Raw genomic sequence first — 56,891 nt, 5'->3', positions numbered from 1 at the left:
TGGCCCATGAAACTCCTCCTTGGTCGTAGGGGTCGTCCGGGGTGAGGACTCGGCGGGGCGCCGAAACTCATCGCGGCCGGGTGCCTGGGATGCCGCCCTGTCCGGCGGGAACCGTCAGGCGCCGGGCTCGTCCTGCCAGGGGACTGAGGAACGCGACCAGGTCATCGACATCCTCGGGCGCGAACCTGACGAACACTGCGGTCATGATCCAGTCTTGTATCAGAACCTGAGAGGGCCGTGAGCGCCGCGCAGGTCATCCGCCCTGCGTCGCCTGACGGGCGGCCTCCGCGGTGACGCGGTCGATGGCCCGGGCGGCGACGTCGGGCTGGTCGACGTAGATGTAGTGCCCGCTGTCCGCGGCCGTGCTGAGCCTGCCGCGGCTGGACAGGGCGAGCCACTTGCGCTGGCCCGCGGCCCACGCCCGCTCCAGGCGCGGCCCGTACTCGGGCAGGGCCTCCAGGTACGGCTTGCCGTGCCGGACGACCTCGACGGGAATGTCACCGGCGGAGCGGACCTCGCCGTCGGCGACGACGAGCTTCTCCGGGTTCCGCCCCTGGAAGATCGCCAGGTTCTGCGTGCGCAGCTCGCCCGCCGGGCCCTCGGCGGTCTCGGGGATCGCCTTCTCGATGTCGTTCGTCATGGTGGGCGGGGTGGCGTCCAACAGGACCAGCCCCTTGACCCGGTCCTGGTGGTCGGGGGCGTACCTGGCGGCGATCAGGCCACCCAGCGAGTGACCGGCCAGGACGACCGGATGGTCACCGGCGACGCGGTCGAGCACCCCGGTCAGGATCCGGCCGGTGCCGGCGAAGTCCTGCGGGCCGTCCGGCTGGTCGCTCGCGCCCGCGCCGAGCCGGTCGTAGGAGCAGACCCGGTTCTTCGCGCTCAGCGCCTTCTGCAGGGCGGCCATCTTGTCCAGCCCGTCGCCTCCGCCGTGCAGCAGGACGACGACCGGCCTGTCCTTCGCCGGCTCGCCCGAACAGGACACGTTCACCGACCGGCCCGCCACGGTGATCTTCTCGGTGCCGGAGATCGCAGCGGCCCCGGAGGTCGGTGAGGAGGGGGCGAAGGGGTCCCAGTTGTCCATCGCGTCGCCGTCGCAACCGGCGACCCCCGCCCCGAGCCCCACGCAGCACAGCACGGCCACAACGGGTGTCTTGATCTTGCCGAGCACGAGGTCCTCCAGTGAGCGTCGACGCCGGGGTGATGCGCACGGCGGGCGCGAGCGGAAGAACGCGACCGGAACGCCGTGGCTGCGCCCGCAACGCTACGGACCGGGCGGTGTCTGGATCTTCACCGCACGGTGGACATTCACCGGTAGCTCGCGCGGGGGACAAGCACGGCCCGCGGGAAGGGCCGCCGTCCCCCGTACGAGCTACCCGAGAGTGTCCACCGCACGGGGACGATTCCAGGCCGCCGCATCTCTAGCGTTTCCGGCATCGCGGCGGCCTCCGCCGTGGAACCGTCCGTCAGGTGAGGGAGTCGTCATGCGGTTGTTGAAACAGCTCGTGCCCGTCGCGGTGGTCGCCTTCGCCGGCGGCGCGGTCGTGGGCGCGGTACAGGGAAGCCCGCCGCTCACCCTGCTCCTCGGCCTGGGGACGGCCGCCCTGGCGCTGTTCGTGTACGCCCGCGTGGTGCGGTGGTCCGAGCGGCGCGCGCCGGCGGAGGTGGCGACGCGCGGCGCGGCCCGCGCCCTCGCACGGGGGACGCTGCTCGGCGTCGCGCTGTTCGCGGCCGTCGTCCTGAACCTCGCCCTCGTCGGCGGCTACCGCGTCGACGGCCCGGGCTCGCCGGCGGGCGCGGCCGGGCTGTTCGGCTTCATGGCCGCCGCCGCGGTCTCGGAGGAGCTGCTGTTCCGCGGCATCCTGTTCCGGATCGCCGAGGAACGCATGGGGACGTGGCTCGCGCTCGTGCTGACCGGCCTGCTGTTCGGCCTGTCGCACGTGTTCAACCCGCACGCCGACCTGTGGGGCGCGATCGCCGTCGCGATCGAGGCGGGCGGCATGCTCGCCGCCGCCTACGCCGCCACCCGTACCCTGTGGGTGCCGATCGGCGTGCACTTCGGCTGGAACTTCGCGGCGGCCGGCATCTTCAGCGCCGAGGTCTCGGGCAACGGCGCGACGCAGGGGTTGCTGCACGGTGTGACGTCGGGCCCGGCCCTGCTCACGGGCGGCGCGTTCGGTCCGGAGGCGAGCCCGTACGCGGTGGTGGCCGGTCTGCTGCTGATGGCCGGGTTCATGTGGCTGGCCCGCCGCCGTGGCACCATGGTCCCGTTCCGGCGCGGCACGAGCGCTACGCTCGCCCGGTGATCGATCTGCGGCGTGCCACGGACCTGTGGCGGCGGTGCGACGTCGTGGTCCGGGACCTGCTGTTCGGGCTGCTGCTGGCCGTCGCGTCCCTCCTGCCGGCGCTCCACGGCAAGGGCACGCAGGTCGGCGATCTGCCGGCCCGCCCGTTCGACGCGTTGGCGTACGCGGTGATCGCCCTGGAGTGCCTTCCGCTCGCCGTCCGCCGGCGGTGGCCGGCCGTGTGCCTGGCCCTGGTGTCGCTCGGCTTCGTCCTCGACCAGCTCCGCGCCTACCACCTGTTCGCGAGCAACGTGCTGCCCATCGCGCTCATCAGCGCGGGCGCCCATCTGGAACGCCACCGGCGCGTCACCGTGGTCCTGCTGTCGGTGGCGTACGTGCCGCTCGCGCTCGCCCTCGACCGGCTCGGCGCGACCGAGCGGGTGGAGGGGTACGTGGTGTTCTACCTGGCCCTGGTCCTCGCCTGGGGCATCGGCGCGTGGCTGCGTTCCACCCGCGCCGCCGAGGCGGAACGCCGCCGCCACCTCGCCGAGGCCACCCGCGCCGCGGAACGCACCCGGATCGCCCGCGAGCTGCACGACGTCGTGACGCATCACGTGACGGCGATGGTGGTGCAGGCCGAGGCCGCCCGGTACCTGACCGCCGTCCCCGAGCGTCTCGACGCGACGCTGAATGCCGTCACCGACACCGGCCGGCGGGCCATCGCCGACCTGCGGCACATGCTCGACCTGCTCAAGGCCGACCATGACACCGACGTCGGCCTGCCGTCCGCCGCCGAGCTCCACACCCTCGTGGAGCAGACCCGCCGGGCCGGGCAGCCGGTGGAGTTCGCCGAGGCGGGCAGCCGGGCGGAATCGGCGGGCAGCGCCGAGTTCGTCACCTATAGGGTCGTGCAGGAAGCCCTGACGAACGCCCTCAAACATGCCCACGGCAGCCCGACCGTGGTTCAGGTGCGCTACGGCGAGAAGGAGATCAGCGTGGTGGTCGGCACCGACGGCCCCGGCTCCGGGGCCGCCTCCCCCGGGGGGAGCGGGCGGGGCCTGGCCGGGCTCCGCGAGCGGGTGGAGGCCCTGGGCGGCGAGTTCGGCGCCGACCGGCAGGCGGGCGGCGGCTTCGTGGTACGGGCCCGCATCCCCGCGGGCGGCCCGTCGTGAGCGCGCCCGTCCGGGTGCTGGTCTGCGACGACCAGGCGCTGATCCGCACCGGCTTCGCGACGATCATCGACGCGCAGCCGGACCTGGAGGTGGTGGGGGAGTGCGGCGACGGCCGCGCCGCGGTGGACCTCGCCCGCCGGCTGAGCCCCGACATCGTCGTCATGGACGTGCGCATGCCGGTGCTCGGCGGCATCGAGGCCACCCGCCTGCTGGCCGGCGCGGGGGTCGAGAACCCGGTCAAGGTGCTCGTGGTGACGACGTTCAACCTCGACGAGTACGTCTACGAGGCGCTGCGCGCGGGGGCCAGCGGCTTCCTGCTCAAGGACGCCCCGCCGGCGCAGCTGCTGCAGGGCATCCGTACCGTCGCCTCGGGCGCGGCGCTGCTGGCCCCCGAGGTGACGCGGCAGCTCGTCGGCCGGTACGCGGCCCGCATCCGCCCCGCCCCGGCCGCGTCCGAGGAGACCGTGCTGACCCCGCGCGAGCTGGAGGTGCTGCGGCTCATCGCCGACGGCCGATCCAACAGCGAGATCGCCGCCACGCTGGTGATCAGCCAGGAGACCGTCAAGACGTACGTGTCGCGCATCCTGACCAAGCTCGACCTGCGCGACCGCGTCCAGGCGGTGGTCTACGCCTACCGCAGGGGCCTGGTGACCTGACGGGCGACACGCAGGACCCCAAGCCACGGGGAAGGGCAGGCCCCACCGCAACAAACCGGCCCACGTGACTGATCTTGGAAGCGGAACGCCCAAGGATGGGGACATCGCCACCCACTGAGGAGATGTCCCCGATGCGTAAGTACTTTGCCGCCGCAGCCGCCGCAGCCGTTCTGGTCGGCGCGGCCTCGCCCGCCATGGCCGCCTCCGACCGGAGCGCGCAGCGGGAGATCGACCGGCTGACCCGGCAGGACGGCCTGGCCGGAGCCGTGGTCTCCGTGCGCGAACGCGACGGCCGCACGACCACCTGGACCTCCGGCACCGCCGAGCGCGGCACCGGCAGGCCGATGGTCGGCGGCGACGGGCGCTTCCGCGCGGCCAGTGTGACCAAGCCGGTGATCGCCGTGACGGTGATGCGCTTGGTCGCCGACGGCAAGGTGAACCTGGACGAACAGGTCGAGCACTACCTGCCCGGCTCGCTGCGCGGCGCCCGCGTCACCGTCCGCCAGTTGCTCCAGCACACCAGTGGCCTGCCCGAGTACTTCGACCTGGTCGACTGGACCAAGCCCGCCACCCCCGCCGATCACCTCGCGCTCGCCCTCACCCGCCCCCTCACCGGCAGGCCGGGCGGTCAGTGGTCCTACTCCAACACCAACTACCTGGTCGCAGGCATGATCGTCGAGAAGGTGACCGGCAAGGACTTCCGCCGGGTGACCGAAGAGGGAGTCCTCAAGGGGCTGCCGGGCACGTACTGGCCCAAGCAGGGCGAGCTCGACCTCCGCGGGCGGCACGCCCACACCTACGGCATCGACCCCACCTCCCCCAGAAAGGGCGAGACGGACCTGACCCGGCTTCCGGGCCACGCCTTCGGCGCCGGCGGCGGCCTGGTCTCCACGCCTGAGGACCTCAACCGGTTCTGGCAGGCCGTCCCCGAGCGCACGCTGCGCGGCATGCTCACGGGCGCGGTCCCCGCCTCCGACCCCAAGGGCAGCCGGTACGGGCTCGGCGTGTACACGTACCCGCTGAGCTGCGGGCCGGTCTGGATGCACGACGGCGGGCTGCCGGGAGTCCGCGTCCTCAGCGGCCGCGACCGCAAGGGCCGGGCCGCCACCGTCTACGTCACCGGCCCCCCGAAGGACGACAAGCACCTGTTCGCCGCCCTCGACGCCGCCCTGTGCCAGTAGCCCACGCCTCGCCCGCAGCCGGGCCGACTCGTGGGGGACGGGGACGGGGACGGGGGCGGGGGCGTCCCGTCGGCTCGAATTTTGCGCCCGGAGGGATAGGGCTTCATGGCTCGACACGAACAGTAGTGGATCAAATACTCAAAGCGACAAAGTTCTGGGTGAAGGGAGTCCCCTCATGCCAACCGCCCGCATCGCCTCCGGTCAGACCACCCCCGGACAGGGATGGCAGCCCTATGGTCCCAACGGCATCTACATCGACGTCGACACCTCGTCCGCGCACTTCACCGGCCGTCCCGTCTACGTCACCTCCATCGGCAGCACCGGCGGCAACCAGTGGAACCTGGTCGGCCCCAGCGCCGTCTACGACGCCACCGCCACCAAGTTCCGCGTGTACGTGCAGTGGCGGGACGCCTCACCGCTCTCCCCGGCGGCCGCGCAGCAGTTCGGCTGGTTCATCCAGTGGATCGGCTACGACAACCCCTGACCGGCGGCCCGTACGGCCGGCACGCCCGGCCGTACGGGTACCCGTCTACTTGAGGCTCCCCGCCGTGATCCCGCTCACCACCTGGCGGTTGAACACCACGTACACGGCGATCATCGGCAGCGTGATGATCGACAGGGCCGAGAACAGCAGCCCGTAGTCGGTGACGTACCGGTTGGAGAAGGCCAGCAGACCGGTCGGGATGGTCTTGAGCGAGTCGTCCTGGATGTAGAGCAGGGCCAGCAGGAACTCGTTCCAGCACGACAGCGCCGAGAACACCGCCACCGTGGCCAGCCCGGGCCGCAGCAACGGCAGCGCGATCAGCAGGTAGACCCGCAGGTCGGAGGCGCCGTCGATGTGCGCGGCCTCGAACAGCTCGCGCGGCAGCGCGTCCAGGTAGACCTTGATCAGGTACGTGGCCAGCGGCAACCCCATGGCCGTGTACGGAATGATCAACGCCCACCGGGTGTCGCTCAGCGCCAGCTCGGTGAACATCGTGCTCTGGGCGATGAAGTACGACTGCAGCGGCAGCAGCAGCCCGAGCGCCAGCAGGCCCATGAGCAGCCCGCGCCCGCGGAACTCGAAGCGGCTGAACGCGAACGCCGCCGCCGACGACAATGCCAGGATCAGCAGCACCGACACCGAGGTCACGATCACGCTGTTGAGCGCGTACCCGCCGATGCCGCCGACCTCCCACGCCTCGGCCCAGCGGCCGAAGTCCAGCGCCTCGGGCAGGGCGAACGGGTCGGCGAAGATCTGCGCGTTGGACTTGAAGCTGGAGGCGACCATCCACAACAACGGCAGGAAGAACGCCGCCGACACCACGGCCAGCAGCGCGGTCGAGAGCCTTCTCATCGGGCCGTCCTCCTGCGCAGGCGCATGAAGACCAGCCCGATGAGCACGACGGCCGCGGTCATCAGCACCGCCATGGCGGAGCCGTACCCGACCTCGCCGTCGCGGAAGACCACGCGGGTCAGGTAGGTGGTGGGGATCTCCGTCGCGTTGTACGGCCCGCCGCCCGTCATGACGTAGAACAGGTCGAACGTCTGGAAACCGCCCGTGACGCAGAGCAGCAGGCAGACCTCGACCGCGTCCCTGATCATCGGTACCTTGATGCGGCGGAAGATGGCCAGCTCGCCGGCGCCGTCGAGGCGGGCGGCCTCGACCACGTCCGACGGGATCTGGGCGAAGGCCGCGTAGAAGATCGCCATGTAGAACCCGGCGTACACCCAGCCGGAGACCGCGCAGACGGCCAGCAGCGCGGTGCCCTCGTCGCCCAGCCAGACCTTGCCCGGCAGGCCGGCGACGTCAAGGAGGGCGTTGACCAGGCCGAAGTCGGCGTTGTAGACGAACGCCCACAACACGGCCACGACCACCATCGGCAGCATCACCGGCGTGAACAGCGCCACGCGGAACCAGGGGGCCCCGCCGCGCCGGGTGACCAGCAGCCCGGCCAGGACGAGCCCGACCGCGACCTCCAGAACGATGGTGACAAGGATGTAGACACCGACATGAACAAACGAGTCCAGAAATATCGTGTCCTGGGCTGCTCTGAGGAAATTGTCGAAGCCGACGAACGTCATCGGCCCGAAACCGGTCCACTCGGTCAGGCTGAACGCCCCGGTCGCCAGCGCGGGCGCGAGCACCGCGAAGCCGAACACCAGCAGCGCCGGGGCGGCGAACAGGTACGGCGTGAGCTTGCGTCTCATCCCGCGACGGCCAGCGCTTCCTTGGGAGACTTCGCCCCGCCGAGCACCGCGGCCAGAGCACGGTAGAGCGCGTCGGCGCGCTTGAGGTCGTAGCCGGTGTCCGGCGGCGAGACCACGGTCCTGGCGTCGGCCAGCAGGTCGTTGAGCCGGGTGCTGCGCGCGTCCACCTGCTCGGCGCCCTCCGCCCTGGCCTGGGGCACGGTGCCCGCCTTGACGAACGCGGCGGCGTTGGCCGGGGAGTTCAGCAGCGCCAGGAACTCGGCCGACTCCTTGACCTTCGCGCTCCTGGCGTTGATCACGTAGCCGGTGACGACGCCGATCACGCTCTCCTGGTCACCGGCGCCGCCGGTCATCGCCGGCAGGTTGACGTAGTCGAACTCCAGCTTGGGCGCCTCGTCCAGGGCCCAGCTGACCAACCACGAACCGATCGGGTGCATGGCGGCCTTGCCCTGGAAGAACAGCTGCGCGCCCTCGTTGTCGTTGGCCGCGTTGGCGCTCTTGTTCACGCACCGGTGGTCGCGGAGCTGGGCCACGTAGCCGAGCGCGCGTTCCCAGTCGGGGTTGGCCATGGGGGCCTTGCCCGACAGCACGTCCTGGTAGGACTGCTCGCCGACGACCCGGGAGACCAGGTGGGACAGCCAGTTGCCGGCGGCCCACAGGTCCTTGTTGCCCGAGGCGATCGGGGTGACGCCCTTGGCGTTGAGCGTGTCGCAGGCCGTGAGGAGTTCCTCGAACGTCTTGGGCGGCTGCACCCCGGCGTCGGCCAGGATCTTGGTGTTGTACCAGAGGACGTTGGTCACGTCGGCCGCGAAGGGCACCATGACGGTCTTGCCGTCGATGGTGGTGCGCTTGTATGCCTCGTCCGGGATGAGACCCTTGAGGGGGCCTGAGGTGACCTGGGGGGAGATGTCGGCCGCGAAGCCGTCCTTGACCCGGGTGCGCAGCCGGTCGCCCGCCCACTCGAAGTAGATGTCGGGCGCCTGCCGGCCGTTGAGCAGGTTCTGCAGGCCGATGGTCTGGTAGAGGTCGTCCTCCTGGAAGTTGAGCTCGACCTTGGCGCCCGGGTGCGCCTTCTCGTACTGGGCCGCGACGTCCTTCCACACCTTGATCTGCTCCTCGCCCGGGGAGCTCATCGCGATCCGTAACACCTTGTCGGTGGCCGGGCTCTGCCCACCGCCGCCGCAGGCCGACACCAGCAGCATCAGGGCGAGCGCCCCGGCCGTCCTGTTCACCATGGGAACTCCTCAAGACAGTCGCCGAACACCCGCTTGCGGGCGGGGCGACGGGGGTGCGGTCGTAAGTCGTGACGAGCGGCGGCCAGCAGCGCCTGCGCGCCCCGCTCGAACTCCTCCAGCCAGGGCCGGGCCTCCTCCACCGGCGCGCGCCGCCGCACCGGCCCGCGCAGCAGGTGCCCGGCCGCGTCCAGCAGCTCTTTCGCGTGTACGGCGAGCAGCCGGTCGGCCGCCGAGGCGTCACCGGACTCGCGCTCGAACGCCCACTGCTCCAGCACCCCCGTGAGCCTGGGCGCGTCGTGCGGTTCCAGGCAGGAGCCGCGCACGTTGTCGGCGAAGATCCGGTAGGCGGCCAGGTCCTGGCCGTCGCCGACGACGTCGGCCAGGGCCCGCTCCCAGCTCTCCTGAGGGTCGTAGCCCTCCGGGTCGCGCAGGTAGTCGGCGACCGTGGCGAAGGCGATCTTCGAGGATTCGTAGAGCTCCATGCCGTTGGCCACGACGCCGGTCGCGAACCGGTACAGGTGCCTGTCCCTGCCCTGGTACGGCCCCACGTGCAGCTCGTGGCTCATCGCGACGTCATTGACCGGGTAGTTGTCCCAGTAGAGCGGGGCCCTGTTCAGCGTGCGGGTGACGGCGGCGGCGTCGGCCAGGTCGATGGTGGGGGAGCAGATGCTCCGGCCGGTCCAGAACAGGTCGATCCGGGCGTCGATCAGGCCCAGGGCCCGCAGGTAGGGGTGGTCGCCGGTTCCGCAGTAGACGGTGGGGCAGACCGTCAGCCGTCCGGTGCGCGCGAAGACGGCGTCGATGAGCGCGACCTGGGCCTGCGCGAGGTCGTCGAAGGCGGCGACGTCCCGGGGGTGCCGCAGCCGCATGGGGATGTCGTCGAGCAGCAGCCCCACCCCGGCGGCCCCGGCCTCCATGGCCTGCTCGAACGCCACGCACAGGGCCTGGACGTCCTTGCCGTCGGAGTAGCGCAGCGACAGGCCGGGGGAGAGACAGTGGACGACGTCGACCCCCGCCTGCCTGCCGCGTGCGGCCAGCTCGGCGAGCCCCTGGACGCCGGCTTCCCGCCAGGAGGGCCGGTCGGCCTTCGGCGCGTACACGTAGGTGTTCATGCCTCGCGCGCCGAGGAACCCGAGCAGGTCGAGCCGCTGCTCGTGACTCCATGGACGCCCGTAGAACCCTTCGATGACTCCACGGACGGCAAAGCCGGCTGACTTCATGAAGACAGTAAAGAGTCTTTATTTCATCTAGGCAAGAGTCTTTACCAGAACTCTCAAAAATCGGAACGACAGGGCAGCCGGCATGAAGTCTGCCTACGGAGGCGATCGCCTGGGCATAGCCGTGCGAAACACCCAGGCCACCACGTTCTACACCAAACTAGGCGTCAACCGGGCTCAAGCACGAGGTGCCGACGGCCGCCGGCCGGCGAACCCGGCCCTGAGCCGCCGTTCCACCGCCTCGGACGTCCCCCCGAGGCGGTCCAGGCCGTGCAGCGCCGACCCCACGATCGGCGGCGCGTCCAGCACCCGGACGTCCACGCCGGGCAGCCCCTCGCCGATCCGGGCCATCAACCGGGCGTCCCGGCCGGTCAGCACCCCGCCCCCCAGCACGACGGGCACGCCCACCTCGCCCCAGTCCAGCCGCGCGATCGCCGCGGCGGCCCAGGCGGCGACCTCGTCGCCCAGCCGCTCGACCAGCGAGACGGCGACGGCGTCCCCGCGTCCGGCGACCTCGAACAGCACCGGTACCAGCTCGTGCAGCCGTCCCTCGGGCAGGTGCCCGAGGTGGAAGCCCACGCACACCGAGGCGACGTCCGCCAGGCCGTACCACCTGGCGACCTCCTCGCGCAGCAGGGTGCGCGGGCCGCGGCCGTCCTCGTCGCGCACGGCCCACCACAGCACCTCCTCGCCCAGCCACTCCCCGCCGCCCCAGTCGCCCGAGCGCCGTCCCAGCGCCGGCCACCGCGCGACCTGCCCGTCGGGGCCGCGCGCGACGCAGTTCATCCCCCCGCCGCACACGACCGCCACGCCGTACGGCACGTCCGCGCCCGCGCGCAGGATCGCGAAGGTGTCGTTGTCCACGGTGACCTCGGGGGCCCAGCCCCGCGCTTCGACGGCCGTCTGCAGAAGGTCCTGCTCGATCGGCAGATCACAGTGCGCCAGGAACGCCGACACCCGTCGCGCCACGTACCCGGGCCCTGCGCCGCCCGAGGGGGTTCGGCCCGCCTCGCGTACGGCCGCCGCCACGAGGTCGGCGAGCAGGTCGATCGCGGCGGGAAGTTTCGGGCCGTGCGGCTGGAAACCGCCGCCGCGCACCCAGGCGAGCAGCTCGCCCGAGCCGTCGACCAGCGCCACGTCGGTCTTGCTGTTGCCCGCGTCGATCGCCAGGACCGCGGGTGCGGTCATGAGGCCCAAGCCTGGTGGGCCGCGAGCAGGCGGTCGGCGAGCCCCTGCGCCAGGTCGTACTGCCCGACCAGCGGATGCGCCAGCAACGCCGCCTCCACATGCGCCCGATCAGGGTGGGCCGCGGCCCGTACGGCCAGCTCCTCGTACGCGCTGACGTGCGCGATCAGCCCGGCCTGCAAGGGCTCCACCTCGGGCACGGCGAGCGGCACGGCCCCGGCGCGGGTGATCCGCGACGGCGCCTCGATCACCGCGGACGCCGGCAGGAAGGGCAGGGTCCCGTCATTGCGGACGTTGACCACCTGGACGTCCCCCCGGTCGGCGAGCAGCGAGGAGAGCAGGTCGACCGCGGCCGTCGAGTAGTGCGCGCCGCCGCGCTGCTCCAGGAGCTTCGGCTTGTCGTCCAGCGACGGGTACATCGCCAGCAGTCGCCGCTCCAGCTCCAGCACCTCCTGCGCCCGCGTCGGGCGTCCGCGCCGCTCGGCCACCACCTGGTCGTGCGCGTAGTAGAAGCGCAGGTAGTAGGAGGGCACGACGCCCAGAGCGGTGATCAGCTCGGCGGGCAGCTCGCACTCCCCGGCCAGCTCGGCGACGTGCCGCTCGATCAGCCCGGGAAGCACGTCGACCCCGTCCACCCACGCTGACCGCTCCCACGACAGGTGATTGAGCCCGACATGTCCCAGCGTGAGCTTCGACGGCTCGCATCCGTGCAGCCGCGCGAAGAGCCGCTGGAACCCGATGGCCACGTTGCACAGCCCGACGGCGCGGTGTCCGGCGTCGAGCAGGGCGCGGGTGACGAGGCCGACGGGGTTCGTGAAGTCGATCAGCCAGGCGTCGGGGGCGAGGACGCGGACCCGTTCGGCGATGCGGAGCACCTCGGGAATGGTCCGCAGGGCCTTGGCCAGGCCGCCCGCTCCCGTGGTCTCCTGGCCGACGCAGCCGCACTCCAGCGGCCAGGTCTCGTCGCCGTGCCGCGCGCGTTGCCCGCCGACCCGTAATTGCAGCAGCACGGCGTCGGCGCCCTCGATGGCGTCGTCGAGGTTCGTGGTGAGCCTGACGCGTCCCGCCCTGTCGCGCAGCATCCGGGAGGCGAGGCCGCCGACGATGTCGAGGCGTTCCCGGTCGGGATCCATGAGGACGAGCTCGTCGAGCTCCAGCTCGGCCAGCCCGCCGGCGAGCTCGGGCGTGTACGTGGAGCCGCCCCCGATGACCGTGACCTTCATCGCCCCTCCACCCCTGAACCTGTGGTGGCGGCCTTGGCCGTCCCGGCGGCCTTCGCCGTAGCGGAGATCTTGGCGGCGGCTGAGATGCGCCGGGTGGCGACCGACTCCCTGAGCAGGCGGGTGCCGTGCGCCAGGCCGCCGGTCAGCACGGGGGCGTTGCCGAGCGCCGAGATCCCGACGTCGGGCGGATGCCGCAGCATGCCCGCCAGCGCGGCGTTGATCTGCGGCAGGATGCTCTCGCAGGCCAGCCCGATGCCACCGCCGAGCACGACCAGCTCGACGTCGACGACCCGCGAGATGGTGGCGATCCGCAACGCGATCCGCCGGGCCTCCTCGGCGACGATGGCCGAGGCCAGTCCGTCTCCCTGGGAGGCGGCGGCGAAGATGGCCTCCGGCGTGGCGTCGAGCCGCAGCACGGTGTCCCCGTCGCGCAGACTCGTGGCGATCCACGCGCGGGCGAGGTTCATGAGGGCGTCCCCGGAGGGGCTGTCGGGCAGCTCGTCCTCGCCGGGGGCCGGATCGTCGACCTCGCCCGCCGCCCCGCGGTGACCCCGATGCGCCCGGTCGCCCAGGATCAGCCCGGCTCCGACGCCGGCGCCGATGGAGAGGAACGCGAAGTCGGCAACCCCCCGCCCGGCCCCGAGCGCGTGCTCGCCGATGACCGCCAGGTTGGCGTCGGTCTCGACCTCGGCGGGCACGCCCAGCGCGTCCTCCAGCCCGGCCCGGATCGCCATGCCCTCCAGCGCGGGCCGGTTGCTCTGCCGGATGACGCCTTCCTCGGGATCGACGACACCCGGCACCCCGGCCGCGACCAGCTCGATCCCCCCACCCGTGTCAGGGGCCAAAGCGTCGCGCACGGCCACGGCGGCGCGCAGGATCGTCGCCGGACGGGAGTCGTCGATGCGTTCGTCGTGCCTGGCCAGCATCGTGCCGCTCAGGTCGCACAGCGCGCCGCGGACGAAACGGGTGCCGATGTCCAGGGCCAGGACGTGGGCCAACGAGTGCACCGGCTCGAAGTAGACCGCGCCGTAGTGCATCTCGCCCGGCGGTTGGGCCTGGCGGACCAGGCCGGCGGACACGAGGAGGTCGAGGGCGTTGGCCACCGTCGGCTTGGTCATGCCGGTGCGGCGGCTCACCTCGGCCCGCGAGATCGGCGGGTCGGCCCGGATGGCCTCCAGGACCACGGAGGCGTTGATCTCGCGCAGGGTGGTGAGCGTCGCATGCTGGGACATGACGTGAATTCTAGTAAAGACTCTTGCCCGAATGCAATAAAGACTCTTTACTGTATCTCGCAGCCCCCTCATCCGGAGGAACCCTCATGGCACGACTCCACAACCTCCTGCTCGCGGCGACCGTCGCGCTCTCCCTGGGACCGGCCGCCACGGCCGTGCCCGCCGAGGCCGCCACGGTCGTCGACCCCTTCGTCCTCCAGGTCGGCGCGACGCTGCCCGCCCTGTCAGGCAAGATCGCCGCACTCGCCGCCGGCCCCGGCGGAGTGATCGCCGCCGCCCACGACAAGGGCCTGGCCCTGTACGCCTCGGGCGCCTGGACCTCCCTGTCGGCCACGGCCGCCTACAAGGTCGTCTGGCGCGGCGACGACCTCGTCGCCCTCACCGCCGACGGCCTGCTGACGATCAGGAACGCGGCGAAGGACTCCGCCCGGAAGGCGGGGGAGGGCGAGCCGGCCGACGCCGCCAAGGGAGGCGCCGACCGGCTTCCGTCCGGGGTCGACCCGGCCACGGCCCTGCTGGTCGGCGGTGACGACCTGATCCTCGTCCAGGGCGACCGCCTCTACCGCAAGGGCCCCGGCGGCTCGTGGCGTCCCGACCGGCTCCCGGGTCAGGCCGCCGCCGTGGCCCGCGCCGAGTCCGGTGCCGTCGCCGTCGCCACCGCCACCGCCGTCTTCGAGCAGACCGGCCGCTCGTGGACCCAGATCTCGCCCGCCGTCGGCACCACCCACCTGGCCTACGACTCCAAGGGCCGCCTCTGGCTGGCCGGCGCCACCGGACTCGGGCTCAGGGACGGCGCCACCGTCAAGCAGTACGGTCCCGCCGAAGGTCTGCCCATGCTCGGCTTCACCGCGATCGCCCCCGGCGCCGGCGGCGACGTCTGGCTCGGCACGGCCAAGGGCGCCGTGCACTTCGACGGCACCACCTGGGAGTACCGCCAGGGCCGCCGCTGGCTGCCGGACGACGCGGTCGCCGCCATCGCCGTGGACGCCGACGCCAACGCCTATTTCGGCACCGCCACGGCCGCCGGAGTCATCGAGGCCCGCCGTACGACGCTGGAGGAGAAGGCGGCCGTCTACGAGCAGGCCATCCAGGCCAGGCACAAGCGCACCCCGTACGGCTTCGTCGAGGGCATCGGGCTGGCCAGGCCCGGCGATCTGACCCAGTACGGCCAGGGCGCCAGCGACAACGACGGCCTCTGGACGGGCATGTACGGCGCGGCCGAGGTGTTCAAATACGCCGCCACCAAGGACGCCACGGCCAAGACCAACGCGCGCAAGGCGTTCGAGGCCCTGAAGTTCCTCGGGGACGTCACCCAGAGCGGCACCAACCCGGCGCCCAAGGGCTTCATCGCCCGCACGATCCTGGAGACCACGGCCACCGACCCCAACATCAAGGACAACGAGCAGCACGACCGCGACAAGCAGAAGGGCGACGCGTACTGGAAGATCCTGGTCCCGCGCTGGCCCAAGAGCGGCGACGGCAAGTGGTTCTGGAAGACCGACGCCAGCTCCGACGAACTGGTGGGCCACTACTTCCTCTACGCGCTCTACTACGACCTGGTCGCGACCGGGGCGGAGAAGGACGAGGTCGCGGGCGTCGTCACCAGGCTCACCGACCACCTGATCGACCACAACTTCTCCCTGACCGACCATGACGGCAGGCCCACCCGCTGGGGCTTCTTCAACCCGGAGGAGCTCAACGGCAACCCGTGGCGGCGGGAGGAACGCGGCCTCAACAGCCAGACGATCATCACCTTCCTCACCATCGCCGAGCATGTCGCGAAAAATCCGGAAAAGTATGCCAAGGCCAAGGCCAAGCTCATCGACGAGAACGGCTACGACCTGAACACCCAGCAGCCCAAGGTCACCGCGGGAGTCGGCGGCGGCAACCAGTCCGACGACGAGATGGCCTTCATGAACTACTACCACCTGCTCCGCTACGAGCAGGACGCCGGCCTCAAGGCCACCTGGGCCCGCTCCCTCTACGACTACTGGCAGTTGGAGCAGTACGAGCTCAACCCGTTCTTCAACTTCATCGCCGGCCTCACCCTGAAGGACCAGGTCTGGACCGACGCCTACGGCCCGTTCCCGCTGGAGATGAACGGACCCTGGCTCCAGCAGTCGATCGACACCCTCAAGCGCTTCCCGATCAACATGATCGACTGGAAGCAGAGCAACAGCCAGCGCCTCGACATCGTCAACCTCAACCAGCACATCCGCCCGGACGCCGACCCGAAGAAGCTCGGCATGCTCCGCAGCGGCACCGTGCTGCCGATCGACGAGCGGGTGATCAGCCACTGGAACCACGACCCGTACAAGCTGGACCAGGGCGGCGACGGGTACGGCGAGAACGACGGAACCTCGTACCTGCTGCCGTACTGGATGGGCCGCTACCACGAGTTCATCGCCGAGAAGTGACCTCCGGCAACCCGCCGGCGACCTCCCCGGGACGCGCGTCGAAACCCTCGTGATCCCGGGAACCCGCCGCGACGCCCCTCCGCCTGCCGGTCGGCACCTGCCCCCGACCGGCAGGCGCCTCTCCGACACCCCCGACCACGGCGGTCGCGATGCTCTCGACCTCCGCGTGGCCCGGCCGAGGAGGCCCTGGCGGGCCGCGACGGACCGTCAGCCGAGTTGCTGGGCCAGGCCGACGATGATGCCCTCGGGGCCTCGGACGTAGCAGAGCCGGTAGCTGTCCTCGAACTGCTCCAGCGTCCCGACGAGTTCGGCGCCGTGGGGACGCAGCCGGGCGATGACGTCCTCGATGTCGTCCACGGCGAACATGACGCGCCGAATGCCCAGGGTGTTCACCGGCGCCACCTCCGGCTCGGCGCTGATCGCCTTCGGCGTGTGGAACCTCGCCAGCTCGATGCCGCCGACCCCACCCGGGATCCGCAACATCGCGATCTCCTGCCGGACCCCGCTGAGCCCGATGATGCGCTCCGCCTGCTCCGCCCAACCTCCCTCGACCGGACCCCTGCCCTCCAGCTCCATGCCGAGCTCGACGAAGAACGCGATCGCGGCGTCAAGGTCGTCCACGACGATGAGGACGTTGTCCATCCGCTGAACCGTCATGCTGCATCTCCTCCATCACACACCCAGTCCGTGACCACGGGCATCCCCGGGACGGACCTGGCACCGCATTCTCGACACCCGTGCCCCGGCTCCCGTCCGCGATCATCCCTGCCCGAACACGCCCACCTTGCCCCTCTGAGCGGTCACCCAACAGATGCAGATGTCATCGCCTTGGTCCCCGTCCGACGCGTACCTGATCGCGAACAACCGCGCCACCGAGAGCGCGGAGCTGCGTCGGGGCTAAGGCTTCCGGGGCGTGTGGAGGACTTGGCGGACCGCGTCGCGTAGCCACTGGTGGGCGCCGTCGGCGGTGTGGCGGGGGTGCCAGGCCATGCCGATCGTCAGAGGTGGCAGCGGGAGCGGGATCTCCAGCAGGCGCAGGCCGAGCGCGTGGGCCGCGTCGCCGAGGGGGGAAGGGGGCTCGCCCGGCAGCGCGGTCGGGACCAGGCACACCACGTCGCCGACCGCGGCCAGCGCCATCGCCGCCAGGTGTCCGGGCAGGACGGCGCTGACCCGGCGGCTGAGCCCCTGCTCGGACAGGGCCACGTCCAGCGGGCCGGTGAAGCGTCCCCGGCGGCTGACCGCCACGTGCTCGGCGGCGGCCAGCCTGGCGGGCGTCAAGGGGCCCTCGGTGAGCGGGTGCCCGGCCCTGACGCCGGCCGCCATCCGCAGCGTGACCAGCTCCTCGACCCGGGTCTCCGGGTCGGCGTGGTCGATCGCCCCGAGCTCCAGATCGACCCGGCCCTCGCGCAGCGCGGGGCCGGCTTCCCACTCCTCGGCCAGCACCCGCAGCGAGACGCCCGGCGCCTGGCGCCGGGCCAGCCCGAGCAGCCCCGGCGCCAGCGCCGCGCCGACCAGGTCCGAGGCCTGGACGGTGAAGGTGCGCCGCAGTGCGGCGGGGTCGATCCGGCCGCTCGGGGTGAGCAGCGCCTCCAGCCGGCGTACGACCGCGGCGGCCTCGTCCCGCAGCGCCTCGGCGCGGGGGGTGGGCACCATCGTCTGTCCTGCCCGTACCAGCAGCGGGTCCTGGAGCACCCGGCGCAGCCGGGCCAGGGTACGGCTCATCGCCGCGGGGGACGTACGCAGCCGCGCGGCGGCACGCGTGACGCTCTGCTCGGTCAGCAGGACGTCGAGGGCGACGGCGAGGTTGGCGTCGAGGTTCGGGATCGGGCTGCTCACCGGCATTATTCCGTTTCGGGCAATGATTGCTTGCTGATGTTCCCATTGTGGCAACACGAGGCGGGTCGGCACGATCTGGGGACCGAACCGATCCGACAGACCGCGAGGTTCTCATGATCGTCATTACCGCCCCCACCGGGAACATCGGCCGGCGACTGCTGTCGCTGCTGGTCGAGAGCGCGCCCGCACACGGAGAGGAGTTGCGCGTCGTGGTCCGCGATCCTGCCCGGCTCCCCGAGGCCGTGCGCGGGCGCGTCGAGGTGGTCACCGGCTCGCACGGCGACGCCGCGACCGCCGACCGTGCCTTCGCCGGGGCCGACGCCGTCTTCTGGCTGGTGCCGCCGGACTCCTCGGCCACGCCGGAGGAGGCGTTCAGCGGCTTCACCCGTCCGGCCGCGCGCGCGTTCGCCGCCCACGGCGTCGGCCACGTCGTGGGCATCTCGGCGCTCGGCCGCGGCACCCCGCAGGCCGACCACGCTGGGCTGGTCACCGCCTCCCTGGCCATGGACGACCTGATCGCCGGCTCCGGCGTCGCCTACCGCGCGCTGGCCAGCCCGTCCTTCTTCGAGAACCTGCTGGAGGAGGCCGGCTCGATCCGCGAGCACGGCGTCTTCACCGACACCGTCGCCGCGGACCGTCCGGCCCCGCTGGTGGCCGTGGCCGACCTCGCCGCGGCGGCGGCCGGGCTGCTGCTGGACCGGTCCTGGACCGGCGTCGGCAGTGTTCCGGTGCTCGGCCCGCAGGACCTGTCGCCCGGCGACCTGGCCCGCATCATGACCGAGCAACTGGGGCGTCCGGTCCGCTACCGGCGGCAGCCGCTCGACGAACTGCGGTCCACCCTGCTCGGATACGGCCTCAACGAGGCGTTCGTCGAGGGCGTCGTCGACATGAAGCGCGCCAAGGACCAGGGCCTGGACGCGGGCGTCGCCCGTTCGCCGCGGGCGGGCCGGGCCACCGGATTCGCGCAGTGGTGCGCGGAGACCCTCAAGCCCGCCGTTCTCGCCACCCCGGAGGCCATCGATGCCCGCTGACCGGACCGAACCCGCGGTCACCGCGTTCATGCTGGTCAAGACCACGCCCGAGTGGCTGGCGATGACGGTGGCCGAACGCGTCGAGGCCTTCACCACCCAGGTCGTCCCGGTGATCGAGGCCCGCACCCGCGGCGTCCGCTCCCGGTTCTACGACACGGAGTTCTACTCGGCGCGGGTCACCGACATCTGGGTCTGGGAGGCGGACGACCACGACGCCTACCGGCTGCTGATCGACGCGTTGCGCGAGACCCCCTTCTGGGACCGCTACTTCGACGTCGTGGACCTGCTCGTGGGCACCGAGAACGGCTACGCCCGCACCTACGACGTGGACCCGGTGGCCACCCTCGCCACCTGACGCTCCTCCCTGACCGGCCGGTGCCCCCTTCACCCTGGGGGAGCGCCGGCCCGGCCGCATGAAGCCCGTATTGCACCAACCGATGCAAAACCGGTAGCGTGCTCGTATGGCAAGGCCGCGATCATTCGATGAGGACCAGGCCCTGGACACCGCGATGCGCACGTTCTGGGCGAACGGCTACGAGTCCACCTCGACCAGAGACCTGTGCGAGGCGCTCGGCCTTGACCGCAGCAGCGTGTACAACGCCTTCACCAACAAACGCGAGCTGTTCAAGCGCGCACTGACCCGCTACATGGACGCCACCACCGCCGACCAGCTCCGCATCCTCGACGACCCCGAACTCCCGGCGATCGACCGCGTTCGCGCCCTGTTCGCCAAGATCCTCCGGACGGAGGCGGAGAACCGGCGTGACGGTCACGGCCTCGGCTGCCTGACCGTCAACACCACGATGGAGCTCGCCGCCCGCGACCCGGAGATCAGCCTGATGCTCGCCCGCGACGCCGAGCGCCGGCTCGTCAGCCTGGGCACGGCCATCAGGAGCGGGCAGCGCGACGGCGACATCGGCTCCACCCGCGATCCCGCCGAGCTGGCCAGGTTCCTCAACGCCGTGATCGCCGGGATCCGGGTGGCCGCCCAGGGCGGCGCCGACGACGCCGCCATCACCGCCATCGCCGCCACGGCCATGGACGCCCTGGCCTGACCCCGGCTTTTTCATGCCCGAATTCTGCACCGATTGATGCAAAAAGGAGTCCTCCTTGCCCAGAGCCGTCTACGTCCTGGCCATAGGCATCTTCGCCATGGTGACCAGCGAGTTCGCCGTCGGAGGACTGATGCCCGAGATGGCGGGCGGACTCGGCGTGACCATCTCCCAGATCGGCTATCTGATCACCGCATTCGCGGTGGCCATGGCGGCGGGTGGGCCGCTGATGACCGTCGCGCTGGTACGGATACGCCCGAAGCCCGCGCTCATGCTGCTGTTCGCCGTCTTCCTGGCGGGCAACGTGCTCGCGGCCGTCGCGCCCTCGTATGCGGTCATGACGGTCGCGCGGGTCGTCACCGGCGTCGCCTCCCAGGCGTTCTTCGGGGTCGCCATCTCGGCGGCGGTCCAGCTGAGCCGTCCAGAGGTACGCGGCCGCGCCCTCGCCGTCGTCCTGAACGGGTTGATGCTCGGCACCCTGCTCGGGCTGCCGCTGTCCACGTTCATCGGCGGGCAGCTCGGCTGGCGGGCCGCCTTCTGGGCCGTCGGCGCCCTGACCGTCGTCGCCGCGATCGCCACCACGGCGGGCGTTCCCGGGCTCGGGCGCGCGGACGGCGGCAGCGACTTCAGGCGGGAGCTGGCCGTCTTCAGGAACGGCCGGCTGTGGCTGGCGCTGTCGACCAGCACCTTCATCATCGGCGCGACCTTCGCCGCCTTCAGCTACCTCAGCCCGATCCTCACCCAGGTCACCGGCTTCACCTCGCGCGCCGTCCCCCTCCTGCTCGTCGCGTACGGCGCGGCCACCGTGATCGGCAACCACGTCGTCGGACGCCTGGCCGACAAGCACACCATCGGCGTCCTGTGGTCCGGCCTGGCCCTCAACACGGTCTTCCTGGCCGGGTTCGCGCTGTTCGCCCACCTCGGCGTCCCGGCGGTGGTCGCCATGCTGGGCGTCGGGCTGGTCGGAGTGACCATGAACCCGGCGATGGCCGTACGCGTCCAGCGCGTCGGGAATCCGGGGCCGCTGGTCAACACCGTGCACGCCTCCTTCATCACCCTCGGGGTGATCATCGCTTCCTCGGTCGGCGGGCTGGTCATCGACGGCTTCGGGCTGCGGGCTCCCCTCTGGCTGGGCGTCGGGCTGGCCGTGCTGGGGATGGTGTCCCTCCTGCCCGAACTCGGCCGTACCGGGACGAAGCCGTCGGCGACGAGCCTCCCTCAGAAGCACGTCGAATCCGCCACCCACTGACGCCGCCGCCCGCACGCAGGAGGTCAGCCGCGCGAGCGGTGCACGACCTTCTCCGCCGAGCGGCCGGGATGGACGACGATCAGGTGCTCCTCCAGCGGCGCGTCCGGGTCGCTCTCGTCCCACGGCATCGTGCGGGCGTAGACGCGCATGCGGTAGTGGCCCGGACCGGCGACGGCCAGGTTCGGCAGCGGCCGGGCCGCCCCGCCGTCGCCGCCCTCGGGGTAGGCCGGTACGACCAGGCGGCCGCTGCGGCTGGCGATGCCCACCTCGACGACCGCGTCCCAGCCGGCGAGCCGGAGCGGCGGGGCGCTGTCGAACGCCTTGACCGTCAGGCACATCGCGGCGTTCTCCTCCGCGGTCACGATGGCGGCTCCGCTGCCCACCGCGTCGATGAGCCCGTCCTCGACGGCGTCGAAGATGTCGGCGAACTCGCGGCCGCCGCCGTAGATGTCCCCGGGCTCGCCCGCGCTGTCGTCGCGGTCGTCGAAGACGGCGTAGCCGCCCCCCTCGGACAACATGTACGCGGCCGTGCCCTGCCGCCCGGCCCGCACCTTGGGCCACGGGTCGGCGCACCGGGCGTTCGCCGCGGCCTTCCACCTGGACATCTCCAGGTCACGTTCGGCCTGACGGCGGTCGGCGTCGGCGTTCTGCCGGGCGACGATGCCGGGGCACAGATACTCCAGGGCCGCGGCCAGCTCAACGGAGTCCGCCGTGCCGCCCGTCCGTCTGTGCAGCGCGTGCCGTTCCTGGACGTCTGGCAGCGCGCAAAGCCGCGCACCGTGGGCGAGGACACGCTGGTCGGGCAGGTCCTCGGGGAACATCGCGGCCGCGGCGAAGGTCTCGCCCCTGGCCAGGCAGAGGAACGACCGCCGCCGCTCCTCGGCCCCGAGGGCGGCCGCGGGACGGAGCCGGCCGCGGCAGCCTTCGTCGGCGGCCGTGTAGGTGAGCCGGGCGTCCTTCTCCGCGCCGACGACCGCCGTCGGCAGCACGAACACGACCGCGGCGGCGGCGAGCCACCGGTACGTGCGCCCGGTTCCGGACGCCTGGACGCCGGCAACGGGCGCGGCGGCGAGTTCGTGCGCGGTGCGCGCCGCCCACACGACGGCCAGCCCGTCGAGCGCCTGCACGGCGAGCGACAGACCGTCGAACGACATGCGTCCGGCCTGCAACAGCCCGTAGGCCTCCGGGACGAGCAGGGCGGTCCAGCCGACGGCGACCGTGGTGACGCCGAACCGCTGGTCGCGCCCCTGCCCTGCCAGGATCATCGCCTTGCAGCCGACGGTCGCCAGCGCCGGCAGCAGCAGCGCCTTCAGCACCGCGAGTTCGGCGAACGGCCGCAGTACCCCGGCCAGGACCCCGGTCAGGGCGAGCCCGAGGGCGAGGACCCGGAACCGGCCCGACACCCCGGTGAGCGCGCGCACCAGCAGGACCACGGTGGCGGTCCACACGGCCCAGCTCGCGACGGACTTCGCGACGTCGGAAAGGCCATCCAGAAGCTCCCAGAGCAGCAGATCGCCGGCCACGTCCACATAGAGCAGGCGTCTCAACCACACCACGTCGCGCGGCAAGGTCGCGGCGCGCGGCGTGGCGGGGCCGCGCAGGATCTGCCACAGCGCCCACGCGTTGAACGCGCAGATCGTCGCGAGCAGGAGCCGGTCCCCGTCGCCCCACGGCCGCGGACGCGCCGTCGCGACGACGGTGAACCACCTCCCGCCGTCGTACCAGGCGGCGACAGCGGCGGCGGTCAGATAGAGCGCGACGGCGGCGGCGGCCGGACGTCCGAAACGGTGGTGGGCGACGGCGGCCCGGAGGAATGCGACGATGCGGATGATCTTAGCGGGAGCGCTCGGGGACTCGGTGTCCGCGCGGTAACCGAGGGACGTGGAAGTGCCGTCTTCCGTCGTCACGGGCGGTGCCCGACGATGCCGTCAGTCACCAGAAGGAACCGGCAGGCACTCGCGGAACCGCCGGAGAAGGGAAGACAACCCCATGGCCACTCAAGTCGCCTCGTTCGCCGACATCTCCAGCCAGTTCGACACCTACATCGGCGACATCGTCTACGCCACCATGACCACCGTCGACGCCAAGGGACGGCCGCGCGCACGAGTGCTGATCCCGGTCTGGGAGACCGTCGACGGCACTCCGCTGGGCTGGCTGGCCACGTACCGGACGCCGGTCAAGGCCGCCCACCTGGCGGGCAACCCGCACACCACGTTCTCCTACTGGACGCCCCGGCAGAACGCGGTGAGCGTCGACGCCGTCGCCGCCTGGACCGGCGACCTGGAGACCAAGCGGCACGTGTGGGACCTGTACCGGCGCACGAGCCCGAAGGGCGCCGGGTACGACCTGGGCAACTTCTGGCACGGCGGCCCCGGCGATCCGCAACTGCACGTCCTGCGCCTGGAGCCCTGGCGCATCCAGGTGATCAGAGGCTCGGACCTGCACAGCACCATCTGGTACGCCCCGGGAGAACGCTGACGGAAGTTCAACGCCGGTGGAGGCGGGTGGTGACGATCTCGGCGGTGTCGGGCGGCAGCTGGGGCACGAGGCCGTGCCAGGCGCGCAGGGTGGCCCTGTCCACGGCGGCCGCGATCGAACGGGCGATCAGGCCGTCGTCCGGCGGCACCGCGGCCGGGCTCAGGGGTTCGGTGGTCTCCCACCTGCCGTCGCCGGAGAAGCCGGGCAGCCTGACGCGCGAGCGCCGGGCCGGGGTGTGCGCGGTCACCGGAACCAGGAGGTCGGACGGAGTCCCGTCCGACACGTACCGGATCACGTAGACGAGCGGTCCGGCCGGAGCAGCCGTGATCTCCAGCACGTACGAGGCCGACGGCCCGGAGCGGTTCACCTGGAAGAGCGCCCCGCCAGGCAGGACGAGCACGAAGTCGTGGGGGGCGGCGGCCGCCGCCCGGGAGAGCGGACGCACCACGGGCAGCGGGATCACCGCCGACGTCGGCGGCACGTCGTCCACCAGGTCGAGGGTCCAGTCGGCGTCCGGGAGGCCGGTGAACGCCGCCCGTCCGTCGCCGCCGACGCTCGCCAGGTACCGGAGGTCGGGGCGCCCGGCCGTCAGGGCCAGCCACGTCCCGGCGTCACCGGCCCCCGGCCCGGTCACGGTCAGCGTCAGCTCGCCGCGGCCGTTCGCGCCCACGCCCGCCTCGGCCGTGATCGTCAGGTCGAGGTGACGCACGCCGACGGAGCCGGCGCGAGCGGAGAGCCCATGGTCGTTCAGCTGCCGCAACGCCTGCGTCAGGTCCTCACGCGTCCGGGGGGCGGCGGGTGGGTGCGCGGCGCGCATGGCCCGACGTGCGCGCCCGGCCACCGACGCGGCCCGCTCGCCGACCCAGCCGTCGTCCGCGTCCGGGAAGGCGAGACCGAAGTATTCGGCGCAGATGTCCTCCAGGGACTCACCGCCCTGCCGCTCGTTCATGGCCGCCTCCTGCCGCTCTTGTGGGCCTCCTCGACGCAGATGAAGCACACCGGCCCGTTCTCGCCCGCCTCGTGCAGCAGGGTCGAGGCGCCGGCGACGGCGATCCTCATCGCCTGGCCCGTCGAGACCCAGGTCGGCACGTCCTTGCTGTCGAGCACGCGGCGGACGGAGTACTCCCAGTGTTTCTCGGCCTGCTCCCAGTCATTGTCATGGTGCCTGATGAACGAGACGGCGAAGCCGTCGGGCACGCGGAACTCCCGGTGCGCGAAGCACAGATCGCGCAGCAGCGGGATCATCCGGCCTCGCCCTCGACCGGCACGGGTTCGCTCTTCCCCAGCAGTTCCTCGGCCGGCCTGGTCCGCCGGGACGTGATCGCGTGGCTGACCATGAACCCGGCGACCCCTCCCACCGCGGCCGGGACGAGCAACCACCCCACGATCGACAGGAACCAGGCCAGGACCGGCAGCGCGGTGTCGGCGGGCGAGGTGATGCCCAGGGTGACGTCGTAGGCCGTGCGCCAGCCGATCACCAGGCCGTTGGCCCCGAACAGCGCCCCGACCGCGACCATGATCGGCAGCCCGCGGGTCCACATCCAGTAGCGGACCCCGTGGTGGGCGCCGAGGGAGAGCCACCAGCGGCGCAGCCGATGCCGGATCCGCTCGCGAGGAGGCGGGGGAACTCCGAATCCCGGGGGGACGGACGGGGGCATGAGCACAAGGTAGCCACTCGTCACAGGGCGCGAACGGAAAACGCCGGAGGAGGCCGGATTCATGGCGTACAGGTGTTCGGAGCGGTCGTCTGATGCGCGTGGGTCAGCCATTCCTGCGGCGTGATCCGGCGCGTCCCGGCCATCGCGCACAACGCCTCGTCCAGCTCGGCCGGGACGCTGACATTCCACAGCCAGACCCGGCCCTTCCTGCCGCCCGTCGCCATCCGGGCGCCGTCCGGCGTGAAGGCCACCGCCTTGAAGCCGCCTTCGATCGGCGGGCCCACCGCGCGCCCGGACGCGATGTCCCACCGGCGCATGGTCCTGTGGTCGGCGGCTCGCCATGCGCCGCGTCCGCCGCTGGACATCAGCGTCCGCCCGTCGGGCGCGAAGGCGAGCAGGCTGACGATGCCCTGGCCGGTGGGGACGGGCGAACCGGACGGCCGCCCGGTCGCGGCGTTCCACAGCCGGACGGAGCCGTCGGAGGTGGCCGCGGCGATCCGGGTTCCGTCGCCGCTGAACGCCAGGCCGTCGATGACGCCCGCGTCGCCCTCCAGGCGGCGCAGGAAGCGAGGGCCGGTGAGATGCCACAGGTCCACGCGCTCGTCCAGGCTCTCGGGGACGGGCCGGTAGCTCATCGCCATCGACGAGTTCCCGTCGCCGCCGAACGTCAGATGCCTGATGCCGAGCGGCGTCTCGACGGGCTTCCCGGCCGTCTTCCCTGTCGCCGCGTCCACCACGCTGACCGTCGAAGCGCCGAACGTGTCCCTTTCGAGCGTGACCGCGATGCGGGTCCCGTCGCGGTTCAGGGCTCGCAGTTCGGGCACGCGGCCGTCGACCCGGGCGATGGTGCGCAGCGGCTTCCCGCCGGAGGCGGAGTGGAGGGTGATGGGCCCGGGCCCGACGATTCCCGCCGCCGTCAGGCCGCCCTGCCGCTGGGACGCCCAGATCCTCCCGTCACCGGACACGGCCCGTACCGGCTCGCTGTCGCGCCTGGACGTCCAGCCGCCGCCGTTCCGCCGGAACGACGAGCCTGCGTCCGTCCACAAGGTGGCCGCGTCGGGGGAGAAGGCCAGCAAAGTGACCTCGTCGTCTCCGGCGGTCAGCGGGCCCTGGAGGGGGTGGGAGTACGACAGGTCCCACAGCCGGGTCCTGCCGTCCTCGCCGCCGGAGACGAGCGTGGTGCCCGCACGGTCCACGTCGATCGCCCGCACGGCCCCGTCGTGGCCGGTCAGCGCCATCCCGACCGCCTCCTTGAGTTCCGGGTCCCACAGCCGGACGACTCCCTCCGCGTCCCCGGCGATCCACAGGTTCAGCCTGGCGTCGAAGCCCAGTGCCGTGACGCGGGCCGCCGGCAGCGTCGTCCTGCGGGTGCCGCGGCCGGCGTCCAGGAGCACGAGCCTGCCCTCGGCGTCCGCGACGGCCAGGGTGCTCCCGTCCGCGCTGAAGGCCGGGCGCACGTCGTCCACGCGCGTCGCCGGGCCGCGCCGTGAACGCGTCGGGACGTCCCAGAGCTGGACGGACGCCTCGCCGCGGACGTCGGAGGACACCGCGGCGAGCGTCGTGCCGTCGGGGCTGAGGACGAGTTCGTCGTACTTGAGGAATCCGGACCCGACGAGTCGTGGGAAGCCGGCGTCCACCGCCCGGCGCCCGGCGATGTCCCACAGTGAGAGGCGGCCGCTGAAGTCGGCGAAGAGCACGCGCTCGCTGTCGGGCATGAAGGCGATCGCGGTCGTGCTGCTGCCCTGGCCGAACTCGTGCAGGGGCTTGCGGGTGCGGCCGTCCCACAGGCTCGCGCCCCCGTGGTTGTGCGTGGCCGCCACGTAACGGCCGTCGGGACTGAAGACGACCTTGACGACCGACCGTCCGGAGAAGAAGTCGTTGTTGGCCGGTTCGGCGGGGGCGCGGCTCGGCACGTCCCACCACATCGGCCGGGCGTCGTCGCTGCCCGTCACCACCGTTCGGCCGGACGGGGACAGCGCCACGGAGTGCAGCGACGCCTGGATGTGCCCGTCGAGCACGGCACGCGCGGGCGAGGCGAGGACGGACAACATGCTCTGCCGCGCCTCGGCCGTGGGCGCCGCGTTGCCGGCCGCCACCGTGAGCAGCGCGGCCAGCTGCGGGTCCGTGGCGGACACCTGCGAGCCGGCCTCCGCCAGGCGGCGCGACAACGCGGTCCGCAGCTGCTCGGAGGCGTCGTCACGCCACACGACCAGGCCCAGCACCGCGAGCGGGACGAGCAGCGCGAGCCCCGCCAGGACGCCGACCCGTTGCGGAGCCAGCCGGTACAGGTGACGCCGGGCGGCCGCCACGTCATCGGCCCAGGAGATCCGCACGCCGTCGGCCAGATGGCCGTCGGAGTCCTCGTTGGCCTTCGGCGCGACGACGCTCATCTCGCTCTGGGACGCCCGGGTGAGCTTGGCGGCCAGGCCGCCGACCCTGCCCAGCCGTCCGGTCGGCTCGATGCGCCCGGTGACGGCCTGCCGCGTGCGCGGGGTGCGCAGCGGGCGGGCGAGCGCCCAGCGCACGCGCGGGACGGCGGGCACGGCGAAGGACGTCCGCGCCGGAGGTCCGAGGGTCTCCTCCAGCAGCACCGCGAACGCCGCTCCCAGGGACGATCCAGACACTCGCCGCAACCGCACGTCGTCGATGGACAACCGCCACAACACGCACGGCATGTCGCGCCCGCCGCCGCTCTGGCGTTTCCAGGACGTGGTGATCGCGTCCTGGAAGGCCGCGTCCGCCTGGAAGTCGAACATCGTCCGCGGGTCGGGGAACAACCCGGGCGGGCCGCCCCGCAGGACGCCCAGGCGCAGGGTCCCGAGCAGGCCGGTGTCGCCGTCGTCGAACAACACCCTGATCAGGTGTTCCCGGCGCGACCTCAGGCGTGACCGGGCGGCCGGCGACCAGATCTCCAGCGCGACCATCGAGCGGGCCGGTCCGCCGCCCAGCTCGTCCAGGCGGCTCATGAGGTGCGGATGGCGTGCGGCGGCCCGGGACGGCAGCCCGCTGAGGCCATGGCCGGGCAGCAGGCCGCTGTCACGCCAGCGTCGCACGGCGGCGGCCAGCAGGGTGTCGGCCTCCTCGGTGCCCGGTCGCCGCGTCCGGCTCGCCAGCCAGGCCATGCGGGCCACATGCCAGGCGCCGGTGGCGGCCCGTCCCCAGCCGTCGACGCCCGGCTCCGCGAGGTCGAGCGTGTCGGCGTCGTCGATGGCGTCGAGCGCCCAGCAACCATCACGAACCCAGGCATGCAGCAGCTCCGGGTGCGTGCGGGCCGTTTCGGCGCAGGCGTCCCACCACAGGCCCGCGTCGATGAGCCGGCGGGAGCATTCCTCGGCCGTGACGGCGTTCTCCGGAGCACCGGGCACGGTGAATCGCCGCTCAAGATCGAGAAGCGCGTCAAGGCTGGACAATGGTCATCACATCGTTCCGGGCTCGCGGCTTGCCCGGGGCGGCCTCGTGGGACTGGATGCTCAGCACGTCTCTCATCTTGATCCGAGGCGACGGGATCGAGACGGGGAATCGCGTAATGAACGGCGCGGCCTGAACCCTTCGAGGCGAGGACGTCCGGCCGGCCTGCGCTCCTCGCCAAGATATCTCGCACTCTCCGCTAACGACACAGATCACCCGGCGTCGCAGGATTGCCTCTCGAACGAATCGACTTGATCGGGACAGATGTGCGGCCGGGCGCGGACGCCCGCGTTCCCCATCGCCCCGCTGGTCCTGTCGATCGCCGCGTTCGGCGGTCGGACGCGGTTCGATCCGGATGGCTGAGACGACCCTGGTGGAGCGGTGGAGCGATCGCGTACGAACGCGGGCCACGCCTCCGTGATGCCCCGGACCTCGGCGGCACGCCCGGGGCGCGGCGGCCTGAGACGCGCGGGCGCGCTCGGCCGGGTGCTGCTCTCCGCCGTCCTGGGACTCGGCATCGCCGCCGCCCCGGCGGCCGCCACGTCGGCGGACGGCGAGTGCAACCCCGAACCGGGCGTGGTGAAGCTGCCCGGCGGAGAGCCCTGGGCGCAGAAGCGGCTCGACATCAAGACGGCGTGGCGGCTGAGCACCGGCGCCGGCGTCCGGGTGGCGATCATCGACAGCGGCCTCGACGTCAAGCACCCGCAACTGCCCTGGTTGTCGGACTTCGTCGACTTCACCGGGACCGGCTACACCGACTGCGTCGGCCACGGCACCGCCGTCACGGGCATCATCGCCGGGCGCGTCTATCCGGGCGTCGCCTTCCACGGCGTGGCCCCGCGGGCGACCGTCATGGTGCTCAAGCAGAGCAGCCAGGCCGAGGGGCACGTCGCCACCCTGGCGGCGGCCATCGACAAGGCGGTCCAGCTCAAGGCCGACGTCATCAACATCTCGATCAAGGCGGCCGACAATCCCGCGCTCAAGGCGGCCGTCCGCAACGCCCTGGCGAGGGACGTCGTGATCGTCGCCGCCGCCGGGAACATCACCGACAAGAAGGAGGACGTGCCCGCCTATCCGGGCTCCTACGAGGGGGTGCTGGCCGTGGGCTCGGCCACTCCCGACGGGCGGCGCGCCGACTCCTCCAACACGGCCACGCCCGTCGGCGTCCTGGGGCCGGGGGTCGGCATCATCGCCCCGTGGCCGGGGAGGTCGTACAAGCTGGATCTGGAGGGGTCCAGCTTCGGCGCCGCCTACGTGTCCGGGACCGCCGCCCTGGTGCGCGCCCGGTTCCCGCAGCTCGACCAGGAGCAGGTACGGCGGCGCATCATCGCCACGGCCGACGGATCCGTCGGCAAGGGCACGGGGGCGGGCATGGTGAACCCGGTGCAGGCGGTCAGCGCCGTGCTGCCCTTCGAGCCCGCGGGACGGCCCATGGTCGCCGCGCCCCCGCCCGCCCCCATCGCGGCGGACGCGATCGCCAAGGTGCCCCCGCAGAACGCCGGGGCCCGGAACACCGCGCTGGCCGTGACCGCGGGAGCGCTGATCCTCACCGCCGTGGCCGGCGCCCTCGCACTGGTGCTGCCGCTCGGCAGAAGCCGCGGATGGCGCACGGGCCCGCCCAATGACGTCAGTTGACCGCTGATGCAGGCGCTGCCCGCAGCGCAGCGCCTGGATACGAAGGGAACCTACGATGCACCCGTTACAGCCAGACGATCCACAGAGGCTGGGCGACCACGACCTGTCGGAACGCCTGCCGGAGGGGCCGCGCGGGCCGGCCTTCCTCGGCCGCGAGTCGAAGGACGCGCCCCTCCGGGTGATCAAGTTGCTGGCCGCGAAGCCGGACGCCGACGCGGAAGGCGTCGCGCGCTTCGCCAAGGTCCGGCGCCTTTCCAGCTCGTCCATCGCGCGCACGCTGGACGCCGGCCTGCACGAGGGCCACCTGTACGTCGTACGCGAGCACGTCGAGGGGCGCGGCCTGGCCGAGATCGTCGCCGCCGACGGGCCGCTCGACCCCGACGGGGTGGAACGGGTGGCCGTCGGGACGCTGACCGCGCTGACCGCCGCGCACCTGGCGGGTGTCACGCACCGGGCACTGACCCCCGGCAACGTCATCATGGGCGCCGACGGCGTCCGGGTGACCGACCTGGACCTCGGCGAGGCCGCCGGCGAGATCGGCTATCGCTCGCCCGAGCAGCTGAGAGGCGAGCCGTACGGCCCCTCCGCCGACCTGTTCGCCTGGGCCGCCACGGTGGTCTTCGCGGCCACCGGGAAGGCGCCGTTCGGTCAGGACGCCGACGAGGTGCTGACCGGCGCGCCCGAGCTGGGAACGCTGGCCGAACCGCTCCGCGCCGTGGTGTCCGCGGCGCTGTCGAAGGACGCCAGGCAGCGGCCCGCCGCGTACGCGGCGCTGCTGCGCCTGCTCGGCGGCCCGTCGGCGGACCAGGAGGTCACGGCGAAGCTGCCGCCCGCGGACGCCCCGGGCCTCACCCCTCTGTTCGCCCCTCCCGCCCTGCCGCCGGCGGACGGCGCCGCACCGCTCGAAGGCGTGCCGGTTCAGCCGCCCCAGCCCCAGCAGCCGGCCCAGCAGCCGGGGCAGCCGCAGCAGACGTGGGAGCCGCCGAGGCTGCAGCAGCCCATCCAGGAGACGCCGCAGCGACCCAAGGTGTGGCAGGCGTCGGTCGTGGACCCGGCCTCCCCTCGCCGGAAGTTCCCGGTCGGCCTGACCGCTTCGGTCGCCGCGCTCATGGTGCTGTCAGGGGTGGGCCTGTGGGGAGCCAGCCGCTACACGGACGCGGACCGGATCGACTCGGTCGGTGTCGCGGCCGAGGGCAGGTCCACCGACGGGGCCACCGGGTCCGCCGACGCGGCGGCGAACGGGACGACGGGCCCCGGCGACGGGACGGTTCCGCAACCGGGCGAGCCCGGCACCGACCAGGCCGATGTGGACGTGCCGTGGGCGACGCCGTCCGACGCCGACTCGTACGGGGTGGGCCCGCTCATCCTGCCCACCGAGGAGCCGTCGGGCGTCCCGACCGCGCCCGTGTACAGCTCGGTGCCGACGCCGTCGCCGCCGTCCACGCAGCCGGTCGCCACCCAGCCGGTCGCCACCCCGCAGCCGACCACGCCGCAGCCGACGGCCTCACAGCCGAAGAGCCCGCAGGCGACCAGGACGGTCACGGCGACGCCGACGGCCAGGAACACGAGGACGCCCGAGCAGTCCCAGGAGCCGACCCCGACCCCCAGGAAGAGCACCGAACCCCCGACGCCGACGCCTCGCAAGAGCACCGAGGCCCCCACCCCGAGCCCCCAGAAGAGCACCGAGGCTCCGGCCCCCGCCAAGAGCACCCAGCAGGCCCCGCCGCCCACGACGGAGGCCCCCGAGCCGGAGCAGCCCAAGAGCGAGGCCCAGCCGGAGCCGGAGCCGAAGAACCCCTACACGCCCACCCAGGTGTGCGGGTCCGGCTTCTACGTGCAGCGGTCGCAGTCGTTCAACGGCGGTGAGACCTTCCAGCTGTACAACAGCGGCACCAAGCAGAACTGCGTGGTGACGATGAAGTACGCGGGCGTGGGCAAGGAGAGCCCGGTGAGCGCGACGCTCGACGTCCAGGACGGGGACAGCGTGACCGACAGCGGCGACTACAAGTACTACGCGGGGCCGGTCAAGCTGGCCGCCCCGGGCAGGTGCGTGAAGTTCTCCGGCAGCGTCGGTGCCGGGAGCACCGCCGCGGGCTGGGCCAACTGCGGCTGAACCGGCGGACGTACCCCGCCCGGGAACCTCCGGGCGGGGGCGTCCACTGAAGGTCAGTAGGGCCGGTAGCCGCCGCCTTGCTCCAGGGACGCGATGCCGGGGTGTCTGGCGAGGTTGCCGTAGCGGCTGTAGGTGTACAGGACGCCCGCGATGATGTTGTCGACCGGGTCGAGGATCTTGCCGTGGCCGGGCAGGGCGTGCGCGTTGAACGTCGGCGGGATGGTCTGCATCAGGCCCTGGGACGGGACGCCGTTCTTGGCGTTGATGTCCCAGGTGTTGATGGAATTGGGGTTGCCGCCGGACTCGTGGTAGATGATCGTCCAGATGCGCTCGATGTCCTTGGGGTCGTTCGGGTCCAGGTCGCTGACGTCGATGCCGCGCTGGCGCATGACCTCCGCCATTTCGGGTGACCTGATGACGGTGAGCGCCTGCTTGATCCACTCGACCACCTCGGCCTTGGGCGCGGGCGTGCTCGTCGCCGACGAGCCACCGCCGCCGGCCCCGGAGCCGCCGCCCGCCCCGGATCCGTTGCCGGACCCCGGGCCGCCGCCCGACACCCGCGTCTCGTCCTGGTGGTCCGCCCTCGTCCAGACGACCTTCTTGTCGCCCGGGTCGAAGTCCGGGCCTCCGGGGTCGGGGATGTGGGTGAACCGGCCGAACCCGTCGAGAGAGCCAGGCCGGACGTGGTCACGCAGTGTGGTGGCGGCGGCCCCGACGGCGTCCTGGGCCGTTCTGACCACGCTCCTGGCCCGCTCAAGGTTGGCGTTCACGACGTCGGTGAAGCGGGGGTCGGCGAACATCGCGGCCCTCGCGTCGGCCTCAACGGTGTTGGGATGGTTGACCAGATAGTCCACCATGTACCGCTGCGCGTGGCCGACCGTGTTGTCGCGAAGGGTGGTGATCTCCGGAACGGCCTTCTCCAGCGCCGTGGCGACGTTCTTGAGCGCCGCGGCGCAGGCGTGGACGTCGGTGTTGAACTCGCCGCCTGCCTTGGGGAACTGTTGCATGTAGCGGGTGAAGGCGTCCGCGGAGTCGCCGTCCCACTTCCGGTCGACCTCGTTGAGGTTGTTGACGAGCGCGGCGGTCTCGATGGCGGCGTGCGACCCGCACGCCTCCCAGGTGTAGGCGATGTCCTTGATGCCCTGGGGGTTGCCCGTGACCTTGGTGAGCAGCGTGAGGAACTCTCCCCCGCCGGGAATCTCGGTGATGTCCGGCGCGAGGACGGCGATGGAGTCGCTCATGCGCCCGAGGCCGTCGCCGCCTCGTGGAGGTTGGTCTCCACCTGGTCGAGCGCCCGCTCGACGTTCTCCAGCCTGCGCTGAGCGCTGCCGAGCTCGACGCGGACGGCGGTCCAGGTGGCGCTGATCTTGGCGGCCAGGTCGCCCGCGCCGTCGAGCTTGCCGAACAGGTCGGGTGGCGTCACCTCGGCGGGCGTCTTCGACTGGCTGACCTTGAGGATCTCTTCGAGGGCGAAGTCCTTCGACGCCACATGGATGCGCGTCCGGCACTCGTCGAGCGCTGTGTAGGAAACATCAACGACGCCTTTGCTCATGAAGATCGAGCATAGTAGAGATCATCACGGTTGGAGAGACCCGTTTTCCTCCGATTCCAACGACGCCGTCTGGATCAGCCGGTCTCCCGATCTCCTGTCCACGAAGAAGGCGCGGCCGGGCGGGAGAGGCTGCGGACGCACCTTGCCGAACAGCACGCCCTCCTCCCGGTTGCCCGACATGATCAGCGCCGGGCTGGCCATCTCCTTGAGCCGCTGCACCGCGTGGTCGTACATGGCGCGGTTGGCGCCGCCCATCTGACGGGCCAGGATCAGGTGCAGCCCGATGTCGCGCGCCTGCGGCAGCAGCTCGGCCAGCGGTTGCAGGGGGTTGTTCGAGGTGGCGACCAGGTCGTAGTCGTCCACCACGATGTAGAGGTCGGACCCCTGCCACCAGCTGCGGTCGCGAAGCTGGTCCGGGGTCAGGTCGGCGGGCGGCAGGCGTTTGAGCAGCGCGAAGCGCACCTCCTGCACCAGCTCCGCGGCCGCCGCGCTGGAGACGGCGTAACCGATGCGGTGCTCGGTGGCCGCGGTGTCCAGCAGCGACCGGCGGTAGTCGATCACGACCAGCCTGGCTTCCTTGAGGGTCTTGCGCGCGACGAGACCCTCCATGATCAGCTTCAGCATGTTCGACTTGCCGCACCCGGTGTCGCCGAAGACGACGAAGTGCGGATCGGCCTCGAAGTCGAGCATGACGGGGGAGAGCGTCGCCTCGTCGATGCCGATCGCGATGCGGTTCCCGCCGGTCTCCTCCGGGCCGGGCAGGGCGGCCGCGGGAAGCAGGGACGGCAGCAGCCGGACCGGCTTGGCGGCCGGGCCCTGCCACGACTCGCTGACGACCTCCACGAGGGAACGCAGCCCGTCGGCGAGGTCGTCGGCGCCGCGCACCCCGTCGATGCGCGGCAGGGCGGACAGGAAGTGCATGCCGTCCTTGGTGAGGCCGCGCCCCGGCGTGCCCTCGGGCACCGCGAGCGACGCGCTGCGGCTGACCTCCGACTCGTAGGCGTCGCCGAGCTTGAGCTCGATCCTGGTGCCGAACAGGTCGCGGATGCCCGGCCGGAACTCCGACCACTTGTTGGTGGTCGCCATGACGTGCACGCCGTAACCGAGCCCGCGCGTGGCCAGGTCGGTGATCACCGGCTCCAGGCTCTCGTACTCCTGCCGGATCGTCAGCCAGCCGTCCACGACCAGGAAGACGTCGCCCCAGCCGTCGCCCTCGACGCTGCCGTCGGCCACCCGCTTGCGGTAGGCGGCGATCGAGTCGATGCCGTGGTCGGCGAAGTCCCGCTCGCGCTGCTGGAGGATGCCCGAGATCTCGGCGACCGTACGGCGGACCCGGTCGGCGTTCTGCCGGTTGGCCACGCCGCCCACGTGCGGCAGCCCCTCCAGGGCCGACAGCGTGCCGCCGCCGAAGTCCAGGCAGTAGAACTGCACCTCCCGAGGCGTGTGCGTGAGCGCCATGCTGGCGATCAGCGAGCGCAGCACTGTGCTCTTGCCGCTCTGCGTGCCGCCCGCGATGCCGACGTGCCCCGCCGCGCCGGACAGGTTCAGCCAGTACGGGTCCCGGCGCTGGTCGAAGGGCCGGTCGATGATGCCGACGACGGCGTGCAGCCGGCCCCGGCCGTCCCAGCCGGGCGTGGACAGCCCGAGCTCCGGGGTCACCGACAGTGCGGGCAGCAGGTGACCCAGGGTCGGCGGCTCGGCCAGCGGCGGCAGCCAGATGCGGTGCGCCGCGGGGCCGCGTCCCTCCAGCCGGCCGACCACGATGTCGAGCAGGCTCGCCTGTGCGCCGCCCTGCTCCGGCTCCTCCGGCGTCTCCTCCGGGGGCGTCTCGGCGGCGGGCAGCGGCGCGTAGGCGTGGCCGTACTCGATGACCTCGCGCGCCGCGGGCTGCCCGCTGTCGGTCACGTGCCTGGGATCGGGATGGTAAGCGGCCGAGACGTAGGCGGCCTTGAACCGGGTCATGCCGGTCGTGTCGAACTTGAGGTAGCCGTTGCCCGGCGCCGAGGGCAGCTCGTACGCGTCGGCCACGCCCAGCACCGCCCGGCTCTCCATCGCCGAGAACGTGCGCAGCCCGATCCGGTACGACAGATGCGTGTCGAGCCCCCGCAGCCGGCCCTCGTCCAGCCGCTGGGAGGCCAGCAGCAGGTGCACGCCCAGTGAGCGGCCGAGCCGGCCGATCATCACGAACAGGTCGATGAACTCCGGCTTGGTGGACAGCAGCTCGCTGAACTCGTCGAGCACGACGAACAGCGTGGGCAGCGGCGACAGGTTGGCGCCCTGCTCGCGGGCCCGCTCGTAGTCGCGCAGCGAGGCGTGGTTGCCCGCCGCGCGCAGCAGCTCCTGCCTGCGTACCATCTCGCCGTGCAGCGCGTCGTGCATGCGGTCGACCAGGGGGAGCTCGTCCTCCAGGTTGGTGATGACGGCCGAGACGTGGGGGAGCGAGTCGAGGCCGAGGAAGGTCGCGCCGCCCTTGAAGTCGACCAGGACGAAGTTGAGGATCTCCGAGGAGTGGGTGACGGCGAGCCCGAGCACCAGGGTGCGCAGCAGCTCCGACTTGCCGGAGCCGGTGGCTCCGATCAGCAGGCCGTGCGGGCCCATGCCGCCCTGGGCCGACTCCTTGATGTCGAGCTCGACCATGCGGCCGTCCGCCCCGAGCCCGATCGGCACGCGCAGCCGGTTGCGTCCGGCACGCGGCCGCCACGTGACGGCCGGGTCCAGGGCGCGCGGGTCGCTGATGCCGAGCAGGTCGGTGAGCGTCGTGTTGATCGACAACATGTCCTCGCCGTCGCCGCCGCTCCTGGACGAGGCGCGCAGCGGGGACAGCTGCCTGGCCAGCCCCTCCATGCACACGTAGGAGAGCCGGTCCGGCGCGCCCAGCCGCGTCCTGCGCTCCTTGCCCGCGTGGTCGACCTTCACCATGTGCAGGTCGTCCCGCTGGACCTCCAGCCGCAGCGTGTTGCCCTCCTCGACGGCGCCGGTGGAGCCGGTCAGGTCGATGACGGTCACGCCCTGGATGGCGTCGCTGCCGAGCTGGGAGTCGTGCGGCATGTGCCCGCCGTCCACGATCACCACGTGGTACGGCAGCTCGCCGGCCGGTGAGCCCGGCTGGAACCTGGGCCGCTCCTTGAGGTCGCCGCCGACGAGCCGATCGAGATCACCGAGGTTCCCGGCCATCAGGCGGACGGGCCCGGACGCGTCGGCCATGTCGGGATGGTGGGCGTGCGGGAGCCACTTGACCCATGCCCAGTGGGGCATGCGCTCCTGGTCGGCGCAGACCATGATCCGCATGTCGTCGGGGGAGTGGAAGGTGACGACCTGGCCGATCACGGCACGGACGAGGTCCCGCATCGCCGCGACGTCGCCGGTGAGCCGGATGCGCGCGAAGGAGGCCAGGGCGACGGCGACGGGCAGCCGGGCGAGGGTGGAGTGCGCGCGCATGAACCTGCGCAGCGCGCCGGAGGAGAGCGCGTCCAGGTCCTCGACGGGCTTGGAGTCGGGCGGGAAGAGCTGGATGGCCAGCTTCTGCACGCCGGTGCCGAGGCGGATCGTGCTGAAGTCCTCGTCGCGGGGGCGGCGTTCCCACAGGCGGGGGCCCATCGCGATCCACCACAACGAGTCCGGCTCGGGGCCGCTCCACTCCAGGGCCTCGCGCTGCTGCTTGGCGGCGCGCCTGGCCTTCCTGCGGATCTGGCCGAGGTAGCGGAAGTAGTCCCGGCGGGCGCCGTTCAGCCGGTGCTTGCGTTCGCCCGACTGGCGTCCCATCTGGCCGATGCTCATGCCGACCATCGAGACGGCGAACAGGCCGCTGGCCACGTACATGACCGGGCTGGTGTTGGCGCCCCCCGCGGTGAACATCAGCGCCATCGCCGCGCCCCCGGCCACCATGGGCAGGTAGGTGAGGACCGCCATGAAACCCTGGCCCTGAACCTCGGGGATCTCCGGCGGAGACTCCAGCATGACTTCCCCGCGAGGTGGCTTCGGGCCGGGACGACGCTCCGGGCGCCGGACAACCACTTTGCTCACGCGACGTTCTTACCAGAATCGACCCGCTATGGTCTGTGCTGTCCGTGATCCTTTTGGGACGGAGTGGACCGTGGGATCGATGGTTCAGAAGCCGCCGCTGCCCGAGTCCCGGCCCCCCGCAGGGGAGACCGCCGGGCCCGCACAGGCGCCGTCGGGGCCGCTTCAGCAGGGTGCGCTCGCGCAACTGCCGTTGCCGCTGCCGACGTTGTGCAACCTCACGATCGTGGGGCCCGGCCGCAAGGCCGACCTGACGCTGCCGGCCGACATCCCGCTGCCGCACGTGCTGCCGGGGCTGTTGCGCATGCTCGGCGAGGTGGGCGGCGACGCGGCCTCGTCGCCGGGATGGACGCTGCAGCGGCTCGGCGGCGCCCCGCTCGACCTGGAGCAGAGCCTCAGCGCGCTCGGCGTGCTCGACGCCGAGATCCTCTACCTGCGCCCCCGTGAGTCGGTCCTGCCGGCCGCGGTCTTCGACGACGTGGCCGACGTCGTCGCCACCGGCGTGCGCGAGGGGCCGGGCAAGTGGACGGCGGCCCACACCAGAGGTCTCGGCGCGGCCGGAGCCACGGGGCTGCTGGTCCTCGGGGCCGTCGGCCTGGCTTCGGCGGGCCTGCCCCCGCTGGTCGGGCCGGTCGTCTTCGGAACGCTCGCACTGCTGCTCATCGCCGCCGGAACCGTGTTGTCGCGGGCCATGGGCGACTCCATGGCGAGCGCGCTGATCGGTCACGCGGCGCTGCCTTACGCCTTCCTGGCCGGGCTGGTCACGCCCGCCGGGACCGGCGGCCTGGCCGGTGTCGGCGCTCCCCACCTGCTCGCCGCGTTCGCCTGCACCGCGCTCGCCGCCGCCGTCGCCGGGATGATGATCTCGCATGGCATTCCCGGCTTTCTCGGCACGTCCATCGCCGCGTCCTGTGGCGCGGTCTGTGCGGCGGTGGTCATGTTGACCGGAACCGTCCCCGCGGGGGTGGCGGCCGTGGCCATCGCCGTGCTGCTGGCGCTGAGCCCGCTGGTGCCGACGTTGTCGTTCCGGCTGGCCCGGGTGCCGCTGCCGGCCATGCCCACGACGGCCGAGGAACTGCGCGCCGACAACCAGCGGCTCGACGCGGCGGCGATCCAGGAGCGCACCGTGATCGCCCAGCGTTACGCCACGGCGCAGATCGTCGCCGTCGGGCTGGCCGCGCTGGTCGCCCAGGCGCTGCTGGTGCTGCACGACGGCCTGATCGCGTACATCATGACCGTCGCGATCTCGCTGACGCTCATCATGCGCGCCCGCGTGTTCTCCGGCGTCGGCCAGCGGCTCTGGCTGGTCGGGTCGGGCATGGCGGGGCTCGCCATGACGGCCTTCGCGCTCAGCTCCAAGGGCGGGGTCGTCGGCGCGCTGGCGGTGGCGGTCTGCGTGTTGTGGGCGTCCCTGCTGATGGTGGGCGTCGGGAGGGGGCTGGCCTCGGGCAAGCCGTCGCCGTTCTGGGGACGGGCCGGGGACATCCTGGACCTGCTGCTGATCGTCGAGCTCTTCCCGCTCGCGGCCGGCGTGCTGGAGCTCTACACCTGGGTACGCGGGTTGTCGGGCTGATACTTTGCTGGCCGTTTCGAGCGGAGGAGTGAGGCTGTGCAGGAATTCGGAGACTTCGCGAACATCGACATCGAGAAGCTGCTCAAGGGGGCCGACCAGCAGTTCGCCCGCATGGAGGAGTTCCAGGAGAAGATGGACTCCTTCGTCGGACGGGCCCAGGACGAGCAGGGGCTGGTCACCGTCGAGTGCGGCCACGAGGGCGTCCGCGAGCTGCAACTGCACCCCAAGGGCCTGCGGTTGGCGTCCGGCGAGCTGGCCGACCTCATCAAGACGGCGCTGAACGACGCCACCGCCGACCTGCAACGGCAGGTCGCCGAGGGCATGAGCGAGACGTTCGGCGACTCCGAGGACAACCCCATGACGTACCTCAGGAACCCGGACGCCGCGCTGAACCAGATCAAGGAGGCGGAGTCCGCCTACAACCGCACGTTCGAGGACGTGATGGGCGAACTCGACCGCATCCGGCGGCGGCTGGAGTTGTGAGCTAGGCCGGGCGCTGCGTGGGCAGGTCGGCGATGACGACCTGCTCGAAGGCGGGCGCGTCCTTGCCGGTGAGCGTGACCGCCTCCGACATGCCCGTGTCCTTGAAGGCGGACATCAGCCCGCTCGCCACCCAGGCCAGGGTGGCGGCCGCGCCGTACGCCACGAGCATCTTGGACAGGAACCGCCTGAGCGCCCCCTGCGCCCGCACGGCCGCCGAGGCCGCCAGCGGACTGCCCGGGAAGAAGTGCCCGGCGGCCGAGAGGCCCAGCAACAACCCGCCCAGGGTGACGGACGACACCGCACCCGTCTGGGACAGCTTCGCGAGCTGGTCGAGGGCGTGGGCCAGCTCCTTGTACACGCCGCCGGTCTTGGCCACCTCAAGGGTGAACCTCTCGGCCACCTTCTCCATCTCGGGCCGGGCCATCTGCTCCCAGTCCTGGCTGGAGACCCCGGCGATGAGCTGCCGTACGCTCTCCTTCGCCTGCTCGACCTCGTGCGTCGCGGCGCGCACCTCGTGGGCCGTGCCGCGGATGTCCTCGGGGCTGGACAACATCGTGCCGATCAGCGCGGCGCACATCTTGCAGACGACGGAGAGCGCCACGTTGGTCTTCATCATGGCGCCCGCGTTGCAGAAGGCCACGGCCATCGTGTAGAGGTTCGTGCCGTTGCGGTGTTGGTCCATGGTCCCTACTTCTTCGGCGTGCTCTTGGCGTTGGCGTCCCTGATGACCTTGGCGCCCTCGTTGAGCTGGGTCTGCCAGCGGCCGAGCTGGTTCTTGGCGTGCTTGAGGTAGTCGGCGGCGGAGTTGCGGGCCGCGTCGTAGGCGCCGTCGAAGGCGAACTTCCCGACCAGGCCGAAGCCCGGGAAGCCGGGGGTGGCGCCTCTGACCATGCGTTCCACCGCCCTGAACCGGTCTCCCGGCGTGTGCGTGCCCCCCGCCTGCGTCGGGGCGAGGCTCTGGCCCAGCCGTTCCATGGCCTCCGGGCGGGCCTTGCGCCAGTCGCCGGACACGCCGCCGTCGCTCAGCGCGGTCGCCTTCGGGTCCTGGGGGCGTTCCTTGCCTGAGCCGTCCTTGTTCGCGGCGGCGGCGGGGGTGGTGGGGGTGGCGGCGGTGGGGTCCGGGGTCGCGCCGCTCGGCATCCCGCCGCCGCCGGCCGCCGGGGTGGTCGCCTTGGGGGATTTCTCGGGGTCGTCCGTCTTGGGGGTGGTGGCCGTGGGGGGTTTCGCGACGTCGGGCGCCTTCGCGGTGTCCTCGGGGGTGGTCGCGGCCGGCCGGTCGGGCGTCGGCTCTCCGGACGACGGGGTCCCCTCGGGACGGTCGGGGGTCGTGGGCGACGGAGGGCGCTCGGCGTCGGGGGTGCCGGTGCCCTCGGAGTCGGCGGGCGGCCCCGGCGCGGTCGATCCGGGTGTCTCGGGGTCGCCGGGTGGGGTGGGCGTCTCGGGGTCGGGGGAGGGATCCGAGGGGGTGGAGTCGGAAGGGCTGGTTTCCAGGATGGGCGGGCTCTGGGTGGCCGGGTCGTCCTCGGTGGCCGGGGTGTCCTCGCGGGCGGGGGCCGTCGGGTCGGTGGAGGGCGGATCGTGTGGCTCGGGTGGGGTGCCGTCGCCGGAGATCTCGACGAGGTCGCCCGGGTTCCCCGGCTCCACGGCGCCGTCGTCCGGCCGGTGCTCGCCGTCGTCCGCGACCTCCTGGGCGTACGGCTCCTGTCCGAGGCCGGCGACGGCCGTCAGAGGAGCGACCTGTCCGGGCTCACCCGTGTCTCCGTCGCTCGTGACGACCGTGGCGGACATGCGCTCGGTCACCGCCGAGTCCTCGGCCGTGGTCCAGTTGACAAGGCTGTCGATGCTTCCGAACTCGGCCATCCGCGCCCCCAAAGCCTGTGACCCGCCCAAATGATCAGAAACACTAACCGCGTGAACGGTCAGCCGTACAGGTCGGCCGTCGCGGGCCCGCCCGCGGGTCTCAGCCGATGCGTTCGTACGCGCCGCCGGAGTCGGCGGTCCTGACGCCGCCGGAGAACTTCACCCAGGACCCGGTCGGCGCGGCGTGGTAGACCGGCACGGTGTGCAGAGGGGTGATCTCCTCGTTCTTCACCACGCCCGCGCCCTTCACGTCCACCGCGGACCAGACCATGCCGCGCGTGCCCACGTCCTTGGTCTTGAACGTCACCGCGCAGGCGTTCTGCTTGCCGGGGTTGTACAGCAGGTAGGCGACGCCGCCGGCGAACGCGGCCTGGCGCTGGACGGTGTACCCCGGGCCGCAGACGACGGCGGGCGTCTCGGCCGCCCGGCGGGACGCCGAGGCGGTGGTGGCGGTGAGGACCGCCGTCGTGCCGAGCACGGTCGCGATGACCGCACCGGCCATTCTCTTCGTGATTCTCACGTTCTTCAGCTCCGAAGGAGTCGAAAGGCGATTTGTCCGAGGGGCAATCCTGTGATGCCGGGTTCTTCGCGTCTTTAGCACAGAGCGCAGAATGTTTTGGCATTGAGCGCAGATTTCTTCTCGGCGACCGGACGGTTGTGATCGCTGGGACGGGTGGTGGTTAACATGCGAGTCGATGTTGTTTCGCAAGGGTTCGCCTTATTCATGTCGGCCAACCGGTATGCGAGACAAGGAAATGTCCACTCGGAGGTCCAGTGGCACTGTACGGAGCAAGTCCGACGCAGCTGACCAACGCTGCCGGGTACTGCGAGGACACCGCGCAGTACATCGAAGGCATGCGCCAGCGCGTTCAGACGATCAAGGGCGACCTGACCACTCAGGGGTGGCGGGGCGGCGCGGCCCAGAAGTTCAGCCACGCCCTCGACGAGTGGGACGTCGAGTTCAAGGCCGTGATCAAGATCCTTGAGGACATCCACGACCGGCTCAACATGGGCGCCGGGGTCTACCGGAACGCCGCCGACGAGAACATGGAGCTGTCGGGGTCCCTGGCCAGGGACGGCTTCACGGGCCGGATCGACAACGTCATCAACAGCAACTAGCCGGCCGACGCCACGGAGATCCCAGTGACCGTTCCCGATGATCACACATACGTCAAGTTCGGCAGCATGGAGCAGGCCTACGAGGAGCTCAAGAAGGTCGTGACCGAGCTCGACAAGGTCACCGACGACCTGTTCGCCGACATCAAGAAGGAGCTCGCCGCCAGCTGGGAAGGCGAGGCCGAGCAGTTCTTCAACACCAAGAAGGACCAGTGGGACGCCCACGAACGGGCCATGGGCAGGCAGCTCTTCGAGGCCGCCACCGCGGTCAACATCGCCAAGGGCAACTACGAGGCCGCCGAGCGGCGCAACATCGCCATCTGGACGGACTGACGCGCCTCCGCCTCCCGGTCGCCGCGGCCACGTGGTGACCGGGGTCTCGTATCAGCAGGGGTGAGCCGATGGGCAACCAGGAACCCGAACCACGAACCGACCCGCTGGGCATCCCGGCGCACACGGCCGACAAGTTCCAGGGCGACGGCAGGGTGCATGAACCCTCCGTGATGCGGTCGATCGCCGAGGCTCTGTCGAAGAATCTGCAGGCCATGGAGAAGCCGGGCGTCAGCGGGCGCACCCTGGCCGACGTCCAGCCCGGCGCCGCCCAGTTCGGCGAGTGGATCGACGCCAAGGTGTTCGGCTCGACCGCGGGCAGGGACGGCGCGGGGCAGAAGTTCGGCCAGGTCTACGCCGAGTTCGTGGAGGCGTACAAGAGCGTCATCGCCGCGATCGAGGCGAGCGCCGGCAACCACGCCGAGGCGGACACCCGGAACGAGGGCGGGTGACCATGGCCGGCGCCGGCTCCAGGCGTAAGACGCTCGTCCTCCGGGGCGACCAGGTCCCCTCCGGCGAGACGGAGGTCCATCCGAAGGCGGAGATCCAGCGCCTGCTGGCGACGTCACAGCCGGACCTGGTCAAACTCGCCGGATCCACCTACATCAGCACGGCCGAGGCGGTCCTCAACGCGGTCGTCGGGATCGAGGACGAAGCGGGCCGGATCCTCACCATCTGGAAGGGGCCGGACGCCGACCGGGCCCGCATCGCGCTCGAACTCCTGTACGCCACCGGCAACGAGCTGGCACACAAACTCGCGGAGATGGGCCGCAGCCTGGAGGGCTACGCCGACTCCATCCCCGTGGCCATCGCCGAGGTCGAAGGCATCAAACTGGACAAGAACGACCCGGACGTCCAGGAGGTCGTACGGGTCCACCGGGCGCTGTACGGGCTCGACCGGCAGGGCGACGACGAGGCCAACGCCGTCGCCCTGCTGGAGAACATGCGGGCGCAGGCGGCGCTGCGGAAGCTCAACGAGAAGATCCGCGACCTGCATCTCGGCTCGGTCCCGTACGACATCACCTACGAGCTGCCGGCCGTCACGGTCCCGGGCGGCCCGCTCGCCACGACGAGCGTCGCCTACGGCGGGACGGGCGGGAGCGAGTCGCCCACGACCGGCGCGGGCGCCCCGGACGGGACGGGCACGGGCGAGGGGGGCACGACAGGCGCCGGCGACCCGGGCGCGCCGGACCAGATCCCCCCGGACGGCGAGGACGACGCCGCTCCGGGGACGCCCCCCGGCGAGCAGCCCGCCGACGGAGACCAGCCCACCGACGGGGACACACCTGGCCAACACCCCGGCGACCAGGCCGGCAACACCGGCACAGGCACAGGCACAGGCACGGGCACGGAGGACGGCACCACCCCGCCGGTGATCGGCGCCCAGGACAGGACCGAGCTCGACGACGCCACGCCCGAGGCCGACCCGGTCCGGACCGAGAGCTCGGCCTACCAGCCCACGATCGGCGAGCGTCCACCTCTCGTGGCGACCCCCAACACGACCGCGGCGCCGGTCGCGACGAACCAGCCCGTGCCGTCGGTGATCGGTTCGCCGAACGGCGCGTACACACCCGGCGGGCGGCTCGGGGTGATGCGCGGCGGCAGTGCGGCGGGCCTGTCCGGCACGCCGTTCCTCCCGATGACGGGCGGCGCGGGCCCGATCGGGGACGCGGGCGGAGACCTGGAGCGCACCACCTACCTGTCGGAGGACAGGTCGGCCTGGAACGGCAACCATGACGTGACGGATCCGGTGATCAGGTGAGCGACCAGCAGAAGAACGGCGCCGGCGCGCAGCCGACCGGGCAGCAGCCCTACGGCCAGTACGGCATCCCGATGAGCACCCAGGTGCCGCTGCCGTCGTCGGGCATCTCCTTCACGGACGGCGCGCTCAACGCGGCGAGCGGCCAGATCAACGGACAGACCGCGATCATCGACGCGCTGCGGGCCAAGTCCGGCCACATGGGGGTGCCCTTCCCCGCTTTCGGCGTGATCGGCTACGGGCTCACCAGGGCCCATGACAGGGCGATCTCGGCCCAGTCCACCGCCCTGGAGCGGGGCAAGAAGGCGCTGCAGAGCTGGCAGGCCGCGCTGAAGGCGGCCGACGCCAACTACCACAAGGCCGAGGAGGAGAACGCCGGCCTGTACCGCAAGGACCAGGAGTACGACCCGACCGGCGGCGGAGTGCCGACCCCGAAGATGCCCGAATCGCCGGACCTGAACATGCCGGACGCCGACCTGCCCGACGGCGACCTTCCGGACGCCGACCTGCCCGTCACGGACCGGCCGGATACCGAGCTGCCCGGCACGGACCCGCCCAACGGTGGCCTGCCGGACGCCGACCGGCCCGGGAGCGACCTTCCCGGCACCGACCTGCCGGGGATCGACCGGCCGGACTCCGGCCTGTCCGGCGCCGGTGATCCGAACATGAAGGTCCCCGACATCGACTCGGCGATCAACTCGCCGCAGGACACGACCGGCCTGTCGTCGTACGACCCCAGGGCCCTGAACGGGACGCCGAACCCGAACCTGACCGACCTGAGCACCCGGCCGGGGACCACCTGGGGGTCGCCGACCGGCAACGGCGCGGGCTCGGGCGGTGGCGGCGCCGCCGGTCCGAGAGTGCCCGGCATGGGCACGTCCGGGGGAATGGGCAGCGGCATGCCGATGATGCCCATGATGCCGATGGCCGGTTCGGGCAACGGCCTCGACGAACGCGACCGGCAGGAAGGCTCGCTGCTGTCGGAGGACGAGGGCGTCTGGGAGGACGACGAGGACATCGCTCCCGAGATCATCGGCAAGGAGACGTAGATGAGTTACGAGGAGGGCAAGGGCCTGTACATCACGGCGGTCGGTATCGCCTCGGGCGCGACGGTCCTGATCAGACGTCCCTGGGCCTTCTACATAGTGGCCATGATCGGGCTCATGACCTCCGATCCGGGGCGCATGTCGGGGTCGTCCAAGACCTGGCGCACCACCGACAACGGCGGGACGACCTCCGAACTGGCCGCGCTGGAGGAACAGCTCAAGCAACTGCAGGCCACGGTCACGGGCACGGGAACCACCTGGGAGGGCACGGCACGCGAGAAGTTCGACGAGGCCTACGCGGACTTCACCAAATCCCTGGCCACGCTCAGGTCGACACGGAACGCCACCGGCGAGGCGGTCGACCAGAGCGCGAAGTTGTACTACGCGGGGGCGATCACCTGCGTCGGCGTCGCCAGTCTCATGATGGCTGTCGCGTGGACGCTGTTCTATGTCCGCCGCAACGTCTTCACCAGCCCTCTCGGCGAGGTGATCCAGATAAGACTGGCCCGGACCGCGGTCGGCTCCGTGAGGAAGGTGCTGATCAAGCACGGCATCGCGGTCACCGTCCTCGGCACCCTGTTCTACCAGGCCGTCCAGCAGTCCGAGGCCAGCGGGAAGTTGTTCCCCACGATGAAGGGCATACCGAACGAGCTCGACACCCTGAAGTCCGGCGACCTGCCGGAGTTCAGCACCGCCGCGCTCGAGTACAGCGTGGAGACCCACTCGCTGGTGCCCAAGCAGGACACGCAGGCCGGTCTCCCCCGCACCTGAGCGGACGGCCTTCAGGACCGGCCGGGGAGGCGTTCGGACGACGTCTCCCCGACGGGCTTCCGCGCGGCGGCGGGGTCCAGGAGCGGGCCCTCCGGGATGAGCCGCAGCAGATGCGCGGGCACCGGCGCCACCTGGGCGGCGTCGTAGCCCAGCGTGCCGACGAGGTCGGGGGAGGCCAGCCGGAATCGTCTGCCCTCGTCGGTGATGAGGGAGTACTCGTGGATGGCGTCGATCTGGCCTTCACCCGAGAGTTGACCTGCCAGCGCCGCGCCGCCGGGCGGCAGCAGCACCTGGTCGACGCGGTCGGGGTTGCCGCTGCTCGGCGGCTTCGGGATGGCCAAGGTCGCCCCGGTCGTCAGCCGTGCCCGGACCGAGCCCCTGACCGTGTCGGCGTACACCGCGCACAGGGGGGCGTCCGCCGACGGGGCGCGGAAGCGCGGCATGGTGGTCGGCAGCCCGCCGCCCAGGAGGCGGAGGGCCGACATCTTGGCGGCGTTGACGGTGGCGGCGTCCACGGCGATCGGGCGTACCCGGCCGCGGCCGTAGGCGATCTTGGTGTCCGGGTCCTGGAGCAGGAGCGTCGCCTGCGTGTGGGTGACGGGCGTGAGGCCGTCGGCGAGCAGCACGTACCAGCGTTCCGGCACCCCCGGGACGGCGGCCGGCGTGAAGACCTGCCCCACCCGCGCGGGCGAGCCGCCGGGACCCGGCACCCGCTTGCCGCGCTGCGCGATCGCCGGCGCGGCGAAGTCCGGGCCCGCGGGAATGGAGTTCACCCAGGAGATCGGCACGCGGCGCGGCGCCTGGTCGGTGAGCCGGCGCGGGCTCCTGACCAGCATGCGGTAGTTGTTCCACAACACCCAGTTCTGCTGCCCGTCGTCGACGAGCAGCGCGTCGGTGCCCACCGGCGTGCCACCGACGTCGATCCCGCCCAGCAGCGTGACGTACGGACGGCGGACCCCTGTCGCGTCCTGCTGTTCGACCACGCAGACCGTCCAGGGAGATCTGACCAGCTTCTGGGGCTTCGGCAGCGAGTCGGGCGCGCCCGAGATGCCGACCTTCTGCCCCCGTGCGAAGCCGGCCAGCGACTCCGCCGACACCGTACGGACCTTGATCTCCTGGCTGTCCAGCAGGAGCCTGGCGGAGACGTAGTTCTCCACCGGCTGGAGCTTGCCGTCGCTCTGGTTGTAGACGTAGGAGGCGCCGGTCTCCTCCTCGACCAGCAGCTGGCCCGCCTCCTTGAGCTTGGTGGCGCCGCCGGGGCTGAGCATGCCCCAGATCCCGAACCCGGCCGTGATCAGCACCAGCAGGAGGATGCCGGCGAACGTCGCCACGTTGTACCGCCGCATGGGGGACTCGGGCAGGTCCGGCTCGCCCTGAAGCAGTGCCAGTCCCAGGCGCTGGGTCATCAGTTTGTGCGCCTGATAGAGATCCTTTCGGGTCTGCATGACGGACAATGTTACGCAGGTTCCGAAAGAAATTTAACGAGGGTGGATATCACGCTTTTATACGGCTGAGGAGACTAGTAGGCTCCTTGATCAACCACATGCGGGAGGCTGTCATGGCACCAACCGACAATGGTTGGCATTTGGAGCAGAGCTGGCCGGGTCTGGTCGCCGACAGGGACGGCGTCGAATCCAGTCCCTCGAAAATCGAAGAGGTCGCCAACGCCTTTAGGGACAAGCTGAGGGAACTCCTCGCCGCCGGCCAGACACCCAGCCCTGAGATGGTTGAGATCGGCAGTTCGCTGGAGGCGTTCACCAAGCCGCTGAAAACGATCAAGAACTGGGACGGCGGCGTCAACTTCGCGGCGACGCTGATGCAGGGCCACCAGGAGCTGACCAAGGTGTACGACGAGGTCAACGAGAAGCTGGTGCTCGCGATCGGGCTCATCTACACGGGTGCGGGCAACTACAAGCAGGCGGAAGCCCTGAACTTGTCCATCGCCCCGAAGAAGGACGCGGGATGGCAAGAGATCTGAGGGCCGAACACCCGATTCGCCCCGAGGGGCAGGTGTCCTTCGCCGTCAACACCCACCAGAGCGTTGCTGCGGTCAAGGACCTGATCATGATGCTCACCCCGCAGACTCTCGAAACGGTGGTGACGGGCTACAAGACGGCCGCCACGCGGCTCACCTCGATGAACCAGGCCCTGGAATCGGGGGCGGCCCAAATGGCCAAGCACTGGGAGGGGGCCTCGTCGGTGGAGGCTCAGGAGGCGCTGCGCACCCTGCACGCCACCATCCGGGAACTGGCGGCGAAGTTCACGGCGATGAGCGGGCCGCTGGAGGGGCTCGTCAAGAGGCTTGAGGACCACCAGGACTTCGTGCAGCACAAGTCCTTCGCCTGGAGCCAGTCTGACGGAAGGACGTGGGACGACGACTTCCCCGGCGTGTACATGACGATGGACAAGGGGCTCGAACCGGGCTCCCAGAACCACCTCGCCGGTCAGCATCTCCGGCTGCTCAACAACGACCTGCGCGCGGTCTTCGAGAAGCTGCCCGCCAGCGTCACCAAGGTCGTGCCCGATCTCAAGCCCGCCGCCACCCCCGTCGCCGACACGGGCCCGAGCGGCGAGAAGGACGAATACCAGATCGACCCGACCTTGTACAAGGATCCAGGCGGCGACCCGCGGGCCGACGACATCGACATCGACGACGTCACGTCCGACGACACGGGCGGGTCCCGGCTGCCCGGCGACACCCTCGGCACGTACGGCGGCCACCCGGACACCGGGACCGACACGTCCGCCGACGGCCGCCACCCTGTCGGAGCCTCCGACGGCGCCACCGGATCGGGCGCCGACGCACCGGGCGGCGTCGACGGCACCGGCTCCCACGCCGGCGGCACCGGCTCGTACACCGGCGCCGCCCCGGGCAGCGGCCGTCTGCCGGACGTCCCCGGCTCGGGCACCACCCTGGAGGACTTCCAGCGCCCGGTCTCCTGGGCCTCCGGCACCTCCGCACCGAACGTCGGCTCCCCCTACCCGTTCGGGGCCGGCGGCCCGGGCACCGGCACCGGCACCGGCGGCGGCGTGCTGCCCGGCGTGGGCGGCCTCCCCCTCGGCGCCAGGTCCGCGACCGGCGCCGGCATGCCGTTCCTGCCGATGGGCGGGGCGGGCGCCGGCGCGCACGAGTCGGAGGACAAGGAGAACAGCACCTGGCTGCACGAGGACGACGACGTCTGGGGCAACGACCCGGGCGACGCCGTCTCCGGCAGAATCGGCTGACCGGACCGCAGGGACGACGGTCGCCGACCGTCCGGGGAGCGGCCCGGCTTCATGACGCGTCTTTCGCGTCGAGAGCGTACTGGCGGCGTTCAGATCATTCGGTCTGTTCGAACCCCTTGTTCAGGCGTCCTTCCTCGTACGCCCGCAACGCGTCCTCCTCGGAGTAGAACGTGGGAAGGACGACGACTTGGCCGTCTTCCCGCAGGACCAGCAGCGGACCGGCCCCGAGCAGGGCGTCCTCCCAGTCGCGGGTGCGCAGGAACGCGGCCGTGGTGAAGACGAACAGCCATCCGTACGGTTTCTCGATGGCCGCCTCGTCATTGAGGACGATCTCTTCCCGGTCGTACTGGGTCATGAGGTCGCGGGAGAACTCGAGGGCGATGCGTTCGGCTTCACTTCTGTCGATCACTGCGATTCTCTTCTCAGGCCGTCGGGTAGAACCTGTAGGACACGAACCCGCGATCATTTCGATTGACGGCGCTCATCCACGCGGGTTGGCCGTCTATGTAGAACAGGCCGTCATCCGTGTTGGCGAGGTTCCAGGCATGCCCCGCGCCGCTGGCGCGATGGCCCACCAGTATCCCACGGGAGCCCGGGTTCTGCCGGACGAGGTTCTCCGCCTCTTCCAGTGAGGAAGTCATGTGCAACGGGAGCCGCAGGGCGCGACCGATGTAAATTCCGTATTGGGTGCCGGCATGCTCACCCCTCAGCCCGGCGACGGCGGGTCGGCCGCTGAGGATGTCGTCGACCGCGAGCGCCACCTCAGCGCAGTTGATCGTGCCCCTCAGGGGGTTGATGTGCGGCAGCAGGCGTTCGATCTCAGAGGCACGGAGTGCGCGTCCGCCGGCCTGCTCAAGGATCCTTCTGATTATCAGATATGCCCCTCGCATCCGGGCTTCTTCCGTCTCTGTCAAGGGCTCGGGCAAATAGAGCCTGCCCGTGTTGCGAGGGCGGATCTCGGCGAGTGGAAGACGTTCGGGTCCGGCCCAGCCGCCGGGCGTGCTCAGAGTCAAGGGTTCGTTCATCTGCGGGATCTCGGAGCGGAGCCAGGCCCGGAGCTGTGCCGCCACGAGGCCCGAGGTGTCGGCGGGGAGGAATATCTTGAGCCGTGCCAGTGACCTGAGGGCGTCCGGGCTGGACGGGCCGTCCTCCGTCGTGCTCTCCGCCGGGCCGTCCGCGGCCAGTACCACCCGATCGGTGAACCGGGCGAGCTCCTGCGCGAAGTCCGTCGTGCCGTCATGGGGACCAGCGAGCAGAATCGTCGCGCCCGGCGGCAGATCCGCGAAGATCAGCAGCATCGCCGCGACCGCCTCGGCCCGCAGCCGCTGGCCGCCGACCATCATGCCCTGCTCCACGTAACGCCCCTCGACCACGAAGACGCCCTGGGTGGCCGGCGTCGTGGAAGGCGCGGCGTCATGGGCCCGACCGCTGCGGACGCGTACGCCCGCGGGGGTCCGGTCGACCGTGTCCTGGAAGAGGGCCGCCAGATCCCTTGCCAGCTCACTGGAGAGCCTGATCGCCGGCGTGACCATGGTGTCCGACCGGGGCCGGGCGGACGTCTGAGTGAGGAAGTAGTGCGGCGTCCCGTCGGGCGTCCGCAGCACGGCCGTCACGACGAACGGGGCGTCAGTTCTGAGGGTGGCATGATGCGGCTTGCCCGACAGATCCCCGACCGGCACATAGCCGGTCGACAGGACGGTGACCCGTACGCCGGTGGGATGTTCGGCCAGAAGATCGATGTCGCCGCCGTCGTCGACGCCGTCGATGAAGCGCCTCATGAAGAACCCGTCGCCGGGCGCGGCATTCGAAGGGATCAGCTTGCCGGGCACCCAGGCGAACACGTGCCCGGCGGCGGTGGGCCGTCCCGCCAGTTCGGCTTCGGCCTGCGCGATCAGATCGAACAGCCCACGCTCGTACGCCTGGGCCAGGTGGTCGTTCCGCAGGAGCTCGGCGAGCAGGGAATCCGATCCCAGCGGGGGCTGCCATGCGGGCACCCGGTACTCCGGCGTGGTCAGGTCCTCGGAGAACGCCAGCGGGATCAGCCCGGCCTCGTCGGAGCCGATGAGGCCGTTCAGCGTGTTCAGGAGCCACTCGTGCCGGGCGTCGAGGTCGAGCACTGCGAAGACGGCGCGTAATTCTTCCAGCTTGGCGGTCAGGTCGGCGACGACATGGGCCGACAACACCGGTGCGCCCGCGTGGAACCGCCCGTCGACGGTCTTGCCGAATCGGGCGAGGAGCGGGTTGGCGTCGAGCAGTCGTCGCAGGGTCGTCTGGTCCGGCGACCGGCCATGACGAAGGAGGGCGTACAGTGCCCGGGTGGCCAGGCGGCCCTCCGCCTCGGCGGGAGACTCGGTGATGATCTCTTCGTAGACGATGGTGCGGGTGGCCCGATGGGAGCCCGGCACGCCGGCGCGGGCCTCGATGAGCTCCTCCAGCGTGGCCTCGAACTCGTCGGCCTGCTCACGGGTCGGGAACTCGTGGCGCAGCGCCCGCCGGCCGTCGCCGAAGGTCACCTCGGTCGTGCGTCCGTACGGTCCGGGGGCCTCGACCGAGCGGGCGATGCCCGTGGTCAGGCTCACCCGCAACGTGTCGTTGCCGAACGTACGCCAGACCACTCCGTCGCCGTCGACGTGCACGGCTGGACCGGCGATGCCCAGGACCCGCCTGACCAGCGCCTGGACGAGGACCTGCGCGGTCAGGTGGGCGGGGACCTCAAGCCCCTGGGACCCGTCGGCGAACGTGACGACGTCGCCCAGGGAGGCTGAAGACCGCTTCCACACGATGCCCTGCCGGAGATTGTCACGCAGGCGCAGGACAGGATCGATGGTCCGGCTGCCGGCCGCGGGCTTCGTGCCCGTACGTGTCGAGGGTGAGCCTTGGTCGGCGGCGGCGCTGAGCTGCTCGACCATGCCGAGACGCAGGTACTGCCCCGGCGCGGCGGCCAGCACGCTCTCCCGGCCGGCCGCGTTGCCGACGAGTGGGCCCCCGGCGAGTGACCAGTGACGTTCCATGATCTGGTCGAACTGGGTCTGCAGGCCCGACTGTGCGAAGTCCTCACGTGCGGCCACCAGCATGGCCTCCAGCGCCATGAGGTCCGAGGGGGACAGCGGGTTGCCCGCCCACTCGCGCCGGCCGGAGGCGTCCTTGCGCAGGAACAGGTCGAGCAGCGGGCGGCGGCTCGCAAGCACGTGGAGGGCCGGGCTGGTGACGAGCGGGGTGATGTCGGCCAGGGCGACGAGGTATCCGGCCAGCACCGCCTCACGGGTGCCGAGGAAGTCGGAGGAGGAGGTAGCTGAGGAGGAGGTGGCTGAGGAGGTGGGGGTCCAGTCGATCAAGATGTGCCGGTCACCGGCCGCTCTCGGGGGGCCGACCAGGCCCAGGCGGTGGGCCAGCTCGGTCATCAGCAGGGTCAGGTTCCGGCCCTGAGGGGTGAGCTCCTCCATGAGCAGGGCGGAGGAGCCATCGGCCATCGTCACTTTGGAGACGTTCGCGGCGATGTGCTCCGGCGCGCCCCGGACCCCCAGAGCCGCCAGCTCCGGATCATCAGGGATGCCCTGGGCCTCCGGTTCCGGGGCGGTTCGGATGTCCGAGGCTTCCTGGGTGTCGGTTTCTTCTGTCCAGTTGATCAGGGCGTCGATGGGGTGCGAGGGGCCGGTGCGCGCGGCGAGGTCGGCCTCCACCGCGGCGATCTCGACGGCCAGCCGGTCCGCGGCCGCGGTGTCGCCCGCCGCCAGGGCCTCGCGCTGCTTGCGTTCCAGGAAGCGCAGCTCGTTGCGGCGGGCGGTGACGCACTCGTCGCGCGTGGCCTCTCCCGGCGCGTGCGAGTGCGTGTGGTCGCCCTCCATACGGAACTGGAGCACGTCGGTGATCTCGTGCAGGACGAGCCGGGCCACCTGGTCGGGGGCGACGCGGGGAGCCAGGGTCACCACGTGCGGATCGCCCTGCTTGCCGGTGCTCGTCGCCGTGGTCTCGCCGAGGTAGCCGCCCTGGATCGGCGCCACCCGGAACTGGAAGTGCAACCGTCCTAGCAGGTCGGACTCCAGGGTGAGCGTGTCGCCGTCGTTCCAGAGCACCCGCCAGGTGCCGGCGACGCCGCCGAAGTCCTCCAGCAGCAGCTCGTTGTTGAACGTTTCCCGTGCCTCGTCGACGGTGAGGTCGTCCTCTTCGGCGGCCCGGCCGTCCGCGACGAATCCGGAGTCGGGGAGGGGGGAGGCGTGGGTGTGACGGGGCGCGCCGCCCGGCCCGTTCTCCGCGTCGTCGGGCTTGTTCTTGGCCGGCCAGGCAGCCGGATCCGCGGCCGGCAGGATGCCGCGCCTGCTCAGCTCGTTCCTCAGGTGCTCGGCGAGGCTGGGGGCCTGATCCGCCTCCGCCTGCCGCTCGGGGCGTCCGGCGGGGTCGACGGAGGCGGCGGGGTTCGTGTCCGTCCTCGGCGTGGTGCGCTCGTGCAGGGCCAGCAGGTCCATGCCGTGCTGCTCGGCCACCGCGATCAGGGAGGACGGCAGTCCGGCGAAGCGCCGCCCGAATCCTCCGTCGTCCTCCTGCGCCGTCAGGCGGCCGTCGGGGGTGGCGACGTAGGTCAGGGGCGGCCCGTACGGAGGCCGGAGCGTGACCAGGACGTTCTCGTTCCGATCGCGGGCGTCCACTTGCGCCTGCCTGAGCTCCCCGTACGAACGAACGGGCCGCCCGGTCCCCGGGCCGACCGGCCCCGGCAGGGCGGCGGCAGCGGGGGCGACCGGCCCGGGAGCCTCGTGGCCGGCAACCGGCGGCGGGTTCTCGGCCTGTTCGGCCAGCTCCCGCATGACCTCGTCGAAGACGATCACATCTGCGTGGCCCGTGGCGACGCGGACGGCCCCCTGAGGCGGCCTCTGCCCGGATTTCTGGGCCGGCGAGACCTCGACGCGTACGGTGTAGTCGACCCGGAACCTGACCGAACTGCTGTCGGCCTTCTCGAAGACGCTGGTCTCCCTGCGGTGGCCGCCGCCGACCGACGCGCCGTCGACGCCCTGGCTGCGGTAGCTCCCGCCCATGCCGAACTTGAGGCCGAACGGGAGCCACCTCCCTATGTCCTTGCTCCCGCCGGAGAACCCGGCCGGCAACCACCGGGTACGGTCCGCGCTCGCGGACGTACCCCACTGCCTGCGGTCGACCTGCCCGATCTCGAAGTCCTTGTGACCCTGGGCGATGGTCACGGGTTCGGACAAGACCGCTCCGACGTGCACGCGCGCCACCCTGCGGTGCGCCAGCGGCACTTCGAGCACCATGAGCCCGTCCTCGGCCGTCATGAGCTCGAAGTTGACGTTCCGGTTGCTGCCCGTCAGGATCCGGGCGAGCGCACGGGACTCCCGGAGGGAGAGGTCGCGGCCCACCGTCGCCTTCAGGTGCTGTTCGACGGCCTTGGCGAGGTCCTTCACCCGCGTGCTCTCGACCATGAAGTTCTCGGGCACGGGGAAGGGCCGTGGATCGGCCACGGCGGGCTGCGGAGCGGTGCCCGCGCGCGCGACCATGCCGGGCGGGACGAGCCGGTCGATGGTTCCCGAGACGTGCCGGGAAACCTCTGCCACCAGCGACGCGTCCTCCACAGGCGACGTGGACCTCACCCGCCGTACGTCGACCACGAGCCTGATGCCCTGGCGCACCTCCGCCCTGGTCCCCTCGAACGAGGCCGCCCGCTGCACCCGGGTCTCTTGCAGGTTGCTCGCGGCCGAGGCGCCGCGTCCGTGGTCGGTGCCCGTGGAACCCGACTCCATGTCGTCTTCCGTGTCCTTGCCGCCGAAGGTGCCGGTCAGCGCCGAGGACTCGGAGACGTTCTCCTCGTGCATGGTGTAGAGCTGGAGGATCTGCCCCACGTCGGAGACCTCGCCCCGATACTGGACGTCATCGCCGAGCACGGCCCGTACGGTGACCTCAAGGGTGTCCGTGAGCCCGTCGCCCCTGACGGTGTACTCGGCGGGCGGGGAGTCCGGATCGAGCAGAGTGTCGATCTTGCCCAGCCAGCTGTTGCCGGAGAAGTCGGCCGACAGCGCGCGCCACAGTTGGGTGTCCCGGGCGAGCGCGCCCGGAGCCACCGCCTCGACCGCCTTCTTGATCTCTTCCAGCAGCTCGACCTCGGCGCCCGGCTGGTCCTCCGGATGGAGGCTGACCCCCTTGACGGTGCTCATGCCGATGGAGTCCTGGTACGGCGGCGCGAGCACGGCGGCCACCTCGCCGTTCTCCAGCCGCCGGGCGGCCGCCTCCAGTTGCGCCTTGACGTGGTGGTGGAACTCCGGCCGGCTCAGCATGCGGTCGATGGTCTCGGCGTCCGTCTCGCCGGGCCGGCCCGGCGGAACGCCCGGCGGCATCATCTCGGCCAGCGTCTCGGAGGAGAACAGTTCGAGGAGCGCGGCGAGGGCCCTGCCGGTGTCGTGCCCCCGGCTGAGGGGGACGCCGGGCAGGGTGGTCAGGCCCGGGACACCCGACGGATGGGCGGTCCTCGCGCTTTCCAGGTCCTGGAGGTACCGGGTGATGAACCTGACCGCGACCCGGCGGCCGAGCTTCAGGTCGCCGTTCATCACCCGTTCGGCCGCGTCGGCGAGCTGGTGCAGCGGCAGCTCCACCTCTTCGTTGGCGTACAGGTCGAGCGCGTCACGTTCGGCGACCAGGTAGACGGCGGTGCCGTCGTTCCGCGTGACCTTCTTCGCGCCGACGCCGGAACCCACGGTCACTT

At 71.6% G+C, this 56,891-nt stretch carries 48 protein-coding genes (2 of these 48 only partly in view); 23 read left to right on the top strand and 25 right to left on the bottom strand.

The annotated features are described in order from the left end of the window. Together ACIA8R_RS31265 and ACIA8R_RS31260 are read right to left on the bottom strand one after the other, a co-directional pair. Positions 1–8, bottom strand: the 5' end (the start) of a protein-coding gene (locus tag ACIA8R_RS31265; RefSeq protein ID WP_364092890.1) for a dihydrofolate reductase family protein. Its footprint begins 547 nt before the window's first position; 8 of the gene's 555 nt are visible here — the first part of the coding sequence; its start codon is at positions 6–8; its stop codon lies off the left edge, out of view. Between the two features lie 245 nt (positions 9–253). Next, positions 254–1,171: an alpha/beta fold hydrolase gene (locus tag ACIA8R_RS31260; protein ID WP_397041649.1), complete on the bottom strand. Its 918-nt coding sequence runs from the start codon at positions 1,169–1,171 to the stop codon at positions 254–256. Positions 1,172–1,484: 313 nt separating this feature from the next. Between ACIA8R_RS31260 and ACIA8R_RS31255 the strand changes: the two genes are divergently transcribed. The 5 genes from ACIA8R_RS31255 to ACIA8R_RS31235 all read left to right on the top strand — a co-directional run bounded on the left by ACIA8R_RS31255 (position 1,485) and on the right by ACIA8R_RS31235 (position 5,778). Continuing rightward, positions 1,485–2,306 carry a lysostaphin resistance A-like protein gene (locus ACIA8R_RS31255; protein WP_397041648.1) on the top strand — a complete coding sequence of 274 codons (822 nt, stop codon included), beginning with the start codon at positions 1,485–1,487 and terminating at the stop codon, positions 2,304–2,306. Next, a complete protein-coding gene (locus tag ACIA8R_RS31250; protein WP_397041647.1) occupies positions 2,303–3,457 on the top strand; it encodes a sensor histidine kinase in 1,155 nt (384 codons plus the stop codon). Before ACIA8R_RS31255 ends, ACIA8R_RS31250 begins: the two co-directional genes overlap by 4 nt. Next, the gene (locus tag ACIA8R_RS31245) at positions 3,454–4,113 is read left to right on the top strand and encodes a response regulator transcription factor (RefSeq protein WP_357701710.1); all 660 of its coding nucleotides are present in this window, start codon (positions 3,454–3,456) and stop codon (positions 4,111–4,113) included. The genes ACIA8R_RS31250 and ACIA8R_RS31245 overlap by 4 nt, the downstream gene beginning before the upstream one ends. Positions 4,114–4,244: 131 nt before the next feature. Next, positions 4,245–5,294 carry a serine hydrolase domain-containing protein gene (locus ACIA8R_RS31240; RefSeq protein WP_397041646.1) on the top strand — a complete coding sequence of 350 codons (1,050 nt, stop codon included), beginning with the start codon at positions 4,245–4,247 and terminating at the stop codon, positions 5,292–5,294. A gap of 175 nt (positions 5,295–5,469) precedes the next feature. Next, entirely contained in the window at positions 5,470–5,778 is a 309-nt protein-coding gene (locus ACIA8R_RS31235; RefSeq protein WP_357701713.1) for a hypothetical protein, read from the top strand. 45 nt (positions 5,779–5,823) lie between these two features. On the opposite strand, the gene ACIA8R_RS31230 is transcribed toward ACIA8R_RS31235, so the two are convergent. The 7 genes from ACIA8R_RS31230 to ACIA8R_RS31200 form a co-directional block, all read right to left on the bottom strand. Beyond that, a complete protein-coding gene (locus ACIA8R_RS31230) occupies positions 5,824–6,630 on the bottom strand; it encodes a carbohydrate ABC transporter permease (protein WP_397041645.1) in 807 nt (268 codons plus the stop codon). Then, a complete protein-coding gene (locus tag ACIA8R_RS31225; RefSeq protein ID WP_397041644.1) occupies positions 6,627–7,484 on the bottom strand; it encodes a carbohydrate ABC transporter permease in 858 nt (285 codons plus the stop codon). Before ACIA8R_RS31225 ends, ACIA8R_RS31230 begins: the two co-directional genes overlap by 4 nt. Continuing rightward, positions 7,481–8,719 (bottom strand): extracellular solute-binding protein, encoded by a 1,239-nt coding sequence (locus tag ACIA8R_RS31220; protein ID WP_364092901.1) that lies wholly within the window; start codon positions 8,717–8,719, stop codon positions 7,481–7,483. The genes ACIA8R_RS31225 and ACIA8R_RS31220 overlap by 4 nt, the downstream gene beginning before the upstream one ends. Then, positions 8,713–9,939, bottom strand: coding sequence for a protein O-GlcNAcase (locus tag ACIA8R_RS31215; RefSeq protein WP_364092903.1), 1,227 nt, complete (start codon positions 9,937–9,939; stop codon positions 8,713–8,715). Before ACIA8R_RS31215 ends, ACIA8R_RS31220 begins: the two co-directional genes overlap by 7 nt. A gap of 174 nt (positions 9,940–10,113) precedes the next feature. Then, entirely contained in the window at positions 10,114–11,124 is a 1,011-nt protein-coding gene (locus tag ACIA8R_RS31210; RefSeq protein ID WP_397041643.1) for an N-acetylglucosamine kinase, read from the bottom strand. Then, the gene (locus tag ACIA8R_RS31205; RefSeq protein ID WP_397041642.1) at positions 11,121–12,344 is read right to left on the bottom strand and encodes a 6-phospho-beta-glucosidase; all 1,224 of its coding nucleotides are present in this window, start codon (positions 12,342–12,344) and stop codon (positions 11,121–11,123) included. The genes ACIA8R_RS31210 and ACIA8R_RS31205 overlap by 4 nt, the downstream gene beginning before the upstream one ends. Further along, entirely contained in the window at positions 12,341–13,576 is a 1,236-nt protein-coding gene (locus tag ACIA8R_RS31200; protein ID WP_397041641.1) for an ROK family protein, read from the bottom strand. Before ACIA8R_RS31200 ends, ACIA8R_RS31205 begins: the two co-directional genes overlap by 4 nt. An 86-nt stretch (positions 13,577–13,662) precedes the next feature. On the opposite strand from ACIA8R_RS31200, the gene ACIA8R_RS31195 reads away from it, so the two are divergent. After that, complete coding sequence (locus tag ACIA8R_RS31195; protein ID WP_364092911.1) at positions 13,663–15,993, top strand: hypothetical protein; 2,331 nt, start codon at positions 13,663–13,665, stop codon at positions 15,991–15,993. A gap of 207 nt (positions 15,994–16,200) precedes the next feature. On the opposite strand, the gene ACIA8R_RS31190 is transcribed toward ACIA8R_RS31195, so the two are convergent. Together ACIA8R_RS31190 and ACIA8R_RS31185 are read right to left on the bottom strand one after the other, a co-directional pair. Beyond that, positions 16,201–16,650: a VOC family protein gene (locus ACIA8R_RS31190; protein WP_364092913.1), complete on the bottom strand. Its 450-nt coding sequence runs from the start codon at positions 16,648–16,650 to the stop codon at positions 16,201–16,203. Positions 16,651–16,890: 240 nt separating this feature from the next. Then, positions 16,891–17,829 carry a LysR family transcriptional regulator gene (locus tag ACIA8R_RS31185; RefSeq protein WP_397041640.1) on the bottom strand — a complete coding sequence of 313 codons (939 nt, stop codon included), beginning with the start codon at positions 17,827–17,829 and terminating at the stop codon, positions 16,891–16,893. 113 nt (positions 17,830–17,942) lie between these two features. Here ACIA8R_RS31185 and ACIA8R_RS31180 point away from each other — a divergent pair, with 113 nt between their 5' ends. The 4 genes from ACIA8R_RS31180 to ACIA8R_RS31165 all read left to right on the top strand — a co-directional run bounded on the left by ACIA8R_RS31180 (position 17,943) and on the right by ACIA8R_RS31165 (position 21,161). Further along, positions 17,943–18,860: an NAD(P)H-binding protein gene (locus ACIA8R_RS31180; RefSeq protein ID WP_364092917.1), complete on the top strand. Its 918-nt coding sequence runs from the start codon at positions 17,943–17,945 to the stop codon at positions 18,858–18,860. Further along, positions 18,850–19,215, top strand: a complete 366-nt coding sequence (locus ACIA8R_RS31175) for a darcynin family protein (RefSeq protein WP_364092919.1) — start codon at positions 18,850–18,852, stop codon at positions 19,213–19,215. Before ACIA8R_RS31180 ends, ACIA8R_RS31175 begins: the two co-directional genes overlap by 11 nt. 106 nt (positions 19,216–19,321) lie before the next feature. Further along, complete coding sequence (locus ACIA8R_RS31170; protein WP_364092921.1) at positions 19,322–19,915, top strand: helix-turn-helix domain-containing protein; 594 nt, start codon at positions 19,322–19,324, stop codon at positions 19,913–19,915. Between the two features lie 55 nt (positions 19,916–19,970). Then, positions 19,971–21,161 (top strand): MFS transporter, encoded by a 1,191-nt coding sequence (locus tag ACIA8R_RS31165; protein WP_397041639.1) that lies wholly within the window; start codon positions 19,971–19,973, stop codon positions 21,159–21,161. A gap of 23 nt (positions 21,162–21,184) precedes the next feature. Here the strand turns inward: ACIA8R_RS31165 and ACIA8R_RS31160 are convergent, their stop codons facing one another. Continuing rightward, positions 21,185–23,068, bottom strand: coding sequence for a hypothetical protein (locus ACIA8R_RS31160; protein ID WP_397041638.1), 1,884 nt, complete (start codon positions 23,066–23,068; stop codon positions 21,185–21,187). A gap of 82 nt (positions 23,069–23,150) precedes the next feature. Here ACIA8R_RS31160 and ACIA8R_RS31155 point away from each other — a divergent pair, with 82 nt between their 5' ends. Next, the gene (locus tag ACIA8R_RS31155; protein WP_364092927.1) at positions 23,151–23,639 is read left to right on the top strand and encodes a pyridoxamine 5'-phosphate oxidase family protein; all 489 of its coding nucleotides are present in this window, start codon (positions 23,151–23,153) and stop codon (positions 23,637–23,639) included. 7 nt (positions 23,640–23,646) lie between these two features. Here the strand turns inward: ACIA8R_RS31155 and ACIA8R_RS31150 are convergent, their stop codons facing one another. From ACIA8R_RS31150 to ACIA8R_RS31135, 4 genes are read right to left on the bottom strand one after another with little or no spacing between them, the layout of a single operon-like run. After that, positions 23,647–24,588: a hypothetical protein gene (locus ACIA8R_RS31150; RefSeq protein ID WP_397041637.1), complete on the bottom strand. Its 942-nt coding sequence runs from the start codon at positions 24,586–24,588 to the stop codon at positions 23,647–23,649. Continuing rightward, positions 24,585–24,884 (bottom strand): hypothetical protein, encoded by a 300-nt coding sequence (locus ACIA8R_RS31145; protein WP_357701748.1) that lies wholly within the window; start codon positions 24,882–24,884, stop codon positions 24,585–24,587. Before ACIA8R_RS31145 ends, ACIA8R_RS31150 begins: the two co-directional genes overlap by 4 nt. Further along, complete coding sequence (locus ACIA8R_RS31140) at positions 24,881–25,297, bottom strand: DUF6313 family protein (protein WP_357701750.1); 417 nt, start codon at positions 25,295–25,297, stop codon at positions 24,881–24,883. Before ACIA8R_RS31140 ends, ACIA8R_RS31145 begins: the two co-directional genes overlap by 4 nt. Before the next feature lie 59 nt (positions 25,298–25,356). Beyond that, on the bottom strand, positions 25,357–28,707 hold the full coding sequence (locus tag ACIA8R_RS31135; protein ID WP_397041636.1) for a WD40 repeat domain-containing protein: 3,351 nt from the start codon (positions 28,705–28,707) through the stop codon (positions 25,357–25,359). Between the two features lie 379 nt (positions 28,708–29,086). Between ACIA8R_RS31135 and ACIA8R_RS31130 the strand changes: the two genes are divergently transcribed. Continuing rightward, the gene (locus ACIA8R_RS31130; protein WP_397041635.1) at positions 29,087–30,340 is read left to right on the top strand and encodes a S8 family serine peptidase; all 1,254 of its coding nucleotides are present in this window, start codon (positions 29,087–29,089) and stop codon (positions 30,338–30,340) included. A 55-nt stretch (positions 30,341–30,395) separates the two neighbouring features. Then, positions 30,396–32,453 (top strand): hypothetical protein, encoded by a 2,058-nt coding sequence (locus ACIA8R_RS31125; RefSeq protein ID WP_397041634.1) that lies wholly within the window; start codon positions 30,396–30,398, stop codon positions 32,451–32,453. A 53-nt stretch (positions 32,454–32,506) separates the two neighbouring features. Here the strand turns inward: ACIA8R_RS31125 and ACIA8R_RS31120 are convergent, their stop codons facing one another. From ACIA8R_RS31120 to eccCa, 3 genes are read right to left on the bottom strand one after another with little or no spacing between them, the layout of a single operon-like run. Beyond that, positions 32,507–33,694, bottom strand: coding sequence for a transglycosylase SLT domain-containing protein (locus tag ACIA8R_RS31120; protein WP_397041633.1), 1,188 nt, complete (start codon positions 33,692–33,694; stop codon positions 32,507–32,509). Continuing rightward, entirely contained in the window at positions 33,691–34,005 is a 315-nt protein-coding gene (locus tag ACIA8R_RS31115; RefSeq protein ID WP_397041632.1) for a hypothetical protein, read from the bottom strand. Before ACIA8R_RS31115 ends, ACIA8R_RS31120 begins: the two co-directional genes overlap by 4 nt. A 24-nt stretch (positions 34,006–34,029) precedes the next feature. After that, complete coding sequence (gene eccCa / locus ACIA8R_RS31110; RefSeq protein WP_397041631.1) at positions 34,030–37,962, bottom strand: type VII secretion protein EccCa; 3,933 nt, start codon at positions 37,960–37,962, stop codon at positions 34,030–34,032. A gap of 145 nt (positions 37,963–38,107) precedes the next feature. Between eccCa and eccD the strand changes: the two genes are divergently transcribed. Both eccD and ACIA8R_RS31100 read left to right on the top strand, forming a co-directional pair. Continuing rightward, the gene (gene eccD / locus ACIA8R_RS31105) at positions 38,108–39,598 is read left to right on the top strand and encodes a type VII secretion integral membrane protein EccD (protein ID WP_364093286.1); all 1,491 of its coding nucleotides are present in this window, start codon (positions 38,108–38,110) and stop codon (positions 39,596–39,598) included. A 36-nt stretch (positions 39,599–39,634) separates the two neighbouring features. After that, the gene (locus tag ACIA8R_RS31100; RefSeq protein ID WP_364092943.1) at positions 39,635–40,081 is read left to right on the top strand and encodes a YbaB/EbfC family nucleoid-associated protein; all 447 of its coding nucleotides are present in this window, start codon (positions 39,635–39,637) and stop codon (positions 40,079–40,081) included. A 1-nt stretch (position 40,082) separates the two neighbouring features. On the opposite strand, the gene ACIA8R_RS31095 is transcribed toward ACIA8R_RS31100, so the two are convergent. The 3 genes from ACIA8R_RS31095 to ACIA8R_RS31085 form a co-directional block, all read right to left on the bottom strand. Beyond that, positions 40,083–40,763, bottom strand: coding sequence for a hypothetical protein (locus ACIA8R_RS31095; RefSeq protein WP_357701765.1), 681 nt, complete (start codon positions 40,761–40,763; stop codon positions 40,083–40,085). Positions 40,764–40,768: 5 nt separating this feature from the next. Continuing rightward, positions 40,769–41,941, bottom strand: coding sequence for a hypothetical protein (locus ACIA8R_RS31090; RefSeq protein ID WP_397041630.1), 1,173 nt, complete (start codon positions 41,939–41,941; stop codon positions 40,769–40,771). Between the two features lie 100 nt (positions 41,942–42,041). After that, positions 42,042–42,461 (bottom strand): hypothetical protein, encoded by a 420-nt coding sequence (locus tag ACIA8R_RS31085; protein ID WP_397041629.1) that lies wholly within the window; start codon positions 42,459–42,461, stop codon positions 42,042–42,044. Between the two features lie 254 nt (positions 42,462–42,715). Between ACIA8R_RS31085 and ACIA8R_RS31080 the strand changes: the two genes are divergently transcribed. The 6 genes from ACIA8R_RS31080 (at position 42,716) to ACIA8R_RS31055 (ending at position 46,963) form a co-directional block, all read left to right on the top strand. After that, positions 42,716–43,060, top strand: coding sequence for a WXG100 family type VII secretion target (locus ACIA8R_RS31080; RefSeq protein WP_364092949.1), 345 nt, complete (start codon positions 42,716–42,718; stop codon positions 43,058–43,060). Between the two features lie 24 nt (positions 43,061–43,084). Continuing rightward, entirely contained in the window at positions 43,085–43,390 is a 306-nt protein-coding gene (locus ACIA8R_RS31075; protein ID WP_357701773.1) for a WXG100 family type VII secretion target, read from the top strand. A 68-nt stretch (positions 43,391–43,458) separates the two neighbouring features. Then, positions 43,459–43,839, top strand: coding sequence for a hypothetical protein (locus ACIA8R_RS31070; RefSeq protein ID WP_357701775.1), 381 nt, complete (start codon positions 43,459–43,461; stop codon positions 43,837–43,839). After that, on the top strand, positions 43,836–45,149 hold the full coding sequence (locus tag ACIA8R_RS31065) for a hypothetical protein (protein WP_397041628.1): 1,314 nt from the start codon (positions 43,836–43,838) through the stop codon (positions 45,147–45,149). The genes ACIA8R_RS31070 and ACIA8R_RS31065 overlap by 4 nt, the downstream gene beginning before the upstream one ends. Then, positions 45,146–46,195, top strand: coding sequence for a hypothetical protein (locus tag ACIA8R_RS31060; protein WP_397041627.1), 1,050 nt, complete (start codon positions 45,146–45,148; stop codon positions 46,193–46,195). Before ACIA8R_RS31065 ends, ACIA8R_RS31060 begins: the two co-directional genes overlap by 4 nt. After that, the gene (locus ACIA8R_RS31055; protein ID WP_364092958.1) at positions 46,196–46,963 is read left to right on the top strand and encodes a WXG100 family type VII secretion target; all 768 of its coding nucleotides are present in this window, start codon (positions 46,196–46,198) and stop codon (positions 46,961–46,963) included. It begins immediately after the preceding gene. Positions 46,964–46,974: 11 nt separating this feature from the next. On the opposite strand, the gene eccB is transcribed toward ACIA8R_RS31055, so the two are convergent. Continuing rightward, positions 46,975–48,408, bottom strand: a complete 1,434-nt coding sequence (gene eccB, locus ACIA8R_RS31050; RefSeq protein ID WP_364092960.1) for a type VII secretion protein EccB — start codon at positions 48,406–48,408, stop codon at positions 46,975–46,977. A gap of 113 nt (positions 48,409–48,521) precedes the next feature. Between eccB and ACIA8R_RS31045 the strand changes: the two genes are divergently transcribed. Next, positions 48,522–48,941 carry a hypothetical protein gene (locus tag ACIA8R_RS31045; RefSeq protein WP_397041626.1) on the top strand — a complete coding sequence of 140 codons (420 nt, stop codon included), beginning with the start codon at positions 48,522–48,524 and terminating at the stop codon, positions 48,939–48,941. Then, on the top strand, positions 48,926–50,188 hold the full coding sequence (locus ACIA8R_RS31040; RefSeq protein WP_397041625.1) for a WXG100 family type VII secretion target: 1,263 nt from the start codon (positions 48,926–48,928) through the stop codon (positions 50,186–50,188). The genes ACIA8R_RS31045 and ACIA8R_RS31040 overlap by 16 nt, the downstream gene beginning before the upstream one ends. 94 nt (positions 50,189–50,282) lie before the next feature. Here ACIA8R_RS31040 and ACIA8R_RS31035 read toward each other — a convergent pair whose 3' ends face one another. Next, complete coding sequence (locus ACIA8R_RS31035) at positions 50,283–50,597, bottom strand: YrhB domain-containing protein (RefSeq protein ID WP_397041624.1); 315 nt, start codon at positions 50,595–50,597, stop codon at positions 50,283–50,285. 13 nt (positions 50,598–50,610) lie between these two features. Beyond that, on the bottom strand, positions 50,611–56,891 hold the final stretch of the coding sequence (locus ACIA8R_RS31030) for a toxin glutamine deamidase domain-containing protein (protein WP_397041623.1). 7,024 nt of this gene lie beyond the right edge of the window; only the last 6,281 of its 13,305 coding nucleotides appear in the window; its start codon lies off the right edge, out of view; it ends in the stop codon at positions 50,611–50,613.

Source organism: Nonomuraea sp. NPDC051191, from assembly GCF_044455665.1.
Classification (GTDB): Bacteria; Actinomycetota; Actinomycetes; order Streptosporangiales; family Streptosporangiaceae; genus Nonomuraea.
This window is presented reverse-complemented; position numbering and strand designations above follow the sequence as displayed.

What these genes read in the sequence shown, in the direction of transcription:
- ACIA8R_RS31255 (WP_397041648.1), top strand. Translation starts at nt 1,485, where the DNA reads ATGCGGTTGTTGAAACAGCTCGTGCCCGTCGCGGTGGTCGCCTTCGCC.
- ACIA8R_RS31240 (WP_397041646.1), top strand. Translation starts at nt 4,245, where the DNA reads ATGCGTAAGTACTTTGCCGCCGCAGCCGCCGCAGCCGTTCTGGTCGGC.
- ACIA8R_RS31235 (WP_357701713.1), top strand. Translation starts at nt 5,470, where the DNA reads ATGCCAACCGCCCGCATCGCCTCCGGTCAGACCACCCCCGGACAGGGA.
- ACIA8R_RS31230 (WP_397041645.1), bottom strand. Translation starts at nt 6,630, where the DNA reads ATGAGAAGGCTCTCGACCGCGCTGCTGGCCGTGGTGTCGGCGGCGTTC.
- ACIA8R_RS31225 (WP_397041644.1), bottom strand. Translation starts at nt 7,484, where the DNA reads ATGAGACGCAAGCTCACGCCGTACCTGTTCGCCGCCCCGGCGCTGCTG.
- ACIA8R_RS31220 (WP_364092901.1), bottom strand. Translation starts at nt 8,719, where the DNA reads ATGGTGAACAGGACGGCCGGGGCGCTCGCCCTGATGCTGCTGGTGTCG.
- ACIA8R_RS31215 (WP_364092903.1), bottom strand. Translation starts at nt 9,939, where the DNA reads ATGAAGTCAGCCGGCTTTGCCGTCCGTGGAGTCATCGAAGGGTTCTAC.
- ACIA8R_RS31210 (WP_397041643.1), bottom strand. Translation starts at nt 11,124, where the DNA reads ATGACCGCACCCGCGGTCCTGGCGATCGACGCGGGCAACAGCAAGACC.
- ACIA8R_RS31205 (WP_397041642.1), bottom strand. Translation starts at nt 12,344, where the DNA reads ATGAAGGTCACGGTCATCGGGGGCGGCTCCACGTACACGCCCGAGCTC.
- ACIA8R_RS31200 (WP_397041641.1), bottom strand. Translation starts at nt 13,576, where the DNA reads ATGTCCCAGCATGCGACGCTCACCACCCTGCGCGAGATCAACGCCTCC.
- ACIA8R_RS31195 (WP_364092911.1), top strand. Translation starts at nt 13,663, where the DNA reads ATGGCACGACTCCACAACCTCCTGCTCGCGGCGACCGTCGCGCTCTCC.
- ACIA8R_RS31190 (WP_364092913.1), bottom strand. Translation starts at nt 16,650, where the DNA reads ATGACGGTTCAGCGGATGGACAACGTCCTCATCGTCGTGGACGACCTT.
- ACIA8R_RS31180 (WP_364092917.1), top strand. Translation starts at nt 17,943, where the DNA reads ATGATCGTCATTACCGCCCCCACCGGGAACATCGGCCGGCGACTGCTG.
- ACIA8R_RS31175 (WP_364092919.1), top strand. Translation starts at nt 18,850, where the DNA reads ATGCCCGCTGACCGGACCGAACCCGCGGTCACCGCGTTCATGCTGGTC.
- ACIA8R_RS31170 (WP_364092921.1), top strand. Translation starts at nt 19,322, where the DNA reads ATGGCAAGGCCGCGATCATTCGATGAGGACCAGGCCCTGGACACCGCG.
- ACIA8R_RS31155 (WP_364092927.1), top strand. Translation starts at nt 23,151, where the DNA reads ATGGCCACTCAAGTCGCCTCGTTCGCCGACATCTCCAGCCAGTTCGAC.
- ACIA8R_RS31150 (WP_397041637.1), bottom strand. Translation starts at nt 24,588, where the DNA reads ATGAACGAGCGGCAGGGCGGTGAGTCCCTGGAGGACATCTGCGCCGAA.
- ACIA8R_RS31145 (WP_357701748.1), bottom strand. Translation starts at nt 24,884, where the DNA reads ATGATCCCGCTGCTGCGCGATCTGTGCTTCGCGCACCGGGAGTTCCGC.
- ACIA8R_RS31140 (WP_357701750.1), bottom strand. Translation starts at nt 25,297, where the DNA reads ATGCCCCCGTCCGTCCCCCCGGGATTCGGAGTTCCCCCGCCTCCTCGC.
- ACIA8R_RS31125 (WP_397041634.1), top strand. Translation starts at nt 30,396, where the DNA reads ATGCACCCGTTACAGCCAGACGATCCACAGAGGCTGGGCGACCACGAC.
- ACIA8R_RS31120 (WP_397041633.1), bottom strand. Translation starts at nt 33,694, where the DNA reads ATGAGCGACTCCATCGCCGTCCTCGCGCCGGACATCACCGAGATTCCC.
- ACIA8R_RS31115 (WP_397041632.1), bottom strand. Translation starts at nt 34,005, where the DNA reads ATGAGCAAAGGCGTCGTTGATGTTTCCTACACAGCGCTCGACGAGTGC.
- eccCa (WP_397041631.1), bottom strand. Translation starts at nt 37,962, where the DNA reads ATGCTGGAGTCTCCGCCGGAGATCCCCGAGGTTCAGGGCCAGGGTTTC.
- eccD (WP_364093286.1), top strand. Translation starts at nt 38,108, where the DNA reads ATGGTTCAGAAGCCGCCGCTGCCCGAGTCCCGGCCCCCCGCAGGGGAG.
- ACIA8R_RS31095 (WP_357701765.1), bottom strand. Translation starts at nt 40,763, where the DNA reads ATGGACCAACACCGCAACGGCACGAACCTCTACACGATGGCCGTGGCC.
- ACIA8R_RS31090 (WP_397041630.1), bottom strand. Translation starts at nt 41,941, where the DNA reads ATGGCCGAGTTCGGAAGCATCGACAGCCTTGTCAACTGGACCACGGCC.
- ACIA8R_RS31070 (WP_357701775.1), top strand. Translation starts at nt 43,459, where the DNA reads ATGGGCAACCAGGAACCCGAACCACGAACCGACCCGCTGGGCATCCCG.
- ACIA8R_RS31055 (WP_364092958.1), top strand. Translation starts at nt 46,196, where the DNA reads ATGAGTTACGAGGAGGGCAAGGGCCTGTACATCACGGCGGTCGGTATC.
- eccB (WP_364092960.1), bottom strand. Translation starts at nt 48,408, where the DNA reads ATGCAGACCCGAAAGGATCTCTATCAGGCGCACAAACTGATGACCCAG.
- ACIA8R_RS31045 (WP_397041626.1), top strand. Translation starts at nt 48,522, where the DNA reads ATGGCACCAACCGACAATGGTTGGCATTTGGAGCAGAGCTGGCCGGGT.
- ACIA8R_RS31040 (WP_397041625.1), top strand. Translation starts at nt 48,926, where the DNA reads ATGGCAAGAGATCTGAGGGCCGAACACCCGATTCGCCCCGAGGGGCAG.